Raw genomic sequence first — 57671 nt, 5'->3', positions numbered from 1 at the left:
CGTCGTGGTCGACGTCCCCAAGGACGTGCAACAGCTCACCACTTCCTTCTCCTGGCCCCCCGAACAGCGGCTGCCCGGTTACCGTCCGGTCGGCAAACCGCACGGCAAGCAGGTCAGGGAAGCCGCCCGATTGATGGCCTCGGCGCAACGACCGGTGCTGTACGTGGGGGGCGGTGTGGTCAAGGCCGACGCCTCCGAGGAATTGACCAAGCTCGCCGAGCGCACCGGCATTCCGGTGGTGACCACACTGATGGCACGCGGGGTCTTGCCGGATACGCATCCGTTGCATCTGGGCATGCCCGGCATGCACGGCACCGTCTCCGCGGTTGCCGCGATGCAGCGCTCCGATTTGCTGCTCGCACTGGGAACCCGGTTCGACGACAGGGTGACCGGGCGGCTGTCGGATTTCGCCCCGGAGGCCAAGGTCGTGCACGCCGACATCGATCCGGCCGAGATCTCCAAGAACAGGGTCGCCGACGTGCCCATCGTCGGGGACTGCAAGGAGGTCATCTCCGAACTCCTCGAGGCCGTGGACACCGCCGAAGCGGAGCACGGCGCCCCGGATCTCGGAGAGTGGTGGAGCCAGCTCGGCGACTGGCGGGACCGCTTCCCGCTGGGCTACGACTGGCCTGCCGACGGCACGCTCTCGCCGGAGTACGTGATCGAACGCATCGGTGCGCTGGCGGGGCCCGAAGCCGTCTACACCGCGGGTGTGGGACAGCACCAGATGTGGGCCGCGCAGTTCATCGGTTACCAGCGGCCCCGCAGCTGGCTCAACTCCGGCGGGCTGGGAACGATGGGCTACGCGGTGCCCGCGGCGATGGGCGCCAAGGCCGGAACTCCCGGCCGGCAGGTGTGGGCCATCGACGGCGACGGTTGTTTCCAGATGACCAACCAGGAACTGGCCACCTGCGCCATCGAAGGGTTGCCGATCAAGGTCGCCGTCATCAACAACGGCAATCTCGGTATGGTTCGGCAGTGGCAGAACCTGTTCTACGCCGAGCGCTACTCACACAGTGACCTCGGCACCCACAACCACCGGATTCCCGATTTCGCGCTGCTGGCCGAAGCGCTCGGCGGGGTGGGAATGCGGTGTGAGGCCGCCTCCGACGTCGACAGCGTCATCGAGCGGGCCATGGCAGTCGACGACCGACCCGTGGTCATCGACTTCGTTGTGGGCAAGGACGCCCAGGTCTGGCCGATGGTCGCGTCCGGTACCGGCAACGACGAGATCATGGCCGCTCGCGGAATCCGCCCACTGTTCGACGACGAGGGGTGAACACGCCGATGAGTCGACACACACTCAGCGTGCTGGTGGAAAACGTCCCCGGTGTGCTCTCCCGAGTCTCCGGACTGTTCTCCCGGCGCAGCTTCAACATCGAATCACTGGCCGTCGGTCCCACCGAGCACCCGGAGATCTCCCGGATGACCATCGTGGTCTCGGTGGAGGAACAACCACTGGAACAGGTCACCAAGCAGCTCAACAAGCTGATCAACGTCATCAAGATCGTCGAGTTGGAGCCCGAGTCCTCCGTGCAGCGCGAACTGCTGCTGGTCAAGGTGCGGGCTGACGCCTCGGTGCGCAGCCAGGTTCTGGAAACCGTGCAGTTGTTCCGGGCCAAGGTCGTCGACGCCTCTCCCGAGGCACTGACCATCGAGGCCACCGGGGACACCGACAAACTCGACGCCCTGCTGCGCATGCTCGAGCCCTACGGCGTCCGCGAGATGGTCCAGTCCGGCATGGTCGCCATCGGTCGGGGAGCGCGCTCCATCACGGCAACCGCGGTGCGTTGACCCGCGTACGACGCGGATTCGCTACAGAAAGGAACACGAACGGTAATGGCAACTGAGATCTTCTACGAGGCGGATGCCGATCTCGGCCGGGTGCAGTCGCGCAAGGTCGCCATCATCGGTTACGGCAGTCAGGGGCACGCGCACGCGCTGAGCCTGCGGGACAGCGGTGTCGACGTCCGGATCGGCCTGCCGGAGAACTCCAAGTCGCGCGAGAAGGTGGCCGAGGAGGGGCTGCGGGTCGTCACTCCCTCGGAGGCGGCCGCCGAGGCGGAGCTGATCATGATCCTCGCGCCGGACACCAAGCAGCGTCGGATCTACGCCGACGACATCGCTCCGAACCTCAACAGCGGGGACGCGCTGTTCTTCGGGCACGGGTTCAACATCCGCTACGGGCTGATCCAGCCGCCCTCCGACGTGGATGTCGCCATGGTCGCCCCCAAGGGGCCCGGCCATCTGGTGCGCCGCCAGTTCGTGGACGGCAAGGGAGTGCCGTGCCTGATCGCGGTGGAGCAGGACCCCACCGGCGACGCGCAGCAGCTGGCACTGGCCTACGCCGCCGGTATCGGCGGCGCGCGGGCCGGGGTCATCAAGACCACCTTCACCGAGGAGACCGAGACCGACCTCTTCGGGGAGCAGGCCGTGCTCTGCGGCGGAACGAGTGCGCTGGTGCAGTCCGGTTTCGAGGTTCTCGTCGAGGCCGGTTACCAGCCGGAGATCGCCTACTTCGAGGTGCTGCACGAGCTGAAGCTGATCGTGGACCTGATGTGGGAGGGCGGTATCGCCGGACAGCGGTACTCCTGCAGTGACACCGCCGAGTACGGTGACCTCACTCGTGGTCCCCGGGTCATCGACGAGCACGTCAAGGACTCGATGCGTCAGGTCCTCTCCGAGATCCGGGACGGCTCCTTCGCGAAGGAGTGGGTGGCCGAGGACGAGGCAGGCAGGCCCGAGTTCAACAAGCTGCAGGCCGCGGGCAACGAGCACCAGATCGAGGAGGTCGGCAAGCGGCTTCGATCCCTGATGTCCTGGACCAAGGGCTGAACTGCCGTTCTGGCGATTCGCCGTCCTGTGGGGCGGCCCCGAGAGGGTTCGGGGCCGCCCACGGTTTTTCCGGAGGGCTCCCGGGCGTTACGAGGGGCTCGCGCGGCGCGCTAATATCCACACCGTGAGTGAGGAAACGCAACCGGTCGACGACAAGGCCCACATCAGGGACGAGCTCGACTTCACCAACGCCGAGTGGATCACCAGTACCGACGACGATGACGAACCGGGTGTGGAGATCGCCTTCGTGGACGGCTACATCGGCATGCGCAACGGAGCCGATCCGGAGGGGCCCGTGCTGGTCTTCACCCCGGAGGAGTGGGACGCCTTCGTGGCGGGCGCCAAGGACGGCGAGTTCGACGAACCGTGAGCCGTCGACCCGTTTCGCCGCGAGGCGGGGGTTATCCCGCCCACGGAGCCTGTGTGCGGCTGTTTCGGTGTTGTTTCCGCTACGCGGTCGTGTTGGGATGCCGTAGCGTTACGGTGATACGTCCAACACTTGTGTGAACGGATTCTCATATCAGCGTTAAACTGCTGCACCAGCCCGGCACAATGGCGTGCCTTGCTTCGACCCTGATCTCTGTTACTGGAGCGCGCCCGTGACCAACGCAAGCCGTCCTGTCGTCCTGATCGCCGAGAAGCTGGCCCCTTCGGTGCTGGAAGCATTCGGAGACGAGGTCGAGATCCGTCACGTCGACGGCACCGACCGTCCGGCACTGCTCGAAGCCGTTGCCGACGCCGACGCGCTGCTGGTCCGTTCGGCGACGAAAGTCGATGCCGAGGTCTACTCGGCCAGCACGCGGCTGAAGGTTGTCGCCCGTGCGGGAGTCGGACTGGACAACGTCGAGGTTCCCGCCGCCACCGAACGCGGCATCATGGTCGTCAACGCCCCCACCTCGAACATCGTCTCGGCCGCCGAGCACGCGATCGCGCTGCTGCTGGCGGTGTCGCGCAACGTGGCCGTGGCCGATGCCAGCCTGCGTGCCGGGGAGTGGAAACGCAGTGCGCTCAGCGGCGTGGAGATCAACGACAAGACCGTCGGTGTCATCGGTCTCGGCAAGATCGGCCAGCTCGTCGCGCAGCGACTGGAGGCCTTCGGCGCCAAGCTGATCGCCTACGATCCCTACGTCTCGGCCGCGCGTGCCGCCCAGCTCGGTATCGAGCTCGTCAGCCTCGAAGAGCTGCTGCAGCGTGCCGACGCCATGTCGATCCACCTGCCGAAGACTGCCGAGACGCTCGGTCTCATCGGTGCCGAGGAACTCAAGAAGACCAAGCAGGGCGCGATCATCGTCAACGCCTCGCGCGGTGGGCTCATCGACGAGGACGCGCTCGCCGAGTCCCTGCGCAGCGGGCACCTCGGTGGTGCGGGTATCGACGTCTACAGCACCGAGCCCACGACCTCCAGTCCGCTGTTCGAGCTGTCCAACGTGGTCGCGACTCCACATCTGGGTGCTTCCACCGCCGAGGCCCAGGACCGGGCCGGTACCGACGTGGCCCACTCCACGCTGCAGGCGTTGCGCGGTGACTTCGTTCCCGACGCGGTCAACGTGCAGGGGGGTGCCGTCGGCGAGGAGGTTCGCCCCTACCTGCCGCTGACCCAGAAGCTGGGTTCGTTGCTGGCCGCGGTACTCGGCAGCACGCCGACCTCCGTCACGGTCGAGGCCAGGGGCGAGCTGGCCGACGAGGACGTCTCCGTGCTGCCGCTGGCGGCGCTGCGCGGTGTCTTCGCCGGTGCGGTGGAGAGCCAGGTCACCTTCGTCAACGCTCCGCAGCTCGCCGAGGACCTCGGGGTCGACATCGACGTCAAGACAGCCCCGGAGAGCGCGAGCCACCGCAGTGTGGTCTCGGTACGCGCCGTGCTGTCCGACGGCCGTACGGGTGTCGTCTCGGGTGCGCTGGACGGTCCGAACCAGGTGGAGAAGCTCGTCGAGGTCAACGGCAGGCACTTCGACCTGCGCGCCGAGGGTAGCGTCCTGCTGCTGGAGTACCCGGACCGGCCCGGTGTCATGGGCAAGGTCGGGACGCTGCTCGGCGAGGTCGGGACGAACATCGAGGCCGCGCAGATCAGCCAGACCTCGGACGGTTCGGACGCGATCATGCTGCTGCGTGTGGACCGTCCGGTCGACGCGGGCGTGCTTGAGCCGATCGGTGCGGCCGTTGGAGCCAAGACCGTTCGTACCGTCAGCTTCGAGTGAGCCGATTCCGCGGCCCGGTGCGGGTCGCGGGTCACCCGGGTTCCGTACCGGATCACCTCGTGTGACCGGTGGGGTCTCCCGTCGGATCCTTTCGGGGGTCGCCGCTGCACGCGGCGGCCCCCGTTTTTCGTTCGCAGGGCCGCGAAGCTCCGTGTTCGCGGGCGCGGACAACCCTCCAGGATCGAGTTCTCGTCCGGCTGGAAGAAAGTTGTATCAGCTGGTCAGCGGCCGGCTTGTCGCTCCCGATCACCCCCTGCACGGGTGACATTCACTCGATTGGGTGTCCCACTGTCCGGGAAGTGACGTCCAGTATTGGGGTCCGGCGTGCCTGAGCGACATCGAAGCACGGTAGCCTGCGGCACAACGTTTCAGCCCCAAAACGGGGGTAGGACTCGGGAGGTGTGCATGCGGCTCGCTGTGATCCCAGGTGACGGGATCGGGCCGGAAGTGGTGGCCGAGGCGCTGAAGGTGCTCGGGGAAGTGGTCCCCGAAACCGAGATCACGCGGTACGATCTGGGCGCCGCTCGCTGGCACAACACCGGGGAGCTACTTCCGGAATCCGTGTTGGGTGAGTTGCGCGAGCACGACGGGATTCTGCTCGGTGCGGTGGGTGACCCGTCGGTGCCGAGCGGCATTCTGGAACGCGGATTGCTGTTGCGGCTGCGTTTCGAACTCGACCACCATGTGAATCTGCGTCCGGCGCGGCTCTATCCGGGAGTGCAGAGTCCGATCGCCGACCCCGGTGAGGTCGACATGGTCGTCGTCCGGGAAGGCACCGAAGGCCCCTACGCGGGCAACGGGGGCCTGCTGCGCAAGGACACGCCACAGGAAGTGGCGACCGAGGTGAGTCTCAACACCGCCTTCGGGGTGGAGCGGGTGGTCCGCGACGCGTTCGCGCGAGCATCGGCGCGTCCACGCAAGCATCTGACTCTGGTGCACAAGACCAACGTGCTCAGCCACGCCGGATCACTGTGGTCCCGGGTGGTCGAGGAACTTTCGTTGCAGTATCCGGACGTGACGGTGAACTACGAGCATGTCGACGCCACAACGATCCATCTGGTGCAGGATCCCGCCCGGTTCGACGTGATCGTCACCGACAACCTCTTCGGCGACATCATCACCGATCTGGCCGGCGCGGTCACCGGCGGTATCGGCAGGGCCGCCAGCGGGAACATCGACGCCACACGGCGCAATCCGAGCATGTTCGAACCGGTCCACGGCAGTGCGCCCGACATCGCGGGCCAGGGCATCGCCGACCCCACGGCGGCGGTGCTGTCCGTCGCGCTGCTGCTCGACCACGTCGGTTACGCGGAGGCGGCGAGGAGGGTGCAGGCCTCGGTCGCCTTCGATCTGGCCACTCGCGATCACTCCGCGCCGGGGGCCACGCACGCCATCGGTGATCGGCTCGCCGCGCTGGTTTCGGCGCGGGAAGTCGTGCAGCAGGTGTGATCCCCCGTCGGGTCCGGCCGGATCGGCCGCGCCGCTGACGGACCGTGGCACGGACACCCCGGTTGTCCGTATCGTGGGAAGAAAGGCCCACTGGCTGGAGTGTGTCCGCGATGTGCGAGCATTGCGGCATGCTCCAGTACACGACGGGCATTATTGGCAAGCGCGCCGGGTGACTCGACTCCGCAGACCCGGCGCGCAGACCTCTCGCATCCGCGGGGGGTCTTTTTTGTGTCCACGACAGCCATAACGGGCCGTTCCAGCCACGACCGGCCCGTGATCACCGCCCTTCTGGAGGGACAGTGAACCGCACCAGCCCGGCAGGGACCCCACAGGCGGACACGTTTCACGTCTACGACACCACGCTTCGCGACGGCGCGCAGCGCGAAGGCATCTCCTACTCGGTGGCCGACAAACTCGCGGTCGCCCGCATTCTGGACAGCCTCGGCGTGGGCTTCATCGAAGGCGGTTGGCCCGGTGCGTTGCCGAAGGACACCGAGTTCTTTCGTCGGGCGACCGCCGGCGAACTCGACCTTCGGCACGCCGTGCTCACCGCGTTCGGCTCCACACGCCGACCCGGGGTTCCTGTGCAGCAGGACGATCAGGTGGCCGCGTTGCTCGACTCGGGAGCTCCTGCGGTGACGCTGGTCGCCAAATCCGACAGCAGACACATCGAACGCGCGTTGCGTACCGACGTGGCCGAGAACGGCGCCATGATCGCCGACACCGTCCGGTACCTCACCGAGCACGGCAAACGCGTGTTCCTGGATGCCGAGCACTTCTTCGACGGGTACGCCCACGATCCGGACACCGCGCTGCGGATGCTCGACTCGGCCGTGCACGCGGGTGCCGATCTGGTGTGCCTGTGTGACACCAACGGTGGGCAACTGCCGACAGCACTGGCCGAAACGGTGGAGGAGATCCACCGCCGCACCGGTTTCCGGTTGGGGATCCACTGCCAGGACGACACCGGCTGCGCCGTCGCCAACACGCTCGCGGCGGTGCAGGCGGGGGTTACACACGTGCAGTGCACCGCCAACGGTTACGGAGAACGGGCGGGCAACGCCGACCTGTTCCCCGTCATCGGCAATCTGGAGACGAAACTGGGGCTGCCCGTGCTGCCCGAGGGCAACCTGTCCGAACTCAGCCGGGTGTCGCACGCGCTCGCCGAGATCGCCAACATCGCGCCGGACACGCATCAGGCATACGTGGGGGGATCCACATTCGCCCACAAGGCCGGGCTGCACGCCAGCGCGATCAAAGTGGATCCCGAGCTGTACAACCACATCGACCCCGAGCGTGTCGGCAACGGGATGCGCGTGCTCGTCACCGAGATGTCCGGGCGCGCCAGCCTGGAGCTCAAGGCAGCCGAACTGGGGCTGGACCTGAGCTCGGCCCCGGACGCCATCACCGGTGCGGTGCGGCGGGTCAAGGAACTGGAAGCAAGGGGTTGGTCCTTCGAGGGGGCCGACGCCTCGCTGGAACTGATGCTGCGTCGTGAGATGGCGCTGGCCGACGGCACTGCGGCGGAAACGGACGGCGACACCTCGGACGAGGTGTCGTTCGGCGCACCCTTCGAACTGGAGTCCTACCGTGTCTCGCTCGACCACCGCCCCGACGGGCAGGTGGTCTCGGAGGCGACGGTCAAGTTGCACGTGTTGCAGGAACGCGTCATCGCCACCGCCGAGGGAAACGGTCCCGTCAACGCGCTGGACGCCGCACTGCGCAAGGCGCTGGTGCCCCGGCTGCCGTGGTTGGACGAGATCGAACTGGTGGACTACAAGGTGCGGATTCTCACCGACGCCTCCGGGACCGACGCCGTCACCAGGGTGCTCGTGGAATCCCGGGACGAACACCGGGAGTGGAGCACCGTGGGGGTGCACGGCAACATTGTGGAGGCGAGCTGGTACGCGCTGTGCGACGCGTTCGCCCACAAGGCGGTCCACCGGGGCGAGCGGGCGGAGGTCGGTAGCTCCAACACGGGGTGACCAGGAACTGGGCCGTTGCTCACCCGCACGTAAGCTGTTCGGCGAACAGTTGATGACGGAGGTTTCGTTTGCGCCTGGCACGTGTTGCTCAGCCCGAAGGGGTCTCGTTCGTGGCATTGGAGCCGGACCCCAAATCCCCCGGTGAGAAGGTGCTCGCCGTCGAGATCGACCAGCATCCGTTCGGGGAGCCGACGTTCACCGGTCGTAAGTGGCCGATGGCCGACGTGCGCCTGTTGGCGCCCATCCTGCCGACCAAGGTGCTCTGCGTGGGAAAGAACTACGCCGAGCACGCGCGGGAGATGGGTGGGGAGGTGCCGGAGAATCCGGTGCTTTTCATGAAGCCTTCGACATCCGTGATCGGCCCGAGTGCCCCGATCAAGATGCCCCCGAACTCCGAGCGGGTCGACTACGAGGGCGAGCTGGCCGTGGTGATCGGCCAGCCCTGCAAGGACGTGCCCGAGGCCAGGGGAACCGACGTGGTGCTCGGATACACGATCGCCAACGACGTCACTGCCAGGGACCAGCAACGGGCCGACGGGCAGTGGACCAGGGCGAAGGGCTACGACACCTTCTGCCCGCTGGGACCGTGGATCGACACCACCGTTGATCCCTCCGACCTGGGGTTGCGCACCGAACTCGACCGCGAGCTGTGCCAGGAGTCCCGCACCTCGCTGTTGACGCACGATGTAGCCGGTCTGATCTCGTTCATCTCCCGGGTCATGACCCTGTTGCCCGGTGACGTGATCCTGACCGGCACTCCGTCCGGGGTTGGGCCGATGCGGGCCGGACAGAAGGTCTCGGTTTCCATCGACGGGCTGGGCACACTCACCAACCCGGTGCAGCAGGCCTGAGCCGTCGCTGGCGAGTCGCGGCGTGATGCGCGCGTTCCGGCCCGGTCGACGGCGCCACCGGCAGTGCGCTCGTTTCACCCGCGATCCATCCGAACCGCGGGTGAAACGAGCTTCTGCGGGGCGTCAGCGGAGTGCTTCCTTCGGTGGGCCCTCCCGCCGGGCCCCGTAGGCGAGGATGTAGGGCGGGACGACGCGCAGCCAGGGAAGTCTCGGCAGCAGTCGCAGCGGACGGGGGAGCCGAGCGCGGCGACCGAAGTCGATCTCTCCCCGCAGTGCGGGCTCGACCACATTGGCGTGGATGGTGCGTTGCAGGCCCTGGATGAGCGCGGTCGTGGGCAGCCGGGTGTGCTGGATCGCCGCCACGTGCCTGCGCCGCAGTTCGCCACGCCGCAACGGTTTCGCGAGGTGCCGAGCGGCCGCCACCGCGTCCTGCACCGCCAGGTTGATACCGATTCCGCCGACCGGTGACATCGCGTGTGCCGCGTCCCCGATGCACAGCAGGCCCGGAACGTGCCAGCGGCGCAGCCGGTCCAGGGTGACGTGCAACAGCTTCACGTCCTCCCAGCTCCGGACGAGTTCCCGCCCGTCGTCGAGCCAGCCGAGCCGTCCACGCAGCGATTCGTTGAACTTCCCGATGTCGTGGGCGCGCTCGGCCGCGTCGGAGCCCTTGGCTATGACCGAGGCGACCTGGAAGTAGTCCTCCCGGTCCAGCAGTACGGTGAACGCGCCGTTCCCGATGCTCCCCACGGCTCCGCTCGGGTCCCCCTCCCGCCGTGGGATCCGGAACCACTGCACGTCCATCGGAGTCGGAAAGTCCCGTACCCGGAGCTGGTCGGCCAGTTCTCCCCGGACCAGGGAATCCCTGCCGTCACAGGCCACCGTGATGGTGGCACGAAGCCTGCCGTGCTCCCCGTCGGCGGTGCGGTAGTCGACCCCCGTCACCCGGCCGTGTTCCCGCACCAGGCCGGTCACCTCGGTGTTCATGCGCAGCTCGAAGTTCGGCTCCTTCGCCGCTTCCGCCGCCAGCAGATTGAGCAGGTCCCACTGCGGCACCATGGCGATGTAGTTGTACTTGATCGGCAGCCGCTCGAAATCACCCAGCGTGTAGAACTCGCCCCCCGGCCCCACCGGCAGCATCACCGAGCTGATCCTTCGCTGGGGCAGTTCGGCGAAGCGCTCGGCGAGACCCAGCTCATCCAGCAGTGCCAACGTCGTCGGGTGCACCGTGTCCCCGCGAAAGTCCCGCAGGAAGTCCGCGTGCTTTTCCAGCACCGTCACGGCTACCCCGGAGCGGGCGAGCAACAGCCCCAGCACCATCCCCGCCGGGCCCCCTCCGACGACGCAGCAGGTGGTTCGCTTCATCGCGATTCCTCCCATGTAGGACCTCTTCCGCTCGGCGATCCCGCTGCTCGCGTGAGTGATCGGAACGAGGCACCTCGCGAGCCGACAGCACTGCCGCAGAATAATTCAACAGACGTTGAATAACGCCAGCATGCTCCGAAGGGACGCGCCGGTCAAGAGGGGCGGCAAGCGGGATAAGCTGAATCAGTCATGAGCACGTCAGATGTCACCACCGCCGAGTCCGACCGTCCGGTACGAGCCAGGTTCTGCCCCTCACCCACCGGTACGCCACACGTCGGACTGATCCGCACCGCGCTGTTCAACTGGGCGTTCGCCCGGCACAACAACGGATCGTTGCTGTTCCGCATCGAGGACACCGACGCGAGCAGGGACAGCGAGGAGTCCTACCAAGCACTTCTGGAGGCTCTTCGCTGGTTGCGCCTCGACTGGGACGAGGGGCCGGACGTAGGGGGTGAGTACGGTCCTTACCGGCAGAGTCAACGGCGTGAGATCTACGCGGACGTGGCCGCCAGATTGCTGGAGGCCGGTGAACTCTACGAATCCTTCTCCACGCCGCAGGAAGTCGAACAGCGCCACCGAGACGCGGGCCGGGACCCCAAACTGGGGTACGACAACGCCGACCGCGAGTTGACCGAGCAGCGCAAGTCGGAACTGCGCGCCGAGGGGCGCAGTCCGGTCCTGCGGTTGCGGATGCCGGACCGCGACATCGGATTCACCGACCTGATTCGCGGCGAAGTCACCTTCCCCGCGGGCAGCGTGCCCGATCCCGTTCTGGTGCGCGGCAACGGGGACGCGCTGTACCCGCTGACGAATCCCGTCGACGACGCCCTCATGGGAATCACTCACGTGCTGCGTGGCGAGGATCTGCTGTCCTCCACGCCGCGTCAGATCGCGCTCTACGAGGCGTTGCAACGGATCGGCACGACGGACTTCACCCCTGAGTTCGGCCACCTGCCGTTCGTGATGGGGGAGGGAAACAAGAAGCTCTCCAAACGTGACCCGCAGTCCGATGTCTTCCACCATCGCGAGCGCGGTTTTCTCCCGGAGGGGCTGCTCAACTATCTGGCGCTGCTCGGCTGGTCCATCTCCGACGACCGCGACGTGTTCGACCTCGACGAGATGGTGAGTGCGTTCGACATTCGTCGGGTCAGCGCCAATCCGGCACGGTTCGACCAGAAGAAGGCCGATGCCATCAACGCCGCACACCTGCGTGCGTTGGAACTCGACGATTTCGTCGACAGGGTCGTGCCGTACCTGGTCGCCGGTGGTGTGTTGCCCACCGCTCCGAGCGAGTGGCAGCTGGAGACGGTGCGAGCGGCCGCTCCACTGGTGCAGGAGCGATTGACCGTGCTGTCGGACGCGGTCGGGATGATGGGTTTCCTGTTCGCGGGCGCGGACTTCGAACCGGAACCAGCGGCCGCGGCCAAGGCGCTGGGCGGTGACGCTCGGCCGGTAATTTCGGCCGCCCTGGATGTCCTCGAACCGTTGGCCGAGTGGCGCGCCGCCGACATCGAGAACGCCCTGAAACAGGCGATCGTCGAGGGGCTGGGCATCAAGCCCCGCAAGGCATTCACGCCGGTACGTGTGGCAATCACCGGTCGTACGGTCTCGCCACCGTTGTTCGAGTCGATGGAACTGCTCGACAGGCAGTCCTGCCTCGACCGGTTGCGTACGGCGCTGCGGAACGTACCCGAGGAGTGAGCACCATCACCGTGCCGGTCCCCGCGACGGAAGTCGGGCGGACCGGCACGTCACGTGTGTTCACGTGCTGTTGCACGCGGCGAGCTAAATCGTGTCAGTGATGTAAGTATCACCATGTTGGACGAGTCGGCCACTCCGGGTGGAGTCCTAGCCTCACGGAGTGAAATCCGCACTTGAAGTATCCGCCTCGGAACGGCCTCGCGGCATCAGAGCGGTCTGCCTGGACATCGACGACACGCTGCTGGACAGTCGGGGATCGGCTCGACGGGCTTTCGCGTCATTGACCGGCAACGATGCGGCGTGGCCGGTGTGGCGACGGATAACCGACGAGTACAACGCGCGCATGATGGCGGGTGAGATCGATTTCGAGACGATGTGCCGCAGCCGCACCCGCGATTTCTTCGCCGCCTTCGGCGAACGGCTGAGCGAGGACGAGGTGTTGGCCAGGGAACACCGGCGAATGGTGGCGCTGCGCGACTCCTGGGAACTCTTCGAGGACGCCACGGGCTGTCTGGAATGGTTGCGTGCCAGCGGATTGCGCGTCGCGGCCATAACCAACGCCCCCGGCGCGTACCAGCGGCACAAACTCGCCGTCACCGGGTTGGCCGCTACCTTCGACGCGACGGTGATATCGGGCGAGTGCGGTGTGGCCAAGCCCTCCTCCGGAATCTTCGCGGCTGCCTGCGACACCCTGGGACTTTCGCCCGCGGAAGTGGCCCATGTCGGCAACAATCTGGAGATCGACGCCAACGGGGCGGCCTGCGCGGGTATGCACGGCATCTGGTTGGACCGGGACAGCGTCGGTCCGACGAGTTCGGTGGTTCCCGCCGACGGTGTGTCGGTGATCACGAGTCTGTGCGAGTTGCCCGAGGTTCTGGTGTGTGATCTTCCTTTCGACGGTGCGGAAGAGGGGGTTTCCGCCTACCGAATGAGCATGGCCGGCTCGGTTTGATCGAGGCTGTCCGTTCGGGAACAGGGCGGCAGCGCTCGTAGTGGGGCCGTTCACTCGGGCAGAACGTTCCTAGGGGGAATCACGCGTGGTGCCTCGTCGCGGGGCTGCCCGCCTGGCGCGGGGACTCCGAGGGAGAGAGTCCCCGCGAACGTGGGGCGGGAAGCTTCCGAGGACTGTTCGGCCCCCGTTCGCGGGGAATCGGGGCAGCGGCCCGAACCGCCGCTGGAAGACCCGCTCACCAGCTGAATCGCTTTGGCAGGGGGGTGGTGCGAAGCGGTTCACGGGCATGGTCTAGTATATTCATCAACGCGATGAACAGAGGTCATCGAAGCGGAAAAGAGAAAACCGCTTGGTGGTACGATGTTCATCAGTGCCGATGGGGTATGGTGTAATCGGCAGCACGACTGATTCTGGTTCAGTTAGTCTAGGTTCGAATCCTGGTACCCCAGCTGAAGAAGCGTCCGATGCTTCTCGTAAGGTCCCGTCGTCTAGTGGCCTAGGACGCCGCCCTCTCAAGGCGGTAACGTGGGTTCGAATCCCATCGGGACTACGAAACCGGAGAGTTTCCGCTTTTCGGTGCTGCCCGGTTGTGGCCGCTGCTGGTGTCGCCAGCGGTGTGTGCCCCTAGAGGGCCGTGTTTCGGTTCTCATCGGGTTATCAATCGGCATGTTCGTGGGTTACGTTCGCTCGAAAGCGTTCGGTAGCTTACGCGGTCCCGTCGTCTAGTGGCCTAGGACGCCGCCCTCTCAAGGCGGTAACGTGGGTTCGAATCCCATCGGGACTACACGAGAGATACGAAGCCGGTGTGCTCGCACACCGGCTTTCTTCGTATCCGAGTGGTGATATCAACCCGATGGGGCACCGAATTACTTCGCGCCATGCGGGGAGAGCCGGGCGGTACGGCTTTCCCGGCTCATCGGGACCGTACCGCCGTCGCTCACGTGTTCCGCCGTGTGCTGACCCGGGCTCAGAGCCTGTTCTGCAGCCCGTCGGCAGCCGCGAGCAGATCGGCTGCCCAACGACTTCCCGGGCGCCGGCCCATCCGGTCGATCGGTCCGGATACCGAGATGGCGGCCACCACGGTGCCCGCCGAGTCCCGCACCGGTGCCGAGACGCTGGCCACTCCGGACTCCCGCTCGGCGACGCTCTGCGCCCATCCCCGGCGACGCACCTCCATCAGAGTGCGTTCACCGAAGACCGCCTCCGCCAGTACGGCTCGCTGTGTGGCGGGGTCGGACCACGCGGCCAGCACTTTGGCGCCTGATCCGGCCGTCATCGGCAGCGCGGTGTTGACCGGGACCGTGTCACGCAGTCCGCTCGGCGGTTCCGCGGTGGCCACGCAGGTACGTTGCATCCCGTCGCGGCGATAGAGCTGCACGCTCTCGCCGGTGATGTCGCGAAGTTTGGGCAACACCGCGGCCGCCGCCTCCAGCAGGGGATCCACCGCGCCGCCCGCCAGCTCGCCCAGCGCCGGACCGGAGCGCCAGCGTCCGTCCGAGCCGCGTCGCAGCATCCGGTGCGTTTCCAAACCGACCGCGAGTCTGTGTGCCGTTGCCCTGGGCAATCCCGTACGCTCGCACAGCTCCGCCAGCCCGCACGGATCCTCGGCAGCGGCCTGTAGCACGGCCACCGCTTTGTCCAGAACTCCGATACCGCTATGCTCTCCCACGGGGCGATACTAACGTCTCGTTATCTGGGAAGTCCACAACGTGGGAGCCGTACCACTCGGATCCCACGGCTTCGATGGGGAGGAGCGATGGGTAGCACGCTCGCCGAGAAGGTTTGGAACGAGCATTTGGTGCGTCGCGGGGAGGGCGACGAGCCGGATCTGCTCTACATCGACCTCCATCTCGTGCATGAGGTGACCAGTCCGCAGGCCTTCGAGGGGCTGCGGCTGGCCGGCCGTGCCGTACGCCGTCCGGATCTGACGCTGGCGACCGAGGACCACAACGTGCCCACCGAGGGCGTGGAGTTGCCGATCGCCGATCCGGTGTCGCGTACGCAGGTCGAGACACTGCGCAAGAACTGCGCCGACTTCGGGGTACGGCTCCATCCGATGGGTGACGCCGAGCAGGGGATCGTCCACGTGGTCGGGCCGCAGCTCGGGCTGACCCAGCCCGGAACCACCGTGGTGTGCGGCGACAGTCACACCTCGACCCACGGCGCCTTCGGCGCGCTCGCCTTCGGTATCGGTACTTCCGAGGTCGAGCACGTACTGGCTACGCAGACACTGCCGCTGCGGCCCTTCCGCACCATGGCCGTCAACATCGAGGGGACGCTGCGTCCGGGGGTCACGAGCAAGGACGTCATCCTCGCCGTGATCTCCAAGATCGGCACCGGTGGTGGTCAGGGCTACGTGCTGGAGTACCGCGGCTCGGCCGTGGAGTCCATGACGATGGAAGCGCGCATGACCATGTGCAACATGTCCATCGAAGCCGGTGCCAGGGCCGGCATGATCGCCCCCGACGAGACCACCTTCGAGTACCTCAAGGGGCGTTCGCACGCGCCCGCCGGAGCGGACTGGGACGCCGCCGTGGAGCACTGGAAATCGTTGCGCACGGACTCCGACGCGGGCTACGACGCCGAGGTGACGATCGACGCGGACTCACTCACGCCGTACGTGACCTGGGGAACCAATCCCGGTCAGGGATTGCCGCTCGGGGAGCGGGTACCCGATCCGGAGTCGATCGCCGACGAGGAGAGCAGGGCCGCTACCGAGAAGGCGCTGGAGTACATGGGGCTGCGCGCCGGTACTCCCCTCCACGAGGTCGCGGTGGACACCGTGTTCCTCGGCTCCTGCACCAACGGGCGGATCGAGGATCTGCGCAGCGCGGCGGGGATACTGCGTGACCGCAGGGTCGCCGAAGACGTACGGATGCTGGTCGTTCCGGGGTCCATGCGAGTACGCAAGCAGGCCGAGGACGAGGGGCTGCACGAGGTGTTCGAGGCGGCGGGTGCCGAATGGCGCCAGGCGGGGTGCTCGATGTGCCTCGGGATGAACCCCGATCAGCTCACCCCCGGGGAACGCTCGGCCTCGACCTCCAACCGCAACTTCGAAGGCAGGCAGGGCAAGGGCGGGCGAACCCATCTCGTCTCACCCGTCGTCGCGGCGGCCACGGCGGTGCGCGGCACGCTCTCCTCGCCGGAGGACCTGTAATCGAGCCACGTCGTGACACCGGTGCGCTCGCCCCGGCAGGTTCGCGGGAGGCCGGATCCGCCGGGCAGCCACCCACCAACCCGAGATACGGAGTACCTCATGGAGCCGTTCACCACGCACACCGGTATCGGAGTGCCGCTTCGGCGGTCCAACGTAGACACCGACCAGATCATTCCCGCCGTCTACCTCAAGCGTGTGGCGCGAACGGGTTTCGAGGACGCCCTGTTCGCGGCCTGGCGCGCCGATGAGGACTTCATCCTCAACGTCGAACCGTTCAGCCGGGGAAGCGTGCTGGTGGCCGGCCCCGATTTCGGGACCGGTTCCTCCAGGGAACACGCGGTCTGGGCGTTGAAGGACTACGGTTTCCGGGTCGTCATCTCCTCCCGGTTCGCCGACATCTTCCGAGGCAACGCGGGTAAGCAGGGGCTGCTCGCCGCGCAGTGCGAGCAGTCCGATGTGGAACTGCTCTGGAAGCTGCTCGAGTCCGAGCCCGGAACCGAGGTCACGGTGGATCTCGAGGCGCGCACCGTGAGCGCCAAGGACCTCACCATCGGCTTCGAGGTGGACGAGTACACACGCTGGCGGCTGCTGGAGGGCTTCGACGACATCGGCCTGACGATGCGTTCGGAGGACAGCATCGACGCTTTCGAACGAACCAGGCCGAGTTTCCTGCCCACCACGCAGGCCGCGCCCACCGTTTGATCGGGGTTTTCCGGTCGGTTCGTCGATCGCCCCGGGTCTTTTGCCGAGTTGGAAACGTCGGAGAACCCCGTGTCGGGGCGAGCACCCGCGGCTTCTCCCGCATCGTGTTCTCGCGAGGAAGGCCCGACCTCGGGTAGGTCGCTACCCGACGTCGGGTTTCCCGGGGTCGGCTGGAGGCTCCGCCGAGTGGGCGACCCGCCAACCGGGAAAACCTCCAGTGGGCGCCCGTCGGAGTTCCGCCGAAACTTGGCTGCTCGACTCCGGGCAGCGGGTGGACTCGTCCGAGCTCGCCGCCGCGCGCGGTTCGCGCCCACCGCGAGGCCACGAGGCATATCCCGGGAGCGGCGCTCGATGCGTCCCGTGCGGCTCGCGGACGCCGATCCGGCGCATCCCACGTAACCGGGACCGTGAGAACCGGCTCCGGCGGGGCGTGGGCGAGTCCCGCCCTGTCGGTGGTGCGTGGTTGCCCGGTGATTTCGGCCTTTTCGGCGTCGGACCAACTACTCCCGTGTGCCGACCACCCGCTGATTCCCTCGTCTCGGTTGCCTCCGAGGACTTACCGCTACGCGCTCCGGGCCCCGTCCGATGTCGGTTCACCGCAACCGAGAGCAGGTTGTGGGGTCCGCCCGCTGGCGCCTCACGGAAAACCGGGCGACAAAGCTCTGCCGGGGCCACAGCGGTTTTCTCCGGCTGCCAATGGTGCGCCACCACGCGAAAAGCGGGCGTGGCGAATGGCATCCACTCCCGCGGAGATTTACCGTGGCTCCTGAGTCGGCCCGGACGGGCCGTAGTTGTCCTGGGAGGGACTGACGTGAACAAGGCGCAACTAATCGAGGCATTGGCCGAACGCCTCGGTGACAAACAAACCGCGAGTCAGGCAGTGGACAACGTCGTGGATCTCATCGTCCGCAACGTCAACAAAGGCGAGAAGGTGAATATCACGGGCTTCGGCGTTTTCGAGAAACGAGCTCGTGCCGCCCGCACCGCCCGCAATCCGCGTACTGGGGAGGCGGTGAAGGTCCGCAAGACCAACGTCCCCGCTTTTCGGGCCGGTACACAGTTCAAGGAAGTGGTGGGCGGCCAACGAAAACTTCCCCGTGCGGCGGCGGCCAAGACCGGTACGGCGAGTCGCGGCACCGCCACGACCGCCAAGAGCACCTCCGGTGCCACCCGTACCGGAACCACCACGAGCCGTACCGGTAGGACGGGATCCCGCACCACCGCTGCCACCACGAGTGGGACGAGCAGCCGTAGTTCCACGGCGAAGACGGGTGCTGCCAAGACCGGTACGACCAAGAGCGGAACAGCGGCCAAGGAGACCACGAGCAAGGCGAGTACCACCAAGTCGGGCACTACCAAGTCCTCGACCGGGACCGGCGCGACGAAGTCCACCGGTACCGCCAAATCGGGCACCACGAAGTCGGCGGGTACCGGCAGGACGACGAGTTCCAAGTCGACCAGCGCTCGTTCGGCGACGAGCAAGAGTGGGGCCACGGGAGGAACCCGGGCGAAGACGGCAACGAGTCGGACGAGCGCCGCCACCGCTACCAGAACGAGTACCGCCAAGGCCAGCACCGCCAAGAGCGGAACGGCCAAGACCGGTACGGCCAAGGCGAGCACGAGCAAGGCGAGTACCGCCAAGTCGGGCACCACCAAGTCCTCGACCGGGACCGGCGCGACGAAGTCCACCGGTACCGCCAAATCGGGTACTACGAAGTCGGCGGGTACCGGCAGGACGACGAGCTCCAAGTCCGGCACCGGCAGGACACAGCAGGCGAAGAGCTCCACGACCTCGGCCAAGAAGTCCACTTCAGGGCGTAGCAACAAGAAGTGACGCCGGGGGTCGTGCCTTTCACACGTTTTCCGGCGTCGGCGCGGGGAAGTAGTCGGCGGCCGCCAACAGCGGTGCCGGGTGCGAACCGTCACCGGAATGCCCGTCACCGGAATGCGACGTGGTGAGGAAGGAGAGAACCCAGACACTGGCTTTACGGCTGTTGATCTCACCGAGCGAGAGCCCGTCCGAGCGGGCCAGTGAGCTCACCAGATCCGGAATGACACCGCCTTGGCTGCACACCACCGCGGTCCCCGGCTCGGCGGCGATGCGCAGCAGGCGTCGCCTCCCGGCCTCCGGATGGGCTCGATACGCCTCCTCGGAAAGCGCGGGTTCGGATTCGATGTTCGTCCGTAGACTCTCGGCGACGGAATCCACCGTCTGCTCGCAGCGCACCCTCGGCGCGGAATGGACACGTTCGGGGCCGAACAGTGAGAGCAGGCTGTGCAGCTGATTCCGTTGTCGCCATCCTGCTTCGCTGAGCGGTCGCAGGTTGTCGTCACCGTGGAATTCCGTGCGCTTGCCCGCTTCGGCGTGTCGTACCAACAGTACGGTGCTCATCGTGGTGGGCAGGCTCATGAACGAGTCCACCACGTCGTGGTCGTCCGCGTATGTCAACCACTCGTGAGCCCGTGTGGCGGGCACCCAGCGCAGTTCGTCGACCTCCTCGTTGGCGACGAACTCCCCGGGCAGCGCACGTGCGGCGAAGTAGTCCACGGACTTGGCGGCCCGCCCGTCTCTTCCCCGGGGGACCTCGTAACCGATCCTGCGCAGCCGACGGGACAGCACGCAGTTCAGCCCCGTTTCCTCGGTGACTTCCCGAGCGGCCGCTTGCGGGATCGTCTCCCCGGGGTCGAGCTTGCCCTTGGGAAGTGACCAGTCCCCGTAGCGCGGGCGGTGCACCACGGCGATCTCCGTGTGCTCGGTCGAACCCGGCCGCCAAAGCACCGCACCGGCAGCCCTTATCGTGGGCAGCGGGCCGGCGGAATCGCCGTGAATCGTCGCGGAGTTCGACGCAGGGGGTGGATCGATCTCGGAAGCGGATTCGGAGTTGGACATCTCGACTCACACCTTAGCGCCGTGCAGCCGCAGCATCTCCGTCTGGTGGTCCCGTACCTGCTGGTCCTGCCGCGGTGATGCCTCCCAGTCACCCTTCGAGTTGAGCACCCAGCAACGTGTCTGCGGGTGGAGTGCCGAATCCAGCAATGAGTCCAGCTCCGAGGTCAGCCTGGGATCGGTCACCTGTACCTGTGCCTCGATCCGCCGATCCAGATTCCGGTGCATCATGTCGGCACTCCCGATCCAGTGTTCGTCCGCACCCTGGAAATGAAACACCCTGGAATGCTCCAGGAACCTGCCGAGAATCGACCGGACTTCGATGTTTTCGCTCAGACCCTCGACTCCCGCCTGCAAGGCACAAATACCGCGTACCACGATCCGAACGGGAACTCCGGCGAGCGAGGCCCGATAGAGAGCATCGATGATCTGTTCGTCGACCAGCGAATTGATCTTCATCCGGATTCCTGCCGGTTTTCCCGTTCGCGCCAGCGCTATTTCGCCCTCGATTCGTTCGACTATCCCGGTTCGGATGCCCTGAGGTGAGACCAGAATCCTGCGATAAGTGTCGTGCCGCGCGTATCCGGTGAGTACGTTGAACAGATCGGTCAGATCGGCGCCGATATCGTCGTCGGCGGTGAGCAGTCCCAGATCCTCGTAAGTCCGAGCGGTTTTCGGGTTGTAATTGCCGGTCCCCAGGTGGCAGTAACGCCGCAGTGTCGCACCCTCCTGGCGCACCACGAGTGCCGTCTTGCAGTGGGTTTTCAATCCCACCAGGCCGTAGACCACGTGTACGCCGGAGCGTTCCAGGGCACGTGCCCACTGGATGTTGGCCTGCTCGTCGAACCGTGCCTTGAGCTCGACCAGCGCCACCACTTGCTTGCCCGCCTCGGCCGCGTCGATCAGCGAGTTGACGATCGGCGAGTCACCCGAGGTCCGGTACAACGTCTGTTTGATCGCGAGCACCTGCGGGTCCACGGCCGCCTGCTCTATGAAGCGCTGCACCGAGGTGGAGAACGCGTGGTAGGGATGGTGTAACAGCACGTCGCCCTCGCGTAATGTCGCGAAGATACTCTTGGACGTGTTGCCCTCCGCGAAGGCCGGATGAGTGGCGGGTACGACCGGCGAGCCCTTCAGATCCGGGCGTTGCAGTTTGCCCAGCTGGAACATGCAGGACAGATCCAGCAGCCCACGTACCTCCACGACGTCGTGCGGGTCCACGTCCAGTTCGCGCAACAGCAGGTCGAGCATCGTCCGGCTCATCGTGTCGGCTATTTCCAGCCGTACGGGCGGGCCGAATCGCCTGCGTGCCAGCTCGCGTTCCATGGCCTGCAGCAGGTCCTCGTCGCGGTCCTCCTCGACCTCCAGGTCCGCGTTACGCGTCACGCGGAAGATGTGGTGCTCGGTGACCTCCATGCCCGGGAAAAGTTTGTCCAGATGTGCCGCTATGAGCTCTTCGAGCGGGATGAACGTGCTCTGCGGCTGGTCCCGGTCGTCCTCCACCCGGATCAGCCGCGCCACGTTGGCGGGAACCTTGACCCTGGCGAACCGCTTGATCCCGGCCTCGGTGTCGGTGACCATCACCGCGAGGTTCAGCGAAAGCCCGGAAATGTAGGGGAACGGGTGCGCCGGATCGACGGCGAGTGGAGTCAGTACCGGGAAGACGTGGTCCTCGAAGTAGCGCGTCAGGTTCTCCCGGTCCCGGTTTTCGAGCCGCGCCCAACTCAGGATGCGGATGCCGTTGGCCTCCAGCTCCGGCAGCAGCTCGTCGAGGAAGACGCGGTCGAGCCGTTCAACCAGGTCCTGGTTGCGTGCCGAGATGCGGGTCAGCTGTTCGTGCGGCGAGAGCCCGTCGGCGCTGCGTACCGATAGTCCTGTTTCCTCGCGTCGTTTCAGCCCCGCCACGCGCACCATGTAGAACTCGTCCAGATTCGAGGCGAAGATGCCCAGGAACTTCACCCGTTCCAGCGGCGGTTGGGACCGGTCCTCGGCCACGGCCAGCACCCGGGCGTTGAAATCCAACCAGGACAGCTCACGATTGAGGTACCGATTCTCCGGCAGGTCCGTGCTGGCCACGGCTCTGGTGACCGCGGGAGGAGCCGCCGGTACGCGCGCGCGATCCGACTCGCCGTTACGCGTGGCCGCGTCGTCCGGCGCCGTTTCGGCCTCGGGCGTGATGGCTTCGGGCGCGTTCCGAGCGACCCTCTCGGGTGTCGTCCCGTGGCTGTTCCCTCGCATCGATTCGGAAAGCCGATCGTCGCCGTCCGTACTCACACCACTATTGTCACGCATGAGGTGGGGGCTACGCTCATCCGATCGGATGGTGACGGAGGTTACCCAAGCCGACCGGGGGTGAGTACTCCCCGAACGGCAGCGGTTTCGGTGGGGTTACCCCGTCCCCGAACAATCAATTTCGGGACGGGGTGGTTTCGAATTGTTTCCTCGTAGCAGTTTTCGGGTGTGGGAACCGAGCCCCAGGGCCTCCGCCGTACGTAGGTCGGTTTCGGTATCCACGTCGCAGCGCAACGACGCCCACGAGCCGAGGAGTGCCTTCGCGCCGCTCTCGCGGTGAGTCGTTGCCGAGTTCGTGCCGAACCCGGGACGTAGCGCGTCGCCGCCGCAGGCGAGCAACAGCGTGGTCCCGGTGCCCTGGCGGTCCGCGCAGTAGGAGCGTTCCGAGTCCGCCTCCGCGATCGCACCGTCCAGCTCGGGGCCGCGCAACGCCGGGAGATCGGCCTGCAGGGCGCCGACCCGGACCTTCGTGCCCCGTTCGCCGAGGAGGTGATCACCGTGTCGCAGTGCCGCGTTGAGCCCGGCCCGCGGTGAGTCGGGCAGCACCTCGACCCCGAGTTCGCGGAAGCGGCGCGCCAGCACCGCATCCGAGGTGACCACGAGCACTTCCCGTACCCGTTCGGCCGTTGCCGCTGCCAGGACGGTGTCCATCGCGAGCGCGGTAACCAGCTCGGCGTGCTCCTCGGAGAGGATTCGCTCGGTACGCAACCGGGTCTTTGCCAGGCGCAGTGGTTTGATCGGTACGAGCAGTTGGACTCCCACGGTCACACCGCCATTCTGCGCCTCACCGGGGAGAGGTCTCGCGACCGGTCAATCGGCGGTGCCCACCCCAACGGGTATGTTGGCAGCCGCTCAAACGGAAGGAGTTGGCGTGGCCGAGCCGAGGAGTTTGCGACGTTCCCGCGGCGCCACCAAAGAGCGTGGAAACGGCGTGGTCGGCAGAATCTGGTTGGCGATCGCCATCGTCGTGTTCTATCCGCTCAAGGCTTTGCTGGCGCGGACCAGGCTGATCGGGCTGGAGCACGTACCGGCCCAGGGCGGCGCGCTGTTGGTGCTCAATCACATCTCGCATCTCGATCCGATCTACGACGCGGTGTCGGTGCACCGAGCGGGCAGGCTTCCCCGCTTCCTGGCCAAACACACACTCTGGAACTACCCGGTGCTGCGCGGTGTGTTGCGTGGAGTCGAGCAGATCCCGGTGTATCGCGGCAGTGTGAACGCCCAGCAGAGCCTCCGGGAGGCGCACCGGGCCCTGGAACAGGGCAAGGTGGTGCTGATCTACCCCGACGGCACCATCACCAAGGACCCGGAGGGCTGGCCCATGATCCCCAAGGTGGGAGTGGCCAGGCTCGCCCTGGAACACGACGTCCCGGTGATTCCGGTGGCGAGATGGGGGACGAGGGAAATCCTCGACGGGTATCACAAACGTTTCCGCCCCTTCCCGCGCAAGCGGGTCACGCTGCGGTTCGGCGCCCCCGAGGACCTGGCCGAGTACCGCGCGGGGGAAGCCGATACCAAGGTGTTGCGCGAGGTCACCGAGCTGCTCATGCGTCGGGTACGCGATCAGCTGGCCGACATCCGGGAGGAGCCCGCGCCCTCCTCGTTCTACTCCGGTGCGAGGCGTGCGGAGCGGAACGACGACCATGTCTGAGAGCACCGTTTCCGGGCCGGAGCGCGGTGCGCTCCGGCGCGTGGCCGTGTTGGGGGCCGGATCCTGGGGAACCGCGTTCGCCAAGGTGCTCGCCGACGCGGGCACCGAGGTGCGACTGTGGGCTCGCAGGTCCCACGTGGCAGAGGAGATCGAGCGTCACCGCGTCAACACCGAGTACCTGCCGCGAACCCCGCTTCCCGGCCGGTTGCGTGCCACCGCCGACGCGGCGGAGGCGCTGCACGGGGCCGACGCGGTGGTACTCGCGGTGCCGAGTCAGACCCTGCGGGAGAACCTGACCGGTTGGCAACCCCTCCTCCCGGAGGGAGCCACGTTGGTCAGTCTGGCCAAAGGGGTCGAGTTGAGCACCCTGAAGCGGATGAGCCAGGTGATAGCCGAGGTGGCCGATGTACCCGCCGCTCGGGTGGCCGTCGTTTCCGGTCCCAATCTCGCCAAGGAGATCGCCGACGAACAGCCCACCGCCACAGTGGTCGCCTGTCCGGACCACGAGCGCGCGGTCGCGCTGCAACGTGCCTGCTCGACGGGGTACTTCCGGCCCTACACCAACACCGATATCGTCGGTGTGGAGGTGGCCGGTGCCTGCAAGAACGTGATCGCGCTCGCCTGCGGGGTGGCATCCGGGCTGGGATACGGCTCCAACACCATGTCCACTCTCATCACCAGGGGCATCGCCGAGACGACCCGCTTGGGAACGGCGCTGGGTGCCGAGCCCATGACCTTCGCGGGGCTGGCCGGAATGGGCGATCTGGTGGCTACCTGTGTGTCGCCGCTGTCCCGCAACCGCACGTTCGGGGAGCGCTTGGGACACGGTGATTCCGTGGCCGAGGCGCAGCGGGCCGCACACGGGCAGGTCGCGGAGGGCGTCAAGTCCTGTCGGTCGCTCTGCGAACTCGCTGCCGCCAACGGCGTGGAGATGCCGATAGCCGAAGTGGTCCACCGGGTGTGCCACGAAGGGCTGGAGCCGGTGCCCGCCGCAGCCGAGTTGCTGGGACGGGACCGTAAACCGGAATAGCGATCGAGATGCCGCACAGGAGGGAGAACCCGTTGTACGGGGACGGGACGCGCTGCGTACACGGTGGAGAGACCGAACCGGCGGCGGGGGAGTCGTTCATGCCCGGTCCGGTGTTCGCGGCCCCGTACCACCTCGGGGGGTCCGATCGCCTCGGCGACGTCGATTTCTACGGTCGGGGCGGGAATCCCACCTGGCGGGCGCTGGAAACCGCCGTCGGGGACCTCGACGGTGGAACGTGTCTGCTGCTGCCATCCGGGATGGCGGCTATCGGTACTCTGTTGCGAGCCGTACTGCACGCCGGTGACGTACTGGTGCTGCCCACCGACGGCTACTACGCCACCAGGGAGTTCGTGCGGACCGAACTCGCCGAGCTGCACCTGCGGGTCAAGGAGGTTCCGACCGCGGGCCCCTTCCCGGACGACGTTTTCGACGGCGCCCGGCTGGTGTTGCTGGAGACTCCGTCCAATCCCGGTCTCGACGTCTGCGACATCGCGGCGCTGTCCGAGCGTGCTCACGCCGCGGGCGCGCTGGTGGCCGTGGACAACACGACCGCCACGCCGTTGGGGCAGCGGCCGTTGGAACTCGGTGCCGACGCGGTGGTGGCCAGTGACACGAAGGCCCTGTGCGGGCACAGCGACCTGTTGCTCGGCCACGTCAGTGTGCGTGACGAGGAACTCGCGCAACGTCTCGGCCGAGTACGAACCCTTTCCGGGGCGATTCCGGCACCGTTCGAGACCTGGCTGGCGCATCGCAGCATGGCGACGCTCGACCTCCGTCTCGCCCGGCAGGCCGAGAACGCGGCGGCGCTCGCCGAGGCGTTGTCCGGTCATGAGGAGGTCACGGGAGTTCGCTGGCCCGGCATGCCGAGCGATCCCGCGCACGAGGTGGCGAGTCGGCAGATGCGCCGGTGGGGTGGTGTGCTGCGCTTCGAACTGCGGGATGCCGAGGCGGTGCGGCGGTTCGTCGACCGCAGTCACCTCGTTTCCGGCGCGACCAGTTTCGGTGGGGTGCACAGCACCGTGGACCGGCGTGCCCAGTGGGGCGATCCCGTTCCGGAGGGCTTCGTGCGGTTCTCGGCAGGCTGTGAGGACCCTGCCGATCTCGTGGCCGACGTCCTCGCGGCACTGCGGCGGTAGTGATGCTCTGCTCCGATGTCCGCGGAGCGATGGCCGCTGGAACACCCGGTTCGCGCGGCGAGAGCTCTCGGCACGCGGCGAGTCGGTATCGCACGGTAGTGTGAGATCTTGCGAACTCCGGGGGATTTCCTTGCCGTAGCGTCCCGTTCCTGGTTCACTTTCCGTCGTGTTTTTGCGCGCTGCGAAGGCGAACCCGACGGCGGTCCGGCGTCCGGCCGGTCAGTACTGCCATGTCGAGCTGCGCCTGGTAGCGAGCGCGCTGTGTCCTTCGCGTCGAGTTTCCCCCTGATCACGGATCGTTGATCCGCCGATCCCGCGTTTCCACTTCTCCCGTACTGTCGCGAAGGACTCTCCACCGTGTTCGCTGTTCCACCGAATACTGTTCTCCACGCGCCCGAACGCACCCGGGCGCATCCGGCGTTGATAGCCCGTGAGATCGCGGCCGATCGCCGCGGTTGGGCGCACCTGGTGCGCTACGACCGGGAACAACGTTGGTCCGAACTGCTGCGACGCACAGACGACCACGAGGTCTGGATCCTGAGCTGGTTGCCCGGCCAGCACACCGAGCTTCACGATCACGGAGGTGCCGACGGTGCCTTCACCGTGATCGCCGGTGTGCTGAACGAACGCGCCGTTCGGTCCGATTCCGGGCACCACCAGGCCGAGGCGCTGCACACGCTCGTCGCGGGCCAGTCCCGGGTCTTCGGTCCCAACTACGCCCACCAGGTGCACAACGAGGGGCCGGATCCGGCGATCAGCATTCACGTGTACCGCCCGGGCAGGGCACTCAACCCGACCGGCTGATTACGACTTCGCGGTCGACAGCTTCCGGACGAAGTGTGTGGAAGGGGCGGTGAACCCGCTGTTCGCGTACAACCGGTGCGCGGCGTGACGCCCGTTCCCGGAATCGAGGTGGATCTCGTCCAGCCCAGAGGTCTCGGCTTCGCGCGCGATCCAGCGCAGCAGTTCGCTCGCGTACCCGTTTCCCCTGGCTCGTGGCAGCGTGCACAGATCGTCGACGTACAGGTAGCTGCCCCAGGCCAGGCACTCACCGGCCCGGAATCCCGCCGCCGCCACCGCTCGCTGTTCCGAGTCGAGGGCCGCGATCAGGCGATACCCGTGCTGCCGCTGCCTGTCCACCGCGGCCAGGAAGTCGGCCATGTCGCTCAACCGTGGGCGTAGTTCCCGGAGTACCGGGTACGCCGTGGCCGTCTCCGCCTGGTCGAGTTCTCTGATCAGCAACGCGGCACCTTTCTCGGATGTGTGGACCTGTGGACCGTATCCGCAGCTTCTCCCGAGTGGTGGCATCATTGAAGGGCCAATCAGGGAGTGTTCGAAAATGCCACCCAGGGCTTCCGTGTCCGGAGCGCCACCGCTGGAACTGGCGCTCGAGCTGGACCGCGCAGGTGCCCGGCCGTTGGCGGTTCAGTTGGCCGAGGCGCTGCGTGGCGCCGCGACGAGAGGTCAGCTACGACGCGGTGACCGGCTGCCGTCCACTCGCGCGCTCGCCCGGCACCTCGACGTCAGCCGTACCGTCACGGCGGCCGCGTACGAACAGCTTCACGCCGAGGGGTGGATCGCGGGCAGACACGGTTCCGGCACCTACGTCACCGCCGCGCCGCCGGGAGTGGACGGGGTGGCACGGGGTGGAACAGTCGTCGAGAGCGAGGCGGACACGAGCCGGGGAGTGGTGCTGGCCCCGGGAGCGCCGTGGTCGCAGGGGATAGACCGTGCCGCTTGGCGGCGTGCCTGGCGTGCGGCCGGGGACAAGGCACCATCCACCATGCCCTATCGGGCCGGGGTGCCGGAGTACCGTGCGGTCGTGGTGGAGCACCTGTTGCGCCATCGAGGCCTGGTGGTCGAAGGTCCCGCCGAGAACTCGGTACTGGCCACGGCCGGTACCACCGCCGCGCTGGCCGAACTGGCCGCCGCCGTGCTGCCGCCCGGTGCGGTCGTGGCGATCGAGGAACCCGGATACCAGCGAGCGGTGGGTGCGCTGCGCACGGGGGGCATTGAGGTGTTCCCCGTCCCCGTGGACCACTCCGGTCTCCTCGTCGAGCGGATTCCCGAGCACGTCGACGCCGTCTACTGCTCGCCCGCACACCAGTACCCACTCGGCGGCAGAATGCCAGCCCAGCGGCGAACCGCGCTGATCGAACGGGCACGCACGGCGAACTGGCTGATCGTCGAGGACGACTACGACGGCGAGTTGCGCTACGATGTGGCTCCGTTGCCCGTGCTGGCGGCCCTGGCGCCGGATGTGGTCGTGCATCTGGGTACCACCAGCAAGATTCTCACTCCCACCCTCGGCGTCGGCTGGCTGTTGGCTCCCGAATGGGTGACCACCGCGGTGCTGGAGTATCGCGAACGCACCGGCACCCGCCCCGCCCCGGCCGGGCAGTGGTTGCTCACCGAGTTCGCCGCGAACGGGGATCTGGGCAGGCACCTGCGGCGACTGCGCCGCGAGCTGTCCGGCCGTAGGGAGCTGGTCGTCGAGGCCTTCGAGCGGGCGGGTGTCGAAATGTTCGGTGATCGTGCCGGGGCGCACGTCGTGGTTCCGCTGCCGGACGGCGACACCGAAAGTCGCATCATGGCCGCCCTGCGTCGGCGGGGAGTGCTCGTCGATGGTCTGCGCAGGCATCACCAGGCCGAACAGCAGTGGTACGGACTGGCTCTCGGCTACGCCGTGTGCGGCAGGCGGGAACTGCGTGAGACCTTGCCGATCCTGGTCTCGGAGATCGTCGGCGGTTGATCCGCCGCTTACGGTGTGTCCCCCGCACGCGAGGTATGGTGCTGCGTATGGCTGAACGCAAGATCCGGGTGGCGGTTGTTTTCGGCGGACGCAGTACCGAGCACGGTATTTCCTGCCTCTCCGCGGGTAGTGTGCTGGCTCATCTGGATCGGCGGCGTTTCGAGGTCGTTCCCGTGGGAATCACCCGTGACGGAGCCTGGGTCCTCGGGCCGGACGACGAGGAGCAGCTACGACTCAGGGACCGGGTCGAACCGGAGATCACCGACGGCAAGGCGTTGACGCTGCCCGCGGATCCCGGCAGCCGTGAACTGGTGTCGCTGGAGTCGGGCAGCGTGGGGCAGGTGCTGTCCGGGGTGGATGTGGTGCTGCCGATGCTGCACGGTGCTTTCGGTGAGGACGGCACCATCCAGGGGCTGCTCGAGATGGCCGGTATCCCGTACGCCGGGCCGGGTGTGCTCGCCAGCGCGGCAGCCATGGACAAGGAGTTCGCCAAGAAACTCCTCGCGGCCGAGGGGCTGGAGGTCGGCACCTACGAGGTGCTGCGTCGCGGCGAGACCACATTGGACGAGGCTCGGAAGGGCAGGCTGGGCCTGCCGGTGTTCGTCAAACCGGCCCGCGCCGGATCATCGGTGGGAATCACCAAGGTCACCGATCACGCCGAGCTCGACGCCGCCGTCGCCGAGGCGCGACGTGTCGATCCCAAGGTGATCGTCGAGTCCGCGCTGTCCGGTCGCGAGATCGAGTGCGGGGTGCTGGAGTTCCCGGACGGAGAGGTGGCCGCTTCGGCGCCTGCCGAGCTGCGCGTCGAGGGTGGTTCGGGCTGGTACGACTACGACTCGAAGTACCTCGACGACGACACCGAGTTCGACGTGCCTGCCAAACTTTCCGACGAGGAGACGGAGCGGCTGCGTGCGGCCGCGCTCGGCGCTTTCCACGCCCTGGACTGCCAGGGGTTGGCCCGGGTCGACTTCTTCCTGACCGAGGAGGGGCGGCCGGTGGTCAACGAGGTGAACACCATGCCGGGATTCACTCCGATCTCGCTGTACCCGCGCATGTGGGCACACGCGGGTGTCGGCTATTCGAGCCTGCTGAACACCCTGTTGGACACCGCCGTGGCCCGCGGCACCGGCCTGCGGTGACCGGTCGGAGACGGGAAGCAGTCAGTTGAACACGTCCTGCTTGGGCAGGTGCTCGTCGAGGATCCGGGAGACGTCCTGGACCGGGCCGATTCCGGTGTCGTTCGATCCGGTGACCGCGACGTAGACCGACCGGTCGACCGCCAACCAGGTGGTGGTTTCACCGCTGCTGATCGGCAGCCAGCTCACCCCGGAGATCACCATCAGCTCGGAGGTGGGTTTCAGCTCGGCCGGGGCAGTCAGCCCGCACCGCAGACTGACCGGGTCGTGCTCGGCGTCACCCCAAGCCACCGTGCCCGCCGGTTTCGGGTCGGCCAGTTCACGTCGTGGTACCGCGGAACCGTCGAGGCGCAGTTTGGCGGGCAGGGCACCCAGCACCGTCGTGCACTCCGCCGAGTTCGCTTCCGGAGCCTTCACCGGGGGCAACGCCAGCGGTCCGCTGCGGTCGGCCGTCGTGTCCGCGGCGGATTCCTCCTCTGGCCGGGCGTGCTCTCCGGTCCCGCCGCTGAGGACCCCCAGCGTGGCCACGCCCGCCGCCAGTAGTACACCGAGCGACAACGCGATGATCAGTACGACCCGGGGTGGCCCGGATCCGAATTGTTCCCGCACATCACCCACTACAGCACGAGCGACGCGGGCGATGCGGACCGGTGCGTCCCGCGGGAAGGAGCGGAGCACGCGCCGGGCGAGTCACCGTCCCGAGCGAGCCGAGACGTTCCCACCCGGTGCGAGGCCGGGCGGTTCGGAGAACCACCGGCCGGTGGGTAGGTGCTCAGAGATGCACGACCGGACACGTCAGCGTGCGGGTTATCCCCTCCACGTTCTGAATGTTGGCCACCACCATCTTGCCGAGTTTGTCCACGTTCTCGGCCTCGGCGCGCACGATGACGTCGTACGGCCCCGTCACGTCCTCGGCGCTGATGATCCCGGTGTTCCCGGATATCTCGGACGCCACCGCTGCGGCTTTGCCTACCTCGGTCTGAATGAGGATGTATGCCTGGACCACGGGTGTGCCCCTTCGTCTCGTCGGAAGCGTTCGAGGTGGAAACTGGAAGCTGTTTACGACTTGGTCGAGCGGTAGGCGTACCGGCCCGGCCGAGTCGGCGCCCGGGGACTCACGGAACACCGCGAGCAGTGGCCGAGCGACGTGGCCGGGGTAAACCGTCCCGCGACGCGTCCGACTCACCCACCGGAACGGGGGCGGCCGGGCAGGCCGGTGCTGTCCCGAGGGCCGGATTCAGTCCCCGAACGGGCAAGTTACCGCATTGAGCCGCGTGGACGCGCAACGAAAGGAAGATCCAGTTGACTCCCGAGGAGAGACCGGACGCACGGACCGTCTCACAGGTGGGTGAGTTCGGTCTCATCCGGAGAGTGACCGAGCACCGGAACCAGCCGAGCAGCACCCTCCTCGGCCCGGGTGACGACGCCGCCGTGCTCACCGCTCCGGATGGCAGGGTCGTGGCCACCACCGACGTGCTGGTGCAGGACGTGCACTTCCGGCTGGACTGGTCCGGTCCCCGGCACGTGGGCCGCAAGGCCGTGGCCGTGAACCTCTCCGACATCGCGGCGATGGGGGCGGTTCCAACCGGCCTGCTGGTGGGGTTGGGGTGTTCCGGGGAAGTAACCGCGGAGTTCGTCGACGAACTGGCCGCGGGCATGTGGGAGGAGGCGCGGCGCGCGGGCACCGCCCTGATAGGCGGTGACATGGTCACCTCGAACCAACTGACCGTCTCGGTGACCGCGCTGGGAGACCTGCGGGGCAGAAAACCGGTGACACGGGAGGGGGCGCGACAGGGCGATGTCGTGGCACTGGCAGGCAGCCTGGGGTGGTCGGCGGCCGGGCTCGCGGTGCTGGCTCGTGGATTCCGCTCCCCGTTGTCGGTGGTCGGTGCGCACCGGGTGCCCGAGCCGCCCTACGAGGCCGGGCCCGCCGCGGCGATGGCCGGAGCCACTTCGATGATCGACATCTCGGACGGGCTGCTCGCGGACATGGGGCATGTCGCGGATGCTTCCGGGGTTTCGGTGGACATCCGCACCGACCAGCTCGAAGTGCCGCAGCGACTGCTGGAGGTAGCCTCGGCGCTGGGTGCCGATCCCGGCGACTGGGTACTCAACGGTGGTGAGGACCAGGCGTTGGTGGCGACCTTCCCCGGCGACGACGAGCTTCCCGAAGGGTGGCGTCCCATCGGTCGGGTTCGCCAGGGCCGAGGTGTCACCGTGGACGGTGCCGAGCACACCGAGCGGACCGGCTGGCAGCACTGGCGGCATTGAACAGCCCGGCCGGGTACTCGGTCGGTTCTCATACCCGATCCCGTGATGTGACAGGCACCCAGGGGGGCGGTGCTGATGATCAAAAGGTCGCTAGGGTCATGGCCCGTGACCAGGAGCCCGTTGAACGAGATTGTGGAACCAGGCTGGGCCGAGGCGCTCGCGCCGGTGTCCGACCGGATAGCCGCCATGGGCGATTTCCTGCGCTCGGAAGTCGCCGCCGGACGCGAGTACCTGCCGGCAGGGGAGAACGTACTGCGCGCCTTCCAACAGCCGTTTCGGGATGTGCGAGTGCTCATCGTGGGGCAGGATCCCTACCCGACGCCGGGGCATCCCGTCGGCTTGAGCTTCTCGGTCGCTCCGGATGTCGATCCCGTGCCACGCAGTCTGGCCAACATCTTTCGTGAGTACTGTGACGATCTCGGCCATCCCCACCCCTCCAACGGTGATCTCACGCCGTGGACCGAGCGGGGCGTGCTGTTGCTCAACCGCGCGTTGACCGTGCAGCCGGGCAAATCGGCCTCGCATCGCGGCAAAGGGTGGGAGGAAGTCACCGATCAGGCCATCAAGGCGCTGGCACAACGGCCCGAACCGCTGGTGGCGATTCTGTGGGGACGGGACGCGCGGAGCCTGCGTCCGTTGATGCCCGGCGTCGGGTGCGTCGAGTCGCCCCACCCGAGCCCCATGTCAGCCGACCGAGGATTCTTCGGTTCGCGGCCCTTCAGCCGTGCGAACGAGATGTTGCGGGAAATGGGGGCGGAACCGGTCGACTGGAAACTTCCGTGACCACGGAGATCCGTCCCGCTCCGTGAATGAATGGGCCCGCTCCGTTGCGTGCGATCGCCGTCCGCGACCGGGCGTCGACGGGAGTGGGCCCATGCGAGGGGATGAGGAAGCGCCGCCCCCGTTGGGGCCCCCGGCGCCCACCGGGCGAAAAACGCTCGGCCGGTTGTACCGACCGAGCGTTCTTGACGAGTGATCGCGACGGCGTGTCGCCGTCATTGTCTCAGCCGCGCACGACCTTACCCGCCTTCAGGCAGGAAGTGCACACGTTCATCCGCTTGCGCTGCGTCGGGCTGACCTTGGCGCGCACGGTCTGAATGTTCGGGTTCCACCTGCGCTTGGTGCGCCGGTGAGAGTGCGAGACCGCCATGCCGAAACCCGGTCCCTTGTTGCAGACGTCGCAGACGGCAGCCACGTCAGACACCCCTTACTTCGCTCGAATCTCCGTCCCCGCGTCGTCACCCGACGCGGGTCATGCTCGTGCGGTGACAGCGCTGTTGGGCAACGCGGCTACCCCCGCGCCGGTGAAGGCTGTCCACCCAGGGGTGACTACGTGCCCGTACACCGCCGTTCGGGCAACGCGCGAAGCAGTGCACGTTCCCCGAGCCGTCGCCTCGCGGCGCGGCATTGGCCCCGCTCCGCTGTGGTGCGAGGTCTTCCCGTGGCGATACCCGATGCCAGCGTGACTGGCCTTACCTGGGTTTCCAGCGGGCTGTCACGACGCAACTCGCCGCCGATTCAGGTCCTCGGGCGAACCGGCTCGGTTCTCACCGATCCTTGCCGAGTTCCATCACGTCGGAGTTTAGCAACACGCGTCGACCCGGTTGGACACGGCGGGAGGTCCATCGACCGGAAGCCCGCCGCAGGTGCCGGACCACGGCCGGTGAGAGGCCCCCGCATCTGGAGTTCCGGCGCAACCGACGCGGTGGGTGCTCACTGTCCCGTCGCTCACCTCCATCCCGGCCGCGGCGACTATTCTCAGCGGCGACCGGGACGAGTGTGGTCCACCCATTGGAGGAACGGTGCTGCAGGCGTTGGACGGCCCCGCCGTACGGCGTTGGGCCGAGTTGGCAGTGCTCGCGCTGACCGCGAACCGCGCGGCCATCGACCACATCAACGTCTATCCGGTCGCCGACAACGACACCGGCACCAATCTGCTGCAGACGATGCGCGCGGCCGCGGAAGCGGCGAACACCGCTGCCGAGGAGCGCTCCGACCTGGTGCTGGCAGCGCTGGCGGACGGGGCGCTGCACAGTGCCCGCGGCAATTCCGGGCTGTTGCTCTCGCAGGTGCTGCGCGGCATCGCCCAACAGGCCGAGGGACGATCCCCCATGGGTGCGGATCTGTTCCGGGAAGCGTTACACCGTGGTCTCCAGCTGGCAGGGCAGTCGGTGGCCCGGCCGGTGGAGGGAACCCTGCTGACCGTGCTGCGCGCGGCCGTCGACGCCTGCCGGGACGCGGCCGACGAACTTCCCGAGGTGGTCGGAGCCGCGACCAGGGCCTCGATCAAGGCGTTGCGACTCACCCGCACGCAACTTCCGGTGCTGAACTCGGCGGGAGTGGTCGACGCCGGGGGACGTGGAATCGTCATCCTGCTCGACTCGTTGCACGCGGTGGTCTGCGACGCACAACGACTCGCGGCGGACAGCCCCGCCGTGCTGGACTCCGCCCCGTCCGCCGTCGAGCTGCCTCGACACGACTCGGACTACGAGTACGAGGTCATGTACCTGCTCTCCGACGCGCCCGCCTCCGTGGCCGCCGACCTGCGAAGTCGTCTCGCCGGGCTCGGCGACTGCGTGTCGGTGGCCGACGCGGGGCAGGTCCTTCCGGACCCGAGCACCCCCGCCACCTGGGCGATACACGTGCACTGCGACGACATCGGTGCGGCCATCGAGTCGGGTGTCGAACTCGGCAGGGTTCACGGCATCCGTGTCACCAGGTTCGCCGACCAGCTCGGCGAAGCCGCGCGCGGCGGCTCCGGACAGCGCGCTCACACCGCGAGCGGCGACCTCGCGGAGGGGCGTGTCGTACTCGCGGTCACGCGCGGCGGGCGGTTGGAAACTCTCTTCCGCGCGGAAGGCGCGTTGACGCTGCACATCGACGAGCAGGGTGTGCCGGAGGCGCGAGAGCTCCTGGAGGCGATCCTGGACACCGGTTACGGGGACGTGCTGCTGCTGCCCAACGAGGAATCGTTGGCACGCCCCGCCGAGGACGCGGCGCAGGCCGCGCTGCGGGCGGGGATCGAAGTCGTGGTGGTGCCCACGGCCTCACCGGTGCAGGGACTGGCCGCGCTGGCGGTGCACGATCCGAATCGCAGGACCGCCGACGACACCGTGGCGCTGGCGGAGGCGGCCGCGGCGACCCGCCGCGGTGAGCTGAGCGTAGCGGCGGGGGAGGCACTGACCTGGGTCGGCTACTGCCGCAGGGGAGACCTGTTGGGCATGTTGGACGGCGAGGTCGTGCTCATCGATGACGACAGGCAGCGGGCGGCCTGTCTGCTGTTGGACCGGATGCTCTCCTCGGGCGGCGAACTGGTCACCGCGTTGATTCCGGAGCACGCCCCGAGCGCCCTGTCCACCGTGCTGGCCGAGCACCTGCGTGGAACCCATCCCGAGGTCGAGCTGATCTGCTATCCCTGCGGGGAGTCGACCACCGAACTGATGCTGGGAGTCGAGTGAACCTCGTGCCCGGACCAGGCCCGGAATCCAGGGGCGGGCAACCGTTGTCGGCCGTCTCGGATAACTTGACCGTTGAACACCGATACGAGCCCTCGGGCGTCACCGCGCCGGCCGAAGCGGCTCGGTCGGCCTACGACGTCGAAAGTACGGCTCCGCGAGCCGTGGCACTACTGGTGAAGCGATGACCGGGTGGGACACCAAGCTCGACCGGGTGTTGGGCGGCAAGACCGCCAAGGCCCTCAACAGCTCGTTCGGCATGTCCACAGTGGGCGACCTGCTGCGGCACTATCCCCGCCGTTACGCGGAGCGCGGTGAACTCACGGCTATCGGCGGGCTCGAGATCGGGGAACACGCCACCGTGCTCGCCAGGGTCGAGAGAGTCGGCAAACGCAAGATGCGGTCACGCCGCGGCACGATCCTGCAGGCACGCATCACCGACGGTTCTCGTTCCATGTCCTGCACGTTTTTCAACCAGGCATGGCGCGAACGCGAACTCCTCCCCGGCAGAAGGGGGATGTTCGCGGGGAAGGTCACGGCCTACCGCAACGAGCTGCAGCTCGCCCATCCCGAGTACCAGTTGTTCACCGATGAGGGCGAGGTCGACGCGCAGGACGCCGCGCGTGATTTCGCGGCCGCCCTGATCCCGGTGTATCCCGCCGCGCAGGGGCTGCCCTCCTGGTCCCTGGCACGTTGTGTGGCCCAGGTGCTCGACGGTTGGGAGGGAGTCGAGGACCCGCTGCCGGAACCGTTGCGTGAGCGCGTCGGGCTGCTCGGGTTGAACCAGGCGTTGAACTGGATACACCGGCCGGATGGGACGAAGCAGATCGAAGAGGCACGCCACCGGCTGAAGTGGGACGAAGCGCTGGGGGTGCAGCTGTCGCTGGCCAGGTCGCGGCTGCGGCAGGACGCGCGACCCGCCCCGGCCTGCCCGCCGATAGACGGAGGCGTGCGGGCGGACTTCGATCGGCGTCTGCCGTTCGCGTTGACCGAGGGGCAGGTCGAGGTCGGCGAACAGCTCGCCGCGGACCTGTCCGAACGACATCCGATGAATCGTCTGGTGCAGGGCGAGGTCGGTTCGGGCAAAACCGTGGTGGCGCTGCGTGCCATGCTGCAGGTGGTCGACTCCGGCAGGCAGGCCGCGATGCTGGCCCCGACCGAAGTTCTCGCGGCCCAGCACGCCCGCTCACTCCGGGAGCTGCTCGGAGAACTGGCCCGGGCGGGCGAGTTCGATTCCCCGGAGCACGCCACCAGGGTCACCCTGCTGACCGGCTCGTTGTCCGCGGCGCAGCGGAAGCAGGCGTTGCTGGACGCGGCTTCCGGAGCGGCGGGGATAGTGGTCGGCACCCACGCGTTGATCCAGGATGAGGTCTCGTTCGCCGATCTCGGACTGGTGGTGGTCGACGAGCAGCACCGGTTCGGGGTCGAGCAACGGGACGCGCTGCGGGGCCGTGCCGCCGAACAGGCCTGTCCGCACCTGCTGGTGATGACCGCGACCCCGATTCCGCGTACGGTCGCGATGACCGTTTTCGGGGATCTGCGCACTTCCGCGCTGCGCGAGCTGCCCCGAGGCCGGTCCCCGATCAGCACCACCGTGGTTCCGGCCGCGGAGAAACCGGCCTGGCTCGATCGGGTGTGGCAGCGTGTCACCGAGGAGGTGACCGCCGGGCGGCAGGTGTACGTGGTCTGTCCCAGGGTGGGGGACGGGACTGTCGTCGACTCCGAGGGGAGCTCGCGGGCCGGGGGCGAGTCCACCGACGGGGAGGTCGTGCCGGAACCCGTGGCGGACCGACCGGGTGGGGCGGAGGAGAACAACTCGCGACGTCCTCCGCTCGCCGTGGTCGAACTCGCCGAGCGACTGCGGCAGGGGCCGTTGCGGGACCTTCGTCTCGGAGCGCTGCACGGGAGGCTCGCCGCGGACGACAAGGACGCGGTGATGCGCCGGTTCGCCGCCGGTGAACTCGACGTGCTCGTGGCGACCACCGTGATCGAGGTCGGTGTCGACGTGCCGAACGCTTCCACGATGGTGATCATGGACGCGGACCGGTTCGGGATGAGCCAACTCCACCAGTTGCGCGGCCGAGTGGGCCGGGGGAGTGCTCCCGGGTTGTGTCTGTTGGTGACCGAGGTGATGCCCCAGACACCCGCTCGCGGGCGGCTGGATGCCGTCGCCTCGACCACCGACGGGTTCGAACTGGCCAGGCTCGATCTGCTGCAACGTCGCGAGGGTGACGTGCTCGGCGAGGCGCAGTCCGGTACGAAGTCCGCGCTCCGGATGCTGTCGCTGGTGCACGACGAGGAGATCATCGCCGAGGCGGGCAGCGAAGCGGAGGCCGTGGTACGGCAGGATTCCGAACTGCGCGCCCACCCGGGGCTGGCCGGGATGATCACCGAACTCCTCGCCGAGGAGCGTGCCGGGTTTCTGGAGAAGTCCTAACGGGAATTCGTGGCCCGGTTTTCGTAGCCGCTTCCGTGGCGGACCCCCGCCCGGGAGCTCGCGCGGAGAGTGGCGCCGGTGCCGGGCGGCGTACCGGGTGGGAGCCGGCGAGACCGCGGTTCCGCCACCGAACGTGGTAACCACCCAGGGTGGAATTTCGTGACTTACATCTCATCGGGTGATGGTGTGGCCACGCCGCCGGCTGGTGCGTTGGCGCGTAGCGCGCGAACATCGACACCCGCGGTATTCGTTTCCCCTGATTCCAGCAACGGTCCGATCGAAAACATCCGTCGCATTCGTGTTTTTGTGAATATGTTGATTATTTCTACTGGTTGATCCTTGTTCGCCGACCCCGGATTTTGCAGGTCGCATCCGAGGTTCTTGTGGATCATGAGTTCCATCACGCGAGAACAGCTCCCGAAGAGGAGAATTTTCGGGGTATTGTTCGCAGGCGATCCGACACCTGCCCCAGGAGGTAGCCGGCATGTTCCGCAAGGTCCTCGTCGCCAACCGTGGCGAGATTGCCATCCGCGCGTTCCGCGCCGGATACGAGCTCGGCGCGAAAACCGTGGCCGTGTTTCCCCACGAGGATCGCAACTCACTGCACCGGCTGAAGGCGGACGAGTCCTACGAGATCGGCGATGCCGGTCACCCGGTTCGGGCCTACCTGTCCGTCGAGGAAATCATCCGTGCGGCCCGAACAGCGGGCGCCGATGCGATCTATCCGGGTTACGGCTTCCTGTCCGAGAACCCCGACCTGGCCGAGGCCTGTCAACGGGCCGGTATCACCTTCATCGGCCCGTCACACGAGATTCTCCAGCTCACCGGCAACAAGGCCAGTGCGGTCCGGGCCGCCAAGGCGGCGGGGGTGCCCGTACTCGAGTCCTCCACCCCATCCGACGACGTCGAGGAACTGATGACCTCCGCCGGGGACATGCGGTTCCCGGTGTTCGTCAAGGCCGTGGCGGGCGGCGGTGGTCGCGGCATGCGCAGGGTCAATGATCTCGAGTCGCTGCGCGAGGCGCTGGAAGCCGCCATGCGCGAGGCCGAATCCGCCTTCGGGGACCCCACCGTGTTCCTTGAGCAGGCCGTGGTCAACCCACGGCACATCGAGGTGCAGATCCTCGCCGATTCGACGGGCAACGTGGTTCACCTCTACGAACGCGACTGCTCGGTACAGCGCAGGCACCAGAAGGTCGTGGAGATCGCCCCGGCCCCGAACCTGGACCCGCAGCTGCGGGAACGGATCTGCGCCGACGCGGTCGCCTTCGCGCGGGAGATCGGATACGTCAACGCGGGAACGGTGGAGTTCCTCGTCGACGAGCAGGGGCGGCACGTGTTCATCGAGATGAATCCCCGGATTCAGGTGGAACACACCGTCACCGAGGAGGTCACCGACGCCGATCTGGTGCAGTCCCAGGTGCGTATCGCCGCGGGGGAGGCGCTGCCGGACCTCGGCATGTCCCAGGACGGCATCCGGCTGCGCGGTGCGGCGCTGCAGTGCCGAATCACCACCGAGGATCCGGCCAACGGTTTCCGGCCCGACACCGGAATGATCAGTGCCTACCGCTCGCCGGGCGGTGCGGGTGTCCGGCTGGACGGCGGCACTGCCTTCTCCGGCAGCAGCGTCAGCGCTCACTTCGACTCCATGCTGGTCAAGTTGACCTGTCGTGGCCGGGACTTCGACACCGCCGTGGCGCGGGCGAGACGGGCCGTGGCGGAGTTCCGGATCCGTGGTGTGGCCACCAACATCCCGTTCCTGCAGGCGGTGCTCGACGACCCTGACTTCGGCGCCGGAAGGATCACCACGTCCTTCATCGACGAGCGCCCCAAGCTGTTGACCGCGCGCCACTCGGCCGACCGGGGGACCCGGCTGCTGAGCTACCTGGCGGACGTGACCGTCAACCGTCCCTACGGGGAACGCCCGGCCGCTCCCGAGCCGAGGCACAAACTGCCCGCCGCCGATCTCGACACCCCGCCGCCCGCGGGATCGAAGGACCGGCTCGACCGGCTGGGACCGGAGGGCTTCGCGCGGTGGCTGCGGGACTCCGACGCGGTGGGGGTCACCGAGACGACGTTCCGGGACGCTCACCAGTCCCTGCTCGCCACCCGGGTCCGCACCAAGGATCTCACCACGGTCGCTCCGCACGTGGCCCGCACGACGCCCGAACTGCTCTCGCTGGAGTGCTGGGGCGGTGCCACCTACGACGTCTCGTTGCGGTTCCTGGCCGAGGACCCGTGGGAGAGGTTGGCCGCGCTGCGCCGAGCCGTGCCCAACATCTGTCTGCAGATGCTGCTGCGCGGGCGCAACACGGTCGGCTACACGCCCTACCCCACCGAGGTGACCGAGCACTTCGTGGCGGAGGCCACCGACACCGGTATCGACATCTTCCGGATCTTCGACGCGCTCAACGACGTGGAACAGATGCGCCCGGCCATTCGGGCGGTGCGCGACACCAAGCGTTCCGTGGCGGAGGTGGCGCTCTGCTACACGGGTGATCTCTCCGACCCCGAGGAGCGGATCTACACCCTGGACTACTACCTGCGGTTGGCGGAGCGGATCGTCGAAGCGGGTGCGCACGTGCTGGCGATCAAGGACATGGCCGGACTGCTGCGTCCGCCCGCCGCCGCCACGTTGGTCTCCGCGTTGCGGCGCGAGTTCGATCTGCCGGTGCACCTGCACACCCACGACACCCCCGGTGGACAGCTGGCCACCTACCAGGCCGCCGTGCAGGCCGGGGTGGACGCCGTGGACGGTGCGTCCGCGTCGCTGGCCGGAACGACCTCGCAGCCCGCCCTCTCCTCGATCGTGGCCGCCACCGACCACACCGAACGGGAGACCGGTCTGGATCTGGACGCGGTGTGTGATCTGGAGCCCTACTGGGAGTCGGTCCGCAAGATCTACCGGCCCTTCGAAGCGGGACTGGCGGCTCCCACGGGACGTGTCTACCGGCACGAGATTCCCGGCGGGCAGCTGTCCAACCTGCGGACGCAGGCCGTGGCGCTCGGGCTCGGCGACAAGTTCGAGGAGATCGAGGCGATGTACGCCGCGGCCGACCGCATGCTCGGTCGGCTGGTCAAGGTCACTCCGTCCTCGAAGGTCGTGGGGGACCTGGCGCTGCACCTGGTCGGAGCCGGAGTGGACCCGGCCGAGTTCGAGGCCGAGCCCCACAGGTTCGACATCCCGGATTCGGTGATCGGGTTCCTGCAGGGCGAGCTCGGTGATCCGCCCGGTGGTTGGCCCGAACCGTTCCGTAGCCGTGCCCTGCAGGGCAGGCCCGCCGAACGTCAACTGGTCGAACTCTCCGAGGAGGACCGCAAGGGGTTGGCGACCGACCGGCGGGAGACGTTGAACCGGCTGCTGTTCCCCAAACCCACCAAGGAGTTCAACGAGCACCGGCACTCCTACGGCGACACCTCGCTGCTGAGCAGCAAGGATTTCTTCTACGGGCTGCGTGCGGGCGAGGAGTACGCCGTGGACCTGGACCAAGGCGTGCGGTTGCTGATCGGCCTGGAGGCGATCAGCGAGGCCGACGAACGTGGTGTACGCACCGTCATGGCCATCCTCAACGGCCAGATGCGCCCCATACAGGTCAGGGACCGTTCGGTCGCCTCCGAGTTCCCCGTCGCCGAGAAGGCCGAACGCACCAACCCGGCGCACGTCGCCGCGCCGTTCTCCGGGGTGGTCACGCTCTCCGCCACGGAGGGCGAAACGGTCGAGACCGGCCAGACGGTCGCCACCATCGAGGCGATGAAGATGGAGGCGGCGATCACCGCCCAGCAGAGCGGCACGGTCAAGCGTGTGGCCATCGGTGCGGTACAGCAGGTCGAGGGTGGCGATCTGGTCATCGAGATCGGCTGAACGATTCCGCCACTCGGCTCCTCCGGAGGACCGCGGTTCTTCCGGGGGAGCCGCGGCTCCTCGCCCGGCGGCTCCCCCGCTCGCGAACCGGCGTGGTGGGCCCCTGCGGTGACCTCGCGACACCGGTGGGCGAGGATGGTCCGGTGACCAGAATCGTCGCGGGAACCGCCGGTGGGCGCCGTATCGAGGTGCCGCAACGCGGCACCAGACCAGTCACCGAACGAGTGCGCGAGGCGCTGTTCAGCGCGCTGGAGGCCATGACGGAACTGTCCGGGACCCGAGTGCTGGATCTGTTCTCGGGCTCGGGCGGTTTCGGGCTCGAAGCGCTCTCGCGCGGTGCCGAACACGCCACCTTCGTCGAGGCGGACCGACGGGCGGCCGGGGTGCTGCGACGCAACGCCGAGACGCTCGGCTTCCGCTCCATCGGCATCGAGCAGTCCGCCGTGCGTTCGGTGCTGGCCCGATCCCCGGGCGAACCCTACGACCTGGTTTTCGCCGACCCCCCGTTCGCGATGGACTCCGCCGAGCTGGACGAGTGCTGGCAGGCGTTGGTCCGCAACGACTGGCTGAGCCGGGACGGCCTGATCATCGTCGAGCGTTTCTGGAACAGTCCCGCTCCGCTCTGGCCCGCGGGCATCGAGGAGTTGCGGACCAAGCGCTACGGGGACGCGGCCGTCTACTGGGCCGAACGCGTTCATCCGGAATGATGCCCAGTGGTCCTCCCGTGCGTTCGTCCGCCGTACGTTCGGTGGTGAGTCACACCACCTCGTCCTGAGTACTACCGACGGGTACTGCTAAGTTGCCGCTCATGAGGCGTGCCGTCTGTCCAGGTTCTTACGATCCGGTCACCAATGGCCATTTGGACATCATCGAGCGAGCGGCGGGGTTGTTCGACGAGGTAACCGTCGCCGTGCTCGTGAACAAGAGCAAGAAGAGCCTGTTCGACGTCGACGAGCGAATCGAGATGCTGCGCGAGGTCAGCAAACCGTGGCCGAACGTGGTCGTCGACTCCTGGCACGGTCTGCTCGTGGACTACTGCAAGGCCAACGGGATCGGCGCGATCGTCAAAGGGCTGCGTGCGGTCAGCGATTTCGACTACGAGCTGCAGATGGCGCAGATGAACCAGCGGCTCTCCGGAGTCGAGACGCTGTTCATGTCGACCAATCCGCTCTACAGCTTTCTGGCCAGTTCCCTTGTCAAGGAGGTGGCCACCTACGGCGGCGACGTGTCCAACCTGTTGCCGCCGAGGATCGAACGACGACTGCTCGACAGGTTGGCGGAGACGGCGGAGTAACCGGCGGCGGGGTCGCCACCTCCGGTGGCCGGGATCCGGGGTCGCCCCGGGGAGTCGATCGCCCGGGGAAGCCGGTCGATCCGTGTGCAGGCCGGAGCTGTTCCGGGGCCCTCGCCGGTGCTTTCCCGTCGGGTCGACGAGGAGCGTGGGGGATTGCCGGTGTTGGAAACGGCGGGAAGGGCCACACCGGCGCGAGAGCCGATGGGAAATTCCGCCCGAGCGAGTGTCCCGGACAGTCCGACCGCGAAACTTCGATCAGTCCAGCGACAGTTTCATGCCGACGTGGGTGGCGCTGAATCCCAGCCGCTCGTAGAACCGGTGCGCGGCCGTCCGGCCGCTGTCGGAGGTCAGCTGCACCTGACCCGCGCCGCGCTCGCGTGCCACCGAGATCGCCCATTCACACATCCGCCGACCGATCCCGAGGCCGCGGTACTCCGAGCCGACCCGGACCGCTTCCAACTGGGCCCGCTTGGTGCCCACATGGGACAGGCCCGCGATGAAACTCAGTTGCACGGTTCCCACGATCTCGCCGTCGAGCTCGGCGACCACCAGTAGTTGATTCGGGTCCGAGGCGATCTCCGCGAACGCGGTGTCGTAGGCAGGATCTCCGGGGCGTTCCCGATGCCGGCCCAGTTCGTCATCGCGGAGCAGGGAGACCACGGCTGCCACGTCGTCGGCCCGGGCGGGGCGGAAGCTGAATCGTTCGTCCATCGGGCCGGCAGTCTAGTCGTGCGGCTGCGCCGCGGGTTCGTGTTCGCTGTCGTGGTTCGTCATTCGTTGTTCACGACTGGGCCTGGTGGTGGTCACGCAGCGAAGTTAACGTGCTGGTTATGCGCCAACACGCTGTGAAACTTTCCAGGTTGATGTTGACGGGGCTGATCGCCGTGCTGGGCCTGCTCGGTCCCGTGGTGGCGGCCTCGGCGGAACCCGTCGCCGAGCGTTCCTCAGCCGTGACCGCCGCGGCCACGTGCGGGAACACCTCCGGTTTCGAACGAGTCGCGCTGTCGTCTCTCCCCCCGGAAGCCACCGACACGGTGCGACTGATCCAACAGGGCGGTCCCTACCCCTATCCGGAGGACGGCGGCGTTTTCCACAACTGGGAGGGGATCCTGCCTGACTGCCCGGACGGCTACTACCACGAGTACACGGTCGAGACCCCGGGAATCGACCACCGCGGCGCCCGCCGGTTCGTCGTCGGCTCCGAGGGGGAGTACTTCTACACCGCGGATCACTACGAGAGCTTTCGGCTGACCGACATCAACTCCTGAAACCCGTGAGCGTCGGCACGGCGTCCGCGATCACCGGGCGCCGTGCCGAGACGCGCGGTACCGATTCGCCACGCCTGTGAGCGATCCGCCTCACGTGCCGCGCGAACCGCCCGCCTCACGTACCGCGCGTGCCAGCTGTTCTTGCGAGATCCGCTGGGCGCAGATGTAGTACAGCGTGCTGCCCGCGGGCAGCCTCGTTCGCCAGGACGGGCTGATGAGCAGTTCGGAGTCGGTCCGCGCGGCCAGCACCGTGGCGTCGTGCCGATCTCCCAGCGCGAACTGGCAGTCGCCGTAGGAGACCGGGCCCAGTGACTCGGGGAGCCGACACGAGTAGGTGTTCCCTCCGCCATGTGTCACCAGTTCGCTGTAAACCTGGGTGATGCCGGGATCCAGCAGCTCCTCGGTGATCATGTGCGGGGTGTGCCACTGGACACAGCGGATCGTTTCGTCCACGTAGCGCATGTGTTCGGCCCTGCTCATGTCCCGCAGCGCGATCACCGGTTCCAGCGCCGGATTGACGTGGTGCACGCTCACCGCCACGGCGAGGGTCTCGTTGTCGTCGCGCGCGTCGATCAGCACCGAGCGGGCGTGGTGCACCCCTGCCCTGTGCAGCACGTCCTGCGCGGTGAGGTCGCCACGCACGAAGCCGATCCCCCGGTCCGGAACGGGGTTGTGGTCCACGTCGTCCCAGGCGCCGAGTACGACCGGATGCCTACCGTCGGCGAGCAGCTCGTCGATTATGCGTTCACTGCGCCCGGCGCCATAGCCCAGCACCACGATGTGATCGGAGATGTGCAGGCTGCTCGAGCCGCTCATTCTTCTACCTCTCGCCGTTTCCAGGGTGGTCGCCAGATGGGTGAACAGGGTGGTCAACGTCGCGATCCCCCCGACGATGACGTACACCCCTACGATGTGGCCCCCGGTGGTCTCCGGGTAGAAGTCGCCGTAACCCACCGTGGAGGTGGTGACCAGAAACCACCACCAGTAGTTCTCCGGAGCCGTCAGTTCGCTGTCGGCGCGTTCGAACAGCGCCATCAGCGGCCAACTCGTGAAGAACACGAACGTGATCACCAGGGCAGGGGTCGTCCATGACCGGATGCTGATCAGACGTTGCAGCAAACGGAAAAGTACGGTGGGCAACGTGACCTTCCGCCGGATCGTGACACTGGTCTTCGCCCAGTCTCGATTATTTCCGAACCCGGCCTCCCCCCGGTGTGCTCGTGACTCGTGTCGGACACGCGGCGCCGGATATCCCGCATCCCGCCGGGGCCGCCGGGCAGACTGGGATCACGCATGATCGGCTCGTGTGACCGCTTCGAAACCACCGGATAGCGGGGTGATCGATACCCGCATCCGTGCGTTCTGAGAGCCTGAACGGGCCTGGCAAGTATCCTTCGGGTGAATACGACTGCAGGGAGATCGACGTGTACCGGGTGTTCGAGGCGCTCGACGAGCTCGTCACGATCGTCGAGGAAGCGCGAAGTGTTCCGATGACCTCCGGGTGCGTCGTGCCACGCGGCGACGTGTTGGAGCTGCTCGACGAGGTTCGCGATTCCTATCCTTCGGAGCTCGACGACGCGCAGGACGTGCTCGATCACCGGGACGAACTGGTGAACAAGGCGAAGACCGAGGCCGACGACAGCCTCAGTACCGCGCGTTCCGAAGCGGAGAAGACGTCCTCCGAGGCCAGGGCCGAGGCGGAGAAGATGCTCGCCGACGCCAGGGAACGGGCCGACGAGATCGTCGCCCAGGCCCGGGCCGACGCCGAGCAGACCATCAACAACGCGCGCCGCGAGTACGAGGACTACATCGCTCGGGCGCAGTCCGAGTCCGACCGGATGGTGCAGGCCGGACGCGCCGCTTACGACCAGTCCATCCACGAGGGGCGTTCGGAACAGGCCCGCCTGGTTTCCGAGACCGAGGTGGTCCAGCAGTCGCAGCACGAGGCCAAACGGGTGGTCGACGAGGCGCACGAGGAGGCCGAGCGGCTGCGTAGCGACTGCGACGCCTACGTCGACTCCCGGCTGGCCGACTTCGAGGAACTGCTCGGCCGCACGCTGCGCACGGTGGGCAAGGGCAGACAGCAGCTCCGACGTCCCATGAGCGCGCCTTTCGACTACGAGGAGTGGCAGACCTCCGAGCACGGCGCCGCGGTCAGTGAGCACTGACTCCCCGTCCGGTGATCGGCCACTTCGCCGGGGCGGCCGCGAGGCACCCCGGCGCCTTTCGGCCGCTGGTCGGGTTTCGGTGTGCTGCCGCTCATCGTGCGCACCAGCCGTGTGGTTTCGGCCGACGGCCCCTGGTGGCGTAGCCTGAGGAGTGGCTCTGCTCGGCCCCGGCCGGGGCTCGTCACTCGAGGACGGGGAGCGTCGTTTCCGGCACGCGAGGTGCTTGTCGGGGGTGCTCGTCGGTCGACCGGTGATCCGGCCGAGCTCGGTTCCGAGTGGGTCCAACAATCGCGAAACAGCCTAGCCGAAACCACAGATGCCTCAGAATCACGAAGTCGTGCGATCCGCACCGGACGGTCCGTGGGTGATAGACACCCGGGAGTTCGGCCGCAGCCCCGGTACGAGTCGCAACTACACCCGCATACCGCCGGCCCCGGCCGGTTTCGGTATCGACATGGTCCGGGTGCCGGAGGGAGAGCCGATCGAGCTCGATCTGCTGCTGGAGGCAGTGGTCGAGGGCGTGTTGGTATCCGGTACCGTCAGGGCGAACGCTAGCGGCGAGTGCGCGCGGTGTCTCGACCCGATTTCCGAGGAGGTCGACGTCGAGCTGCGGGAGCTGTTCGCCTATCCGGACAGCGCCACCGACACCAGCACCGATGAGGACGAAGTCAGCCGGATGTCCGGTGATCTGATCGATCTGGAACCGGTGGTCCGGGACACGGTGTTGCCGTCGATGCCCACCGCCCCGCTGTGCTCGCCCGACTGTCCGGGACTGTGTTCCGGATGCGGTGCCAAATGGGCCGATCTCGGTCCGGAACACCATCATGAGACGATTGACCCTCGCTGGGCCGCATTGCGTGAGCGGTTCGGTGGGACCGAAGAGGAGAAGTAGCCGTGGCTGTCCCCAAGCACAAGGTTTCCCGGTCGAACACCCGTAAGCGTCGTTCGCAGTGGAAGGCCTCCGCTCCGACCCTGCGGGCATGCCCCAACCGGGCCTGCCGTGAGATGAAGCTCCCGCACGTCGCCTGCCCATCCTGCGGTCAGTACAAGGGCCGCCAGGTCACCACCCCCGCCTGATAGGCGCTGAGAGTGGGGGGAAAGCAACAGTCCCGGGACCGTGAAGCGGACCGGTCTGCGTTGGTAGCGGCTCTCGGCGTCGATTTCGACGCCGAGATGCTGACGCTTGCCCTGACACACCGTTCCTACGCCTACGAGAACGGCGGCCTGGAGCCCAACGAACGGTTGGAGTTCCTGGGGGATGCCGTACTCGGACTGGTGATCACCGATCACCTGTATCGTGACCACCCCGATCTTCCCGAGGGGCAACTGGCCAAGCTGCGGGCGAGCGTGGTCAACATGCACGCGCTCGCCGCCGTGGCTCGTGAACTGGGTGAGGGCGGCCTGGGGCAGTACCTGCTGCTGGGACGTGGCGAGGAGCTCACCGGAGGCAGGGACAAGGCCAGCATCCTGGCCGACTCGTTGGAAGCGGTTCTCGGGGCCGTTTATCTGCAGCACGGGCTGGAGACCTCCCGTGCGGTGATCCACCGGTTGTTCGACTCGTTGTTGGCCGAGGCGCCCATGCTCGGTGCCGGCCTGGACTGGAAAACCAGTTTGCAGGAGTTGACCGCATCGGCCGGGCTGGGAGTCCCGGACTACCGAATCGATGAGCAGGGCCCGGACCACCGCAAGGAGTTCAGTGCCTACGCCGTCGTCAACGGTGAGGTCCTGGGGCAGGGCGACGGTCGAACCAAGAAGGACGCCGAGCAGAAGGCGGCGCAGACCGCCTGGCGTGCGCTGTCGGCTCAGCTCAACGGCGAGGCGGGCGTCGGTAGTCAATCCGAGCAGTAGGTGGCGTGCGTGCCGGGAGCCCGGCTCGGCTATCTCCCCGCTGGAGAAGACCAGGCTGGTGAGGATTCGGCTGGTGACGACCCGCTGCACGGCAGCCGTGAATCGTGTTCGAGGATAGCTTCGTGCCAGAACTACCCGAAGTCGAAGTCGTCCGCAGCGGGGTCGCCGAGCACGTCTCGGGCCGCAAACTGGCCGGTGTCGAGGTGTTGCACCCGCGTGCCGTGCGTAGACATCTGCCAGGGCCGGATGACTTCGCGTCCGAGCTGGTCGGCCGAGTGGTCGAGAGCGTTCGCAGGCGTGGCAAGTATCTCTGGTTGTCTTTGGGGGCCTTGGGAGACGCCGACGTGGGGACTTCCGAAGGTGTGAGTTCCGCCGCCGGTGCCCCGCCGGGAGCAGGGGGGCAGGCGGTACTCGCCCATCTCGGGATGAGCGGTCAGCTGTTGATACAGCCGCGCCGGGCCGACGACGAGAAGCACCTGCGCGTGAGGTTCCGTTTCGAGGACGAGGGGCCCGAGCTGCGATTCGTCGATCAGCGGACTTTCGGTGGGCTGAGCCTCACCGAGCTGGTTCCCTCGGCGCAACTCGCCGTACCCGACACCATCGGGCACATCGCGGCCGACCCGCTGGAGCCCGCCTTCGACAGGGAGGCGGTCGTACGGCTCCTCCGCTCCCGCAGGACGGGCATCAAACGAGCCCTGCTGGACCAGAACCTGATATCCGGTATCGGCAACATCTACGCCGACGAGGCTCTCTGGCGTGCCCGGCTGCACTGGGCCCACCCTACGGCCGCACTGGGTTATGAGCAGGTTCACGAGCTGCTGGACTCGGTGGTCGAGGTCCTCGGCGAGGCGCTCGTCGCGGGTGGAACCTCCTTCGACTCGCTGTACGTCAATGTCAACGGTCGGTCCGGTTACTTCAGCCGCTCCCTGTCGGTCTACGGGCGCGCCGGTTCGCCGTGTCCGCGCTGCGGTGCCTCGGTCCGACGGGAGGCGTTCACCAACCGTTCCGCCTACAGCTGCCCCGGCTGCCAGCCGGTTCCGCCCGAACCCCACTGGTGATCGCATCCGGTGGCACGGCCCCCTCCGCGGTTCTCCGGAACGGTGGGGCGGCGAAAACCGCCCCACCGCGCACGTCAGTCCGTGCGCCGTTCACTCCGGCGAACGAGTCCGCGGAGCGGCGTTGTGACGGATGCTCGTCCCCGCGGCGTCCGGGCCGCGGCAAGCCATGGTCTCGCACATGGTGTCGAGGGTGTGTCGTTCGTTTTCGAGGTCTTTTCGGAAATCGATCCGTCCGCGGCTACCACACATGGTCCGCGCCGGCTCGTGGAAAACATTTTGTTGGCTAGTTGATTACTTTGTTGCATCGATGAAACTTTTTCTTCGATGGCGTCGATCACAACTGCCCTGTCATGCCTGCGAAAACACGGCAAAGAGCATGTTTCGTGCGAACCGGTGCACTCCGGCCGGGGCATCCCCTCCTGGAAGTGACGTGAACCGGTTCACCGGGGCCGGTAACCTGATCACATGGCAGGCTCCGGGGTGCTTCGGCCTCGGGCGTTTCGACGCTGTTCGAAAGGACGGATCCGTGTCGGGACAACCGCGACGGTCGCCCGCCGTCCACCGCGAGGGGCTGGACGAACTACTCGAACGCGCCCGGGAACTCGCCCGCGACGGCAGGCGCCGGATTCTCGGTATAGCCGGTCCGCCGGCGGCGGGGAAGGGCAGGCTCGCGGACAAGTTGCTGCAGGGGCTGGGCGACAGTGCGGCACTCGTCCCGATGGACGGGTTCCACCTCGCCGGTGCGGAACTGCGCAGGCTGGGCAGGCAGAACCGCAAGGGGGCGCCGGACACCTTCGACGTGGCGGGCTACCTGGCGCTGCTGCGTCGGCTGCGTGGCCAGCGCGGGGTCGAGGGTGACGAGGTGGTATACGCCCCGGAGTTCCACCGTTCCGTCGAGGAGTCCTACGCCGGTTCCATCCCGATTCCCGCCGAGGTGCCGTTGGTGCTGACCGAGGGCAACTACCTGCTGCTGGACCGGGAGCCCTGGTCCGCGGTGCGCGGCCTGCTCGACGAGTGCTGGTATCTGGAACCGAACGACGGCAAGCGGATCGGCCGGTTGATCGCGCGCCACGTCCGCAACGGGATGTCGCGCGGCCGCGCGCGGGACTGGGTGATGCGCAGCGACGAGCGAAACGCGGCGTTGATCGCCGAGAGCAGGGAGAACGCCGACCTGGTGATTCCCGGGGACATCGGGTAGCCGTGCCCCGTTGCCGTGTGCCGGGCTCAGACCGTCCTGGAGGTGGTCGGCTCGATCCCGGTCGAGGAGGGGGCTGTCGAAGTGCTCTCCGGGGAGGAAGTGCTCTCCGAGGAACTCGCCGTCACCCGGGTATCGCTGCTCTCCTGCGTGCCTTCCGAGGCGCTGCTTTTGATCTCGTCCTCGGATTCACTTCCCGACTCGGGACCGGAGCTGGTGCTTTCAGATGGTTTGCTGGAAGAGGAAGACTCGCTCGGAGGACTTGTTGATGTCGAAGATTCAGGGGGGTCGCTGGGGGGAGAAGTCGGTTTCTCAGAGCTAGTGGATCCAGGGGGCGCGGGTATCGAACCGCCGTCGTCTTGATTCTCCGTGGTCCCCGTGCTCGGGTCCTGCTCGGAGGTGTCCTCCCGGTGGTCCGAGCGGTCCTCACGCGATACACCCCTCGACTCCTCCACGGTTTCGCCGCCCGCTGCGGCGGGCACCCCGCCGTGGGGCGTTTCGGAGGAGGTGGAACTCGGTTTCCGCGAGCTCGTCGTGCTGTCCCGCGAACCGGTACTCTCGTAGTTCGTCGAGTTCGCCGCGCCACCGCTCGACTCGGGCAGTGAGGCTTCCTGCTGTTCCACGTTGCCCAGTGCGACGGCCGCCATCGTCGAGAACGCGGTCGCGACCATCACCCCCGAACCGGCCAGTACCGCCAGGCGTTTCGAAAGGGCGTTCCGGTCCTCGTGGAGTGGATCCATCGGGTTGCTCACTCGTCCTCGCGTCCGTAGGTGGTGTCCCGGCGGGCGGGTGCCACGGTTCCCGTGGTGCACGAGCCCCGGGGGTGGCCGCGTTCGTTCGCATTACGGTAGCCATCCGGCACCCCTCCGCCGAGGTGGGGGTGGCCCGCCGTTCGGCGCAGTCGCGATTCCCGCGTCGGCACCAGCGGAAGGCATCATCGGTGCCACTTCACACGACGAGAACGACTACGACAAGGAGCGGTTGACCGGACATGTCGGAAGAGACCGAGGCCGAATCCAGCAGGTTGACCGCCTGGGTGCACGGTCGGGTACAGGGAGTAGGGTTCCGGTGGTGGACGCGGTCGCGTGCCCTGGAGCTGGGGCTTGCCGGTAGCGCGACGAATCTGCCGGGGGGCCGTGTCGAAGTGGTCGCCGAAGGACCCCGACACGCCTGCGAAAGATTGCTGGAACTCCTTCGATCGGGTGATACACCGGGAGTTGTCGAGCACGTCGCCGACCAGTGGGCAGCACCACGTGGTGGACTCTCCGGGTTCGTCGAACGGTGAGTTCCGCGGGACTCGGTCCTCGGGCCGGAGCAGTGCGTTCCGCCACGGCACCGACGGTTTCGCCCGAGCGTCCCGGCAGTAGCGCACAGCCGTCATTTCGCGGGAAGGTCGTTGAGCAGCGGTGCATCTGAAGAGCCTGACGCTGAAGGGATTCAAATCCTTCGTGTCGACCACGACTCTCCGGTTCGAACCGGGAATCACGTGCGTGGTCGGGCCGAACGGCTCGGGCAAGTCCAATGTGCTCGACGCGCTGACCTGGGTGATGGGGGAGCAGGGCGCCAAGGCGCTGCGTGGCGGCAAGATGGAGGACGTCATCTTCGCCGGAACCTCGGGGCGGGCGCCGCTCGGGCGTGCCGAGGTCAATCTGACCATCGACAACGCCGACGGGGCGCTGCCGATCGACTACACCGAGGTGTCGATCACGCGCCGCATGTTTCGCGACGGTGCCAGCGAGTACGAGCTCAACGGCAACGCCTGCAGGCTGCGCGACCTGCAGGAACTGCTGTCCGACTCCGGAATCGGCCGGGAGATGCACGTCATCGTCGGCCAGGGGCAGCTCTCCGGCATCCTGCAGGCCAAGCCCGAGGAACACCGCAGGCTCATCGAAGAGGCCGCGGGCGTGCTCAAACATCGCAAGCGCAAGGAGAAGGCGCTCCGCAAGCTGGACGCGATGCAGGCCAACCTGACCCGGTTGACCGATCTGACCGGCGAGTTGCGCAAGCAACTCAAACCGCTGGGCAAACAGGCCGAGATCGCCCGAAGGGCCCAGACCATCCAGGCCGAGCTGCGCGATGCGCGGCTGCGGCTGATCGCCGACGACCTGGTCACAGCCCGCTCCGAGCTCGAACGTGACGAAGCCAACGAGCAGGCCGCGCGCGACAAGCGGGCCGAGACGGAAAAGGCGCTGCAACAGGCCCAGGAACAGGAGAAGCAGCTGGGGGAGCAGGTCAGCGCCGACGCTCCCCGCGTCACACGCATCCAGGACACCTGGCACCGGCTCTCCGCGCTGCAGGAACGTCTCGGCGGCACGCTGCGACTGGCGCAGGAACGGCACAAACACCTCAGTGCCGAACCGGAGCAGCACCGCTCGGAACGCGACCCGGAGGAACTCGAGGCCGAGGCGGATGAAGCGGCCGAACGTGAGGAGACCGCCAACGAGGAGGCCGAGCGCACCCGCGAGGCGCTCGCCGAGGTGGTGACGAACCGTTCGGAAGCGGAGTCGGCACTGCGGGAGGCGGAGAACGCCCACATGGCCGCGGTGCGCGCCATAGCCGACCGTCGGGAAGGAGCCGCGCGCCTCTCCGGCGAGGTCGAGTCGATGCGCAGCAAGGTGGCGGCCACCGACGAGGAGATCGAACGATTGACGGCCTCGACCACCGAGGCCGAGCAGCGCGCCGCCGAGGCGCAGCAGGCCTACGAGGAGGCGGCCGCGGCGGACGACACCGAGCACGGCGACGACGACGGCGTCGAACAGCGGTGTGCCAACGCCGAAGAGGCGAGGGACGCGGCCAAGCGCCGAGTCGAGGAACTCGTCGAGGCCGAACGGTCCGCCGAACGTGAGACGGCCTCCTGGCAGGCGCGGGTGGAGGCGCTGTCGATGGGGCTGGATCGCAAGGACGGTGCGGCGACGCTGCTGGCCGCGGGCGAACGGGTTCCAGGCCTGCTCGGATCGGTGTCCGCCCTGCTGAGTGTGGAACCGGGTGCGGAACCCGCGCTGACGGCGGCGCTGGGGACGGCAGCCGAAGCGGTGGCGGTGCGTGGCGTCACCGACGCGGCCACCGCGCTACGAGTGCTCAAGGAGGACGAGGCAGGCAGTAGCGGCCTGCTCGTCGGTGCCGCCGTTCGGCACGACCGAACCGCCTGGCCGGAGTTGGACGGTTCGGCGCGCTGGGCGGTCGACCTGCTGCGGGCTCCCGACGAGTTGCTGCCCGCCCTGACGGTGCTGCTCGACCGGATCGCGGTGGTCGAGGACCTGGACAGCGCGGAACGGCTGCTGCGGCGGCACCCCGAGGTGCGGGCGGTTACTTCGCAGGGGGATCTGCTCGGCAGCAGCTGGTCCTCCGGGGGCTCCTCGGCCTCGGACAACCGGAGCCTCATCGAGGTGCAGGCCGCCGTGGACGAGGCCGAGTCCGAGCTGGCCGAGGCACGGCGCGCGGTGGAGCGGCACGGTGCCGCGCTGGAGGGGGCGCGCTCCGAGCTGGAGTCACGCGAAGCCGAGGTCAACACCGCGCGGGAACAGCGCAACGAACTCCGGGTGCGGCACGCACGCAGTTCCGAGCGGGTGGCCAGCCTGCTCGAAGCCGCCCGCTCCGCCGCCGCGGAAGTGGAACGGCTGCGTACCCAGCGCGGTGACGTGGAGCGTTCGCGGCAGGAGGCGGTGGACAAGCTCGCCGAGCTCCAGGAAAGGCTGGAGGTGGTGCAGTCCGAGCAGCTCGACGAGCAGGAGCCCGACACCACGGAACGGGACCGGCTGGCTTCCGGACTGGACGACCTGCGGCAGCGGGAGATGGACGCCAGGCTCGCGGTGCGCGGTGCCGAGGAGCGCGCACGCGCGCTGCAGGGCAAAGCCGAGCAGCTGCGTCGTTCCGCCAGGCAGGAACGGCAGCAGCGGGAGCGCGCCGAACAGGCACGACTGGCCAGGCAGCGTGGCGCAGGGGTCGCCGAGACCGTGATCGAGGGCTGCCGCACCGCGTTGCAGCGCATCGAGATGTCACTGCGGTCGGCAGGTGAGCAGCGTGACGAGCTGCAACAGCGTCACGCCGAGAACGAGAACCGGTTGCGGACGGTGCGCAACCAGGTGCGCGAGTTGTCCGGGGAACTGGAGAAGCTCACCGACGCGGTGCACCGCGACGAAGTGGCACGTGCCGAGCAGCGCTTGCGGATCGAACAGCTCGAAACGAAGATCGTCGAGGACTTCGGTGTGGGGCTGGACGATCTGGTTCAGGAGTACGGCCCCGACGTCGCGGTGCCGCCGAGCCCGACGGAGATGTCGGAGTACGAGGCGGCCAAGGAACGCGGTGAGCAGGTCAGCAAGCCGCCCTCCCTGCCCTACGACCGGGACACCCAGCAGCGTCGGGCTGACCGCGCGGAGAAGGATCTGGCCGCTTTGGGCAAGGTCAATCCGCTGGCGTTGGAGGAGTACGCCGCGCTGGAGGAGCGTTACAAATACCTCTCGGGACAGTTGGAGGACCTCAAGGCCACCCGCAAGGACCTGCTCGACGTGGTCAAGGAGGTCGACGAGAAGATACTGGAGGTCTTCTCGACCGCGTTCGACGACGTCGCGGCCGAGTTCGAGAAGGTCTTCTCGGTCCTTTTCCCGGGAGGTTCGGGAAAGCTCGTGCTCACCGACCCCGAGGACATGCTCACCACCGGTGTGGAGGTGGAGGCCAGGCCGCCTGGCAAGAAGGTCAAGCGGCTGTCCCTGCTCTCCGGTGGGGAGAAGTCGCTGACCGCGGTGGCGATGCTGGTGGCGATCTTCCGTGCTCGCCCCTCCCCGTTCTACGTGCTCGACGAGGTGGAGGCCGCGCTGGACGAGACGAATCTGCGGCGACTGATCGGGCTGCTCGATCAACTCAGGGCCAACTCGCAGTTGATCATCATCACGCACCAGAAACCCACCATGGAGATCGCCGACGCCCTGTACGGCGTGAGCATGCGCGGCGACGGGATCACCACTGTGATCTCGCAACGGTTGGGCTCGGGCAACGACGAACCCGTCGAGACGACCGAACCCGCGCACGCTGTGGGCCCTACCGAGGGGAGCCCTACCGAGGGGAGCCCGGCCGAGGGAGAGGCGGGTTCCTGACGGGCCGAGCGGGAGCCCTCCCGCGCACCGCACCGGACGTGGCACCGTGTGGCACGAGCACGGTGCCGCCGGTTTCGGTGCGCCGCCGCTCCTGGGGCGCTACCGGGGCCGTTAGCGCGGACTCAGCCCGCTTCGGAGAGTTCGGACTCGCGCGCGTCCCCCTCTCGTCGCGGACGGTGCCGCAGCGACAGCACACCACCCACGAGCAGCGTGATCGCCACGCCGATCGGTGCGTACCAGGGAAACGCCAACGGCGCGTGACCTCCCTCGCCGTCCGGGAAAGCCGCGCCGAACGCCAGCCAGAGCACCCCCAGCAGCGCGCAGCAGAACGCCACCACCGCGTCGGGTTGGCGCGCACGCCGCACCAGCAGCCCCAGTAGGAAGGCCCCCAGCAGGGCTCCGTAGGTGTAGGACGCGATTCCGAGACCCACCTCGACAACCGGGTTGTCGGTACTGGTGAACAGTGCGGCGAACACGACGAACACCAGCGCCCACACAACCGTGGCCGCCCGCGCCAGCCGCAGCAGCACCCGCTCGTCGTGCACCTTGCCGCTCACTCGTTGATACAGGTCGCTGACGCTCGAGGTGGCCAGCGAGTTCAACGAGGAGGACAGCGTACTCATCGCGGCCGCTATGATCCCCGCGATCAACAGTCCGGAAAGGCCGGGCGGAAGCTGGTTCACGACGAACCGGGGGAACAGTGCGTCACCGCTGCTCAGGCCCAGCTGCTCGGGGCTTGCCCCCGCGAAGAACGCCCACAGCATCGAACCGATACCCAAAAACAGCGCGAACTGCAGCAGCACGAGCAGGCCACTGGTGATCACCGCCCGTTGACTGTCGGCGAGTGTGCGGCAGGCGAGCAGCCGTTGCACCATCAACTGGTCGGCACCGTGCGAGGCCATCGCGAACACCGCTCCGCCGAACAGGGCCGTGACGAAGGAGTACTGACTCGTCAGTACCGGTGAGCTCAGGTCGAACAGCTCGAACTTGCCCGATCGCAGTGCCTGGTCGAACCAGCCGCCGGGCAGCTTGCTCAGCAGAATTGCCCCCGCGAGCACCGAGCCACCCACGTAGACACCCAACTGCACCACGTCGACCCAGACCACGGCCCGGATGCCTCCGAAGTAGGTGTAGATCACCGTCAGTGCCGAGAGTCCCAGGACGATCTGCCAGTAGCTCGCGACGACACCGAACGAGGCCAGCATCACCTTCACCGGGATGGCCGTGGCGAACAGCCGCAGCCCGTCCGCCAGCAATCTGGTGATCGAGAAGGTTACCGAGGCAGTGCCCTGCATTCCTCGCCCGAAGCGTTGCCCCAGGAACGCGTAGGCGCTGACCAGTTCGCCGGCGTAGTAGCGCGGCAGCAGCACGAAAGCCACGATCGTTCTGCCGATCAGATACCCGATGGCCAGCTGCAGGTAGGTGAACGAGCCCAGGTAGGCCACGGTGGGAACGCTGATCACGGTCAGTGTGGAGGTCTCGGTGGCCACCACCGAGAAGCAGACCGCCCACCAGGGCAGATCACGTCCGCCCAGGAAGTAGTCACCGGTTCCGCGCTGCCTGCCCGCCAGCAGAATCCCGAGAGCGGGCATCGCCAGCAGGTAGACGCCGATCACTGCCAGGTCGAGGATGCGCATGTGCTCTCCCGGTCG

General features: G+C 67.5%; 49 protein-coding genes, 3 tRNA genes and 1 pseudogene (2 of these 53 running past the window's edge). 40 read left to right on the top strand and 13 right to left on the bottom strand.

Annotated features, from left to right (window positions below):
• From ACOQFL_RS07425 to ACOQFL_RS07390, 8 genes and pseudogenes are all read left to right on the top strand, one after another.
• A protein-coding gene (locus tag ACOQFL_RS07425) for an acetolactate synthase large subunit (protein ID WP_435543329.1) crosses the window boundary here: on the top strand, window positions 1-1279 show its 3' portion. 551 nt of this gene lie to the left of the window's left edge; 1279 of the gene's 1830 nt are visible here — the last part of the coding sequence; its start codon lies beyond the left edge, outside the window; its stop codon occupies window positions 1277-1279.
• Window positions 1280-1287: 8 nt separating this feature from the next.
• A complete protein-coding gene (gene ilvN, locus ACOQFL_RS07420) occupies window positions 1288-1794 on the top strand; it encodes an acetolactate synthase small subunit (RefSeq protein ID WP_092632302.1) in 507 nt (168 codons plus the stop codon).
• A gap of 42 nt (window positions 1795-1836) precedes the next feature.
• Window positions 1837-2835, top strand: a pseudogene (gene ilvC, locus ACOQFL_RS07415) (ketol-acid reductoisomerase); the annotation flags it as partial.
• Between the two features lie 124 nt (window positions 2836-2959).
• Entirely contained in the window at window positions 2960-3205 is a 246-nt protein-coding gene (locus ACOQFL_RS07410; RefSeq protein WP_092632193.1) for a DUF397 domain-containing protein, read from the top strand.
• Window positions 3206-3434: 229 nt separating this feature from the next.
• Window positions 3435-5030, top strand: a complete 1596-nt coding sequence (serA, locus tag ACOQFL_RS07405) for a phosphoglycerate dehydrogenase (protein ID WP_435543328.1) — start codon at window positions 3435-3437, stop codon at window positions 5028-5030.
• A 405-nt stretch (window positions 5031-5435) separates the two neighbouring features.
• Window positions 5436-6479 carry a 3-isopropylmalate dehydrogenase gene (locus ACOQFL_RS07400; RefSeq protein WP_092632187.1) on the top strand — a complete coding sequence of 348 codons (1044 nt, stop codon included), beginning with the start codon at window positions 5436-5438 and terminating at the stop codon, window positions 6477-6479.
• A gap of 299 nt (window positions 6480-6778) precedes the next feature.
• A complete protein-coding gene (cimA, locus tag ACOQFL_RS07395) occupies window positions 6779-8464 on the top strand; it encodes a citramalate synthase (protein ID WP_435543327.1) in 1686 nt (561 codons plus the stop codon).
• A 68-nt stretch (window positions 8465-8532) separates the two neighbouring features.
• Window positions 8533-9315 carry a fumarylacetoacetate hydrolase family protein gene (locus tag ACOQFL_RS07390; RefSeq protein ID WP_435543326.1) on the top strand — a complete coding sequence of 261 codons (783 nt, stop codon included), beginning with the start codon at window positions 8533-8535 and terminating at the stop codon, window positions 9313-9315.
• A 123-nt stretch (window positions 9316-9438) separates the two neighbouring features.
• Here ACOQFL_RS07390 and ACOQFL_RS07385 read toward each other — a convergent pair whose 3' ends face one another.
• Window positions 9439-10677: an FAD-dependent oxidoreductase gene (locus tag ACOQFL_RS07385; protein WP_435543325.1), complete on the bottom strand. Its 1239-nt coding sequence runs from the start codon at window positions 10675-10677 to the stop codon at window positions 9439-9441.
• A gap of 189 nt (window positions 10678-10866) precedes the next feature.
• Here ACOQFL_RS07385 and gltX point away from each other — a divergent pair, with 189 nt between their 5' ends.
• The 5 genes from gltX to ACOQFL_RS07360 all read left to right on the top strand — a co-directional run bounded on the left by gltX (window position 10867) and on the right by ACOQFL_RS07360 (window position 14114).
• The gene (gene gltX, locus ACOQFL_RS07380; protein WP_435543324.1) at window positions 10867-12378 is read left to right on the top strand and encodes a glutamate--tRNA ligase; all 1512 of its coding nucleotides are present in this window, start codon (window positions 10867-10869) and stop codon (window positions 12376-12378) included.
• A gap of 160 nt (window positions 12379-12538) precedes the next feature.
• On the top strand, window positions 12539-13330 hold the full coding sequence (locus ACOQFL_RS07375) for an HAD family hydrolase (RefSeq protein WP_435543323.1): 792 nt from the start codon (window positions 12539-12541) through the stop codon (window positions 13328-13330).
• Between the two features lie 377 nt (window positions 13331-13707).
• Window positions 13708-13779, top strand: a tRNA-Gln gene (locus ACOQFL_RS07370).
• 28 nt (window positions 13780-13807) lie between these two features.
• Window positions 13808-13880 (top strand) — tRNA-Glu (locus ACOQFL_RS07365).
• Window positions 13881-14041: 161 nt separating this feature from the next.
• Window positions 14042-14114 (top strand) — tRNA-Glu (locus tag ACOQFL_RS07360).
• Window positions 14115-14297: 183 nt separating this feature from the next.
• Here ACOQFL_RS07360 and ACOQFL_RS07355 read toward each other — a convergent pair.
• The gene (locus tag ACOQFL_RS07355; protein WP_165400580.1) at window positions 14298-14999 is read right to left on the bottom strand and encodes an IclR family transcriptional regulator; all 702 of its coding nucleotides are present in this window, start codon (window positions 14997-14999) and stop codon (window positions 14298-14300) included.
• A gap of 87 nt (window positions 15000-15086) precedes the next feature.
• Between ACOQFL_RS07355 and leuC the strand changes: the two genes are divergently transcribed.
• The 3 genes from leuC to ACOQFL_RS07340 all read left to right on the top strand — a co-directional run bounded on the left by leuC (window position 15087) and on the right by ACOQFL_RS07340 (window position 19023).
• On the top strand, window positions 15087-16487 hold the full coding sequence (gene leuC / locus ACOQFL_RS07350) for a 3-isopropylmalate dehydratase large subunit (protein ID WP_435543322.1): 1401 nt from the start codon (window positions 15087-15089) through the stop codon (window positions 16485-16487).
• Between the two features lie 99 nt (window positions 16488-16586).
• On the top strand, window positions 16587-17189 hold the full coding sequence (gene leuD / locus ACOQFL_RS07345) for a 3-isopropylmalate dehydratase small subunit (RefSeq protein WP_435543321.1): 603 nt from the start codon (window positions 16587-16589) through the stop codon (window positions 17187-17189).
• 811 nt (window positions 17190-18000) lie between these two features.
• Window positions 18001-19023 carry an HU family DNA-binding protein gene (locus ACOQFL_RS07340; protein ID WP_435543320.1) on the top strand — a complete coding sequence of 341 codons (1023 nt, stop codon included), beginning with the start codon at window positions 18001-18003 and terminating at the stop codon, window positions 19021-19023.
• A gap of 18 nt (window positions 19024-19041) precedes the next feature.
• Here ACOQFL_RS07340 and ACOQFL_RS07335 read toward each other — a convergent pair whose 3' ends face one another.
• The 3 genes from ACOQFL_RS07335 to cofC all read right to left on the bottom strand — a co-directional run bounded on the left by ACOQFL_RS07335 (window position 19042) and on the right by cofC (window position 23136).
• Complete coding sequence (locus ACOQFL_RS07335; protein ID WP_435543319.1) at window positions 19042-20079, bottom strand: NUDIX hydrolase; 1038 nt, start codon at window positions 20077-20079, stop codon at window positions 19042-19044.
• A gap of 6 nt (window positions 20080-20085) precedes the next feature.
• Window positions 20086-22368 carry an RNA degradosome polyphosphate kinase gene (locus tag ACOQFL_RS07330; RefSeq protein WP_435543318.1) on the bottom strand — a complete coding sequence of 761 codons (2283 nt, stop codon included), beginning with the start codon at window positions 22366-22368 and terminating at the stop codon, window positions 20086-20088.
• Between the two features lie 96 nt (window positions 22369-22464).
• The gene (gene cofC / locus ACOQFL_RS07325) at window positions 22465-23136 is read right to left on the bottom strand and encodes a 2-phospho-L-lactate guanylyltransferase (RefSeq protein WP_435543317.1); all 672 of its coding nucleotides are present in this window, start codon (window positions 23134-23136) and stop codon (window positions 22465-22467) included.
• Window positions 23137-23239: 103 nt separating this feature from the next.
• Between cofC and ACOQFL_RS07320 the strand changes: the two genes are divergently transcribed.
• The 4 genes from ACOQFL_RS07320 to ACOQFL_RS07305 all read left to right on the top strand — a co-directional run bounded on the left by ACOQFL_RS07320 (window position 23240) and on the right by ACOQFL_RS07305 (window position 26989).
• Window positions 23240-24019, top strand: coding sequence for a lysophospholipid acyltransferase family protein (locus ACOQFL_RS07320; RefSeq protein WP_435543316.1), 780 nt, complete (start codon window positions 23240-23242; stop codon window positions 24017-24019).
• Window positions 24012-25049: an NAD(P)H-dependent glycerol-3-phosphate dehydrogenase gene (locus ACOQFL_RS07315; protein WP_435543315.1), complete on the top strand. Its 1038-nt coding sequence runs from the start codon at window positions 24012-24014 to the stop codon at window positions 25047-25049. The genes ACOQFL_RS07320 and ACOQFL_RS07315 overlap by 8 nt, the downstream gene beginning before the upstream one ends.
• Before the next feature lie 8 nt (window positions 25050-25057).
• Window positions 25058-26185 carry a cystathionine gamma-lyase gene (locus ACOQFL_RS07310; protein ID WP_435543314.1) on the top strand — a complete coding sequence of 376 codons (1128 nt, stop codon included), beginning with the start codon at window positions 25058-25060 and terminating at the stop codon, window positions 26183-26185.
• A gap of 357 nt (window positions 26186-26542) precedes the next feature.
• Window positions 26543-26989, top strand: coding sequence for a cysteine dioxygenase (locus ACOQFL_RS07305; protein ID WP_435543313.1), 447 nt, complete (start codon window positions 26543-26545; stop codon window positions 26987-26989).
• On the opposite strand, the gene ACOQFL_RS07300 is transcribed toward ACOQFL_RS07305, so the two are convergent.
• Entirely contained in the window at window positions 26990-27427 is a 438-nt protein-coding gene (locus ACOQFL_RS07300) for a GNAT family N-acetyltransferase (RefSeq protein ID WP_435543312.1), read from the bottom strand.
• 97 nt (window positions 27428-27524) lie between these two features.
• Here ACOQFL_RS07300 and pdxR point away from each other — a divergent pair, with 97 nt between their 5' ends.
• Entirely contained in the window at window positions 27525-28937 is a 1413-nt protein-coding gene (pdxR, locus tag ACOQFL_RS07295) for a MocR-like pyridoxine biosynthesis transcription factor PdxR (protein WP_435543311.1), read from the top strand.
• 47 nt (window positions 28938-28984) lie between these two features.
• Window positions 28985-30076 carry a D-alanine--D-alanine ligase family protein gene (locus ACOQFL_RS07290; RefSeq protein WP_435543310.1) on the top strand — a complete coding sequence of 364 codons (1092 nt, stop codon included), beginning with the start codon at window positions 28985-28987 and terminating at the stop codon, window positions 30074-30076.
• A gap of 21 nt (window positions 30077-30097) precedes the next feature.
• Here ACOQFL_RS07290 and ACOQFL_RS07285 read toward each other — a convergent pair whose 3' ends face one another.
• Window positions 30098-30682 (bottom strand): DUF3515 domain-containing protein, encoded by a 585-nt coding sequence (locus ACOQFL_RS07285; protein ID WP_435543309.1) that lies wholly within the window; start codon window positions 30680-30682, stop codon window positions 30098-30100.
• 163 nt (window positions 30683-30845) lie between these two features.
• Window positions 30846-31079: an Lrp/AsnC ligand binding domain-containing protein gene (locus ACOQFL_RS07280; RefSeq protein WP_043572263.1), complete on the bottom strand. Its 234-nt coding sequence runs from the start codon at window positions 31077-31079 to the stop codon at window positions 30846-30848.
• A 296-nt stretch (window positions 31080-31375) separates the two neighbouring features.
• Here ACOQFL_RS07280 and ACOQFL_RS07275 point away from each other — a divergent pair, with 296 nt between their 5' ends.
• Window positions 31376-32344: a thiamine-phosphate kinase gene (locus ACOQFL_RS07275; protein ID WP_435543308.1), complete on the top strand. Its 969-nt coding sequence runs from the start codon at window positions 31376-31378 to the stop codon at window positions 32342-32344.
• 105 nt (window positions 32345-32449) lie between these two features.
• On the top strand, window positions 32450-33127 hold the full coding sequence (locus ACOQFL_RS07270; protein WP_435543307.1) for a uracil-DNA glycosylase: 678 nt from the start codon (window positions 32450-32452) through the stop codon (window positions 33125-33127).
• Window positions 33128-33347: 220 nt separating this feature from the next.
• Here the strand turns inward: ACOQFL_RS07270 and rpmB are convergent, their stop codons facing one another.
• Window positions 33348-33539, bottom strand: a complete 192-nt coding sequence (gene rpmB / locus ACOQFL_RS07265) for a 50S ribosomal protein L28 (protein WP_092632132.1) — start codon at window positions 33537-33539, stop codon at window positions 33348-33350.
• 607 nt (window positions 33540-34146) lie between these two features.
• Here rpmB and ACOQFL_RS07260 point away from each other — a divergent pair.
• From ACOQFL_RS07260 to coaD, 6 genes are all read left to right on the top strand, one after another.
• Entirely contained in the window at window positions 34147-35802 is a 1656-nt protein-coding gene (locus tag ACOQFL_RS07260) for a DAK2 domain-containing protein (protein ID WP_435543306.1), read from the top strand.
• A gap of 181 nt (window positions 35803-35983) precedes the next feature.
• Window positions 35984-38236: an ATP-dependent DNA helicase RecG gene (gene recG, locus ACOQFL_RS07255; protein WP_435543305.1), complete on the top strand. Its 2253-nt coding sequence runs from the start codon at window positions 35984-35986 to the stop codon at window positions 38234-38236.
• A gap of 159 nt (window positions 38237-38395) precedes the next feature.
• A complete protein-coding gene (locus ACOQFL_RS07250; RefSeq protein WP_435543304.1) occupies window positions 38396-38572 on the top strand; it encodes a hypothetical protein in 177 nt (58 codons plus the stop codon).
• Between the two features lie 148 nt (window positions 38573-38720).
• Entirely contained in the window at window positions 38721-42098 is a 3378-nt protein-coding gene (locus ACOQFL_RS07245) for a pyruvate carboxylase (protein ID WP_435543303.1), read from the top strand.
• Window positions 42099-42241: 143 nt separating this feature from the next.
• A complete protein-coding gene (rsmD, locus tag ACOQFL_RS07240; RefSeq protein WP_435543302.1) occupies window positions 42242-42805 on the top strand; it encodes a 16S rRNA (guanine(966)-N(2))-methyltransferase RsmD in 564 nt (187 codons plus the stop codon).
• A gap of 101 nt (window positions 42806-42906) precedes the next feature.
• Window positions 42907-43392 carry a pantetheine-phosphate adenylyltransferase gene (gene coaD, locus ACOQFL_RS07235; protein ID WP_092632120.1) on the top strand — a complete coding sequence of 162 codons (486 nt, stop codon included), beginning with the start codon at window positions 42907-42909 and terminating at the stop codon, window positions 43390-43392.
• Between the two features lie 255 nt (window positions 43393-43647).
• Here the strand turns inward: coaD and ACOQFL_RS07230 are convergent, their stop codons facing one another.
• The gene (locus ACOQFL_RS07230) at window positions 43648-44103 is read right to left on the bottom strand and encodes a GNAT family N-acetyltransferase (RefSeq protein ID WP_435543301.1); all 456 of its coding nucleotides are present in this window, start codon (window positions 44101-44103) and stop codon (window positions 43648-43650) included.
• Between the two features lie 119 nt (window positions 44104-44222).
• On the opposite strand from ACOQFL_RS07230, the gene ACOQFL_RS07225 reads away from it, so the two are divergent.
• Window positions 44223-44660 carry a guanyl-specific ribonuclease gene (locus ACOQFL_RS07225; RefSeq protein WP_435543300.1) on the top strand — a complete coding sequence of 146 codons (438 nt, stop codon included), beginning with the start codon at window positions 44223-44225 and terminating at the stop codon, window positions 44658-44660.
• Window positions 44661-44750: 90 nt separating this feature from the next.
• Here the strand turns inward: ACOQFL_RS07225 and ACOQFL_RS07220 are convergent, their stop codons facing one another.
• Window positions 44751-45800, bottom strand: coding sequence for a potassium channel family protein (locus ACOQFL_RS07220; RefSeq protein ID WP_435543299.1), 1050 nt, complete (start codon window positions 45798-45800; stop codon window positions 44751-44753).
• A 284-nt stretch (window positions 45801-46084) separates the two neighbouring features.
• Between ACOQFL_RS07220 and ACOQFL_RS07215 the strand changes: the two genes are divergently transcribed.
• From ACOQFL_RS07215 to smc, 9 genes are all read left to right on the top strand, one after another.
• Window positions 46085-46828 (top strand): DivIVA domain-containing protein, encoded by a 744-nt coding sequence (locus ACOQFL_RS07215; RefSeq protein WP_435543381.1) that lies wholly within the window; start codon window positions 46085-46087, stop codon window positions 46826-46828.
• A gap of 364 nt (window positions 46829-47192) precedes the next feature.
• Entirely contained in the window at window positions 47193-47720 is a 528-nt protein-coding gene (locus ACOQFL_RS07210) for a YceD family protein (protein WP_435543380.1), read from the top strand.
• 2 nt (window positions 47721-47722) lie between these two features.
• A complete protein-coding gene (gene rpmF / locus ACOQFL_RS07205) occupies window positions 47723-47905 on the top strand; it encodes a 50S ribosomal protein L32 (RefSeq protein WP_092632109.1) in 183 nt (60 codons plus the stop codon).
• A gap of 12 nt (window positions 47906-47917) precedes the next feature.
• Complete coding sequence (gene rnc / locus ACOQFL_RS07200) at window positions 47918-48676, top strand: ribonuclease III (protein ID WP_435543298.1); 759 nt, start codon at window positions 47918-47920, stop codon at window positions 48674-48676.
• A 122-nt stretch (window positions 48677-48798) separates the two neighbouring features.
• On the top strand, window positions 48799-49734 hold the full coding sequence (gene mutM, locus ACOQFL_RS07195) for a bifunctional DNA-formamidopyrimidine glycosylase/DNA-(apurinic or apyrimidinic site) lyase (protein WP_435543297.1): 936 nt from the start codon (window positions 48799-48801) through the stop codon (window positions 49732-49734).
• Window positions 49735-50260: 526 nt separating this feature from the next.
• The gene (locus ACOQFL_RS07190) at window positions 50261-50932 is read left to right on the top strand and encodes a nucleoside/nucleotide kinase family protein (RefSeq protein WP_435543296.1); all 672 of its coding nucleotides are present in this window, start codon (window positions 50261-50263) and stop codon (window positions 50930-50932) included.
• A 42-nt stretch (window positions 50933-50974) separates the two neighbouring features.
• The gene (locus tag ACOQFL_RS07185) at window positions 50975-51292 is read left to right on the top strand and encodes a hypothetical protein (RefSeq protein ID WP_435543295.1); all 318 of its coding nucleotides are present in this window, start codon (window positions 50975-50977) and stop codon (window positions 51290-51292) included.
• A 628-nt stretch (window positions 51293-51920) separates the two neighbouring features.
• Window positions 51921-52214: an acylphosphatase gene (locus ACOQFL_RS07180; protein WP_435543294.1), complete on the top strand. Its 294-nt coding sequence runs from the start codon at window positions 51921-51923 to the stop codon at window positions 52212-52214.
• A 121-nt stretch (window positions 52215-52335) separates the two neighbouring features.
• Entirely contained in the window at window positions 52336-56019 is a 3684-nt protein-coding gene (smc, locus tag ACOQFL_RS07175) for a chromosome segregation protein SMC (RefSeq protein WP_435543293.1), read from the top strand.
• Between the two features lie 122 nt (window positions 56020-56141).
• On the opposite strand, the gene ACOQFL_RS07170 is transcribed toward smc, so the two are convergent.
• Window positions 56142-57656: a sodium:solute symporter gene (locus tag ACOQFL_RS07170; protein WP_435543292.1), complete on the bottom strand. Its 1515-nt coding sequence runs from the start codon at window positions 57654-57656 to the stop codon at window positions 56142-56144.
• On the bottom strand, window positions 57632-57671 hold the 3' end of the coding sequence (locus ACOQFL_RS07165; RefSeq protein ID WP_435543291.1) for an anhydro-N-acetylmuramic acid kinase. It continues 1241 nt past the right edge of the window; 40 of the gene's 1281 nt are visible here — the last part of the coding sequence; its start codon lies beyond the right edge, outside the window — the gene reads right to left on this strand; its stop codon occupies window positions 57632-57634. Before ACOQFL_RS07165 ends, ACOQFL_RS07170 begins: the two co-directional genes overlap by 25 nt.

It is taken from the genome of Actinopolyspora sabaoui (assembly GCF_051225635.1).
Lineage (GTDB): Bacteria > Actinomycetota > Actinomycetes > Mycobacteriales > Pseudonocardiaceae > Actinopolyspora.
Note: the sequence above shows the minus strand (reverse complement) of the source record. Positions and strands in the feature narration are given on the sequence as shown.

What these genes read in the sequence shown, in the direction of transcription:
- ilvN (WP_092632302.1), top strand. Translation starts at nt 1,288, where the DNA reads ATGAGTCGACACACACTCAGCGTGCTGGTGGAAAACGTCCCCGGTGTG.
- ACOQFL_RS07400 (WP_092632187.1), top strand. Translation starts at nt 5,436, where the DNA reads ATGCGGCTCGCTGTGATCCCAGGTGACGGGATCGGGCCGGAAGTGGTG.
- ACOQFL_RS07385 (WP_435543325.1), bottom strand. Translation starts at nt 10,677, where the DNA reads ATGAAGCGAACCACCTGCTGCGTCGTCGGAGGGGGCCCGGCGGGGATG.
- gltX (WP_435543324.1), top strand. Translation starts at nt 10,867, where the DNA reads ATGAGCACGTCAGATGTCACCACCGCCGAGTCCGACCGTCCGGTACGA.
- leuC (WP_435543322.1), top strand. Translation starts at nt 15,087, where the DNA reads ATGGGTAGCACGCTCGCCGAGAAGGTTTGGAACGAGCATTTGGTGCGT.
- leuD (WP_435543321.1), top strand. Translation starts at nt 16,587, where the DNA reads ATGGAGCCGTTCACCACGCACACCGGTATCGGAGTGCCGCTTCGGCGG.
- ACOQFL_RS07335 (WP_435543319.1), bottom strand. Translation starts at nt 20,079, where the DNA reads ATGTCCAACTCCGAATCCGCTTCCGAGATCGATCCACCCCCTGCGTCG.
- ACOQFL_RS07330 (WP_435543318.1), bottom strand. Translation starts at nt 22,368, where the DNA reads ATGCGTGACAATAGTGGTGTGAGTACGGACGGCGACGATCGGCTTTCC.
- ACOQFL_RS07315 (WP_435543315.1), top strand. Translation starts at nt 24,012, where the DNA reads ATGTCTGAGAGCACCGTTTCCGGGCCGGAGCGCGGTGCGCTCCGGCGC.
- ACOQFL_RS07310 (WP_435543314.1), top strand. Translation starts at nt 25,058, where the DNA reads ATGCCGCACAGGAGGGAGAACCCGTTGTACGGGGACGGGACGCGCTGC.
- pdxR (WP_435543311.1), top strand. Translation starts at nt 27,525, where the DNA reads ATGCCACCCAGGGCTTCCGTGTCCGGAGCGCCACCGCTGGAACTGGCG.
- ACOQFL_RS07290 (WP_435543310.1), top strand. Translation starts at nt 28,985, where the DNA reads ATGGCTGAACGCAAGATCCGGGTGGCGGTTGTTTTCGGCGGACGCAGT.
- recG (WP_435543305.1), top strand. Translation starts at nt 35,984, where the DNA reads ATGACCGGGTGGGACACCAAGCTCGACCGGGTGTTGGGCGGCAAGACC.
- ACOQFL_RS07245 (WP_435543303.1), top strand. Translation starts at nt 38,721, where the DNA reads ATGTTCCGCAAGGTCCTCGTCGCCAACCGTGGCGAGATTGCCATCCGC.
- coaD (WP_092632120.1), top strand. Translation starts at nt 42,907, where the DNA reads ATGAGGCGTGCCGTCTGTCCAGGTTCTTACGATCCGGTCACCAATGGC.
- ACOQFL_RS07230 (WP_435543301.1), bottom strand. Translation starts at nt 44,103, where the DNA reads ATGGACGAACGATTCAGCTTCCGCCCCGCCCGGGCCGACGACGTGGCA.
- ACOQFL_RS07225 (WP_435543300.1), top strand. Translation starts at nt 44,223, where the DNA reads ATGCGCCAACACGCTGTGAAACTTTCCAGGTTGATGTTGACGGGGCTG.
- ACOQFL_RS07180 (WP_435543294.1), top strand. Translation starts at nt 51,921, where the DNA reads ATGTCGGAAGAGACCGAGGCCGAATCCAGCAGGTTGACCGCCTGGGTG.
- ACOQFL_RS07170 (WP_435543292.1), bottom strand. Translation starts at nt 57,656, where the DNA reads ATGCGCATCCTCGACCTGGCAGTGATCGGCGTCTACCTGCTGGCGATG.